This is a genomic window from Campylobacter parajejuni, from assembly GCF_046764905.1.
Classification (GTDB): domain Bacteria; phylum Campylobacterota; class Campylobacteria; order Campylobacterales; family Campylobacteraceae; genus Campylobacter_D.
In genome coordinates, this window is the sequence record NZ_JBKORB010000001.1 from 287642 (window position 1) to 339481 (window position 51840).

The following is a 51840-nucleotide window of genomic DNA, read 5'->3' on the forward strand; positions in this document are numbered from 1 at the left end:
ATTAATGCCATCTATGCCCACCACGGACACGAAGAAGCTACTAGTGTGGAAGCTGCCGCTGTGTGTGCAGCAGATACTCTTAGTGCTGCAAGACCGGGTGCTAGAAGGGAAGTTTTAGAAGCTTTCTTAAAAAGAGTAAGCGAACTTGAAGACATTGCCAAAAGCAAAGAAGGCATTAAAAACGCCTATGCCATCAATGCCGGAAGAGAAATTCGCGTCATAGCCAACGCAAAATTAATCAATGACGATGAAAGTGTGCTTTTGGCTAAAGAAATAGCGGCTGAAATTCAAGAAAAAATGCAATATCCGGGCGAAATCAAAGTCAATGTTATACGCGAGCTTAGAGCTGTGGAATACGCTAAATAAAGGGCTTTTATGCAAGATATGATTGATACTTTAATCCAATACGGCTATATAGTTTTATTTTTTTATTCTTTAGGGGGTGGAATGGTTGGAATTTTAGCCGCTGGGGTATTAAGCTCTCAAGGCAAAATGGAGCTTAGTCTTTGCATTGCCCTTGCTTTTATTGCCAATACTTTGGGTTCAACCTTGCTTTTTATACTTGGAAAATACTATAAAAAAGACCTTATGCCTTATTTTAAAAAACATCGCCGCAAACTCGCTCTTGCTATGATAAAAACCAAACAACACGGAGTTATCTTACTCATCACTCAAAAATTTATTTATGGCTTAAAAACTTTCATCCCCATAGCCGCAGGTATAGCAAAATATAATTTTATGAAATTTGCACTTATTAATACCCTAGCGAGTTTGGCTTGGGCTGTTATTTTAGGCTTTGGAGCTTATAGCTTTGGCTATATCATCGAAAAAATCTTTAATGAGCTAGGCTCCTATCCTTATGCTCCGCCTTTGTTTTTACTCGTCTTAGCACTAGGAATTTGGCTTTATTTGGCTAAATTTTCCAAAAAATAATGCCCCTATGGAATTCTTTTTATGTGGCTTTTAAGGAAGTTCGTTTTTTATTTTTATTTGCCCTTGTTATTTTTGTTTTTAATATTTTTTTAGAATATAACCGTTTTTTAACTTTCAAAGAAAATAAACATCATTTCATAGAACAAGCAAGACTCATTCACAGCTACGAAAAATACAATAAAAACAATAAAAAATACTGGGTTTTAAAAATACAAAGCAAAGATTTTTCATTCTACACCACAAGCTTTAAAGATTTAAATTTAAGCAAAAATCAATATATAAATCTTAAAATCATCACGCATAATATCAGCTTCAAAGACTATCTTAGTAAAAATTTTTACGCACCTGCTTATGATTTTAAGCCCTTAAAAGACAAGGAGCAAAATATAATTATTTCTTATTTTCTTAATCAGCACCAAAATGAAAAAATGCGTGAATTTTACGGGGCTTTATTTTTTGGCTTAAGCGTATCTTTAGAACTCAGAAAGGATGTCAATTACTATGGAATAGCCCATCTTATAGCCATTAGCGGTTATCATATAGGCTTAATCTTTAGCCTTATTTTTTTTATTCTTGCTCCCCTTTATGGTTTTTTCCAAAAAAGATATTTTCCTTATAGAAATTTGCGTTTTGATTTAAGTATTTTAATTTTCATCTTGCTTTTAGCCTATGCTTATTTAATAGGCTTTATCCCTTCTTATACTCGTTCTTTAATTATGGCTTTTTGGGTTTTTTATTTGCTTTGTAAAAATATAAAAATTATCAATTTTCTCACTCTCTTTATAAGCATTTGTCTTTGTTTGGCTCTTTATCCTAGACTTTTGTTTAGCGTAGGCTTTTTATTTTCCATTTTAGGTGTTTTTTATATTTTTTTATATCTTCATCATTTTTCAAAGCACTTTAACAATCTTACAAATATTATTTTGCTTAATATTTGGACTTTTTTTGCTATGATTTTGCCCGTGCTTTATTTTTTTCCACTTATAAGCTATCAGCAGCTGTTGGGTATTGTGCTTAGTGGAATTTTTGTCATATTTTATCCTTTGGTGCTGTTTTTACATCTTATAAATTACGGCTCTTTGCTCGATTTGCTCCTAGATACATTTTTCAAATTTAAGCTTTATGGGACAAATATAAATATTCCTTTTTGGATTTTTATAGGCTATCTTTGCCTTTCTTTAAGCTCTATACGCTTTAAAGCTCTAGCTCTTTTTTGTGTTTTTGCGAATTTTATTCCCTTCATTATGATTGTGGCTTAGAAAAAAATAAAGCTTAAGCCCAAAAAGATAAATAATCCAAGAAATATAAATCCAAATGAAGAAAAAAAGTATGGTAGAAAAAGAACCATAAACACTGGCATAGGTTTTATTATATACCACATAATATACAAATAAATTCTTGCCTATATACCAAATAGCACCCGCTCCAAAGGAAACAAGGGCTAAACTCCTAAGCGTTCCTTTATAAACAGAGCTTGAATAAGATATAAAAAACAAAGCCCAAATAATCACAAAGGGTAAAATTTCAAAAAAATTAAAAGCTATTTTATAATCATCTAAAGTTTGTTGAATAAAACCTGAAATATAAAAACTAAGCCCAAGCCCCAAAGGCACAAGAGTTAAAAGAGTCCAATAAGAACTAATGCTGTGCCAAAGCCCCTTGGGCTCATTTTTTGTGATACGATTGATTACAAAATCATAACCCGAAAAAAAGGCTAAAGAAGTAAAAGCCATAGCAATAAGTCCTACTATGCCTAAATTGACACTATTTTTTAAAAAGGTATCAATATGCGCAGCAACGACATCTTGTTGGGTGGGTATTAAAAAAGCAAAAATCACTTGCTTGGCTTTTTCATAATAAGCCTTAAAGCTAGAAATTTGCGTAAAAACAGAAAAACATACGAATAAAATGGGTATTAAAGACAATATAGTATAAAAACTCAGTGCCGCTGCGTAGTTTAAAATTTCCTTATCCCGCAAAGCCGATAAAAGAGTAAAAAATTTTCTCAATGCCTTAAAGTCCCATTTTAAAAGGATTGAGTATGTTATTGGGGTCAAATGCTTTTTTAATATTTCTCATTAAATTCATTTCAGCTTCACTAAAGGCTAAATTCATAAAAGGTGCTTTAGAAAGCCCGATTCCGTGTTCTCCGCTTAAGGTTCCGCCCAAAGCTATGGTAAGCTTAAAAATCTCCTCCACAGCCTCATAACCCTTTTTTACCTGCTCTTTGTCGTTTTTATCCACTACCATAACATTAGTATGCACATTTCCATCCCCTGTATGACCAAAACAAGGAATTTTAAATCCGTATTTTTTTGAAATTTCATCTATGCCTTCAAGCAAAGCAGGTAATTTAGAGCGTGGCACGGTAATGTCTTCATTAAGCTTTAAAGTTCCATACGAAGCTATGCTTTGAGAACAATTTCTTCTAGCAAACCAAATATCAGCAGCTTCTTGCTCGTCTTTTGCTATTTTAAATTCAAGAGCACCCGCTTCTAAAAAATAATGCTTTAAATTTTTCAAATCTTCATCCACAGCTTCTTTTACATTACCATCCACATCCGCAATCAAAATAGCACCCGCTTCTACGGGTAAGCCTTTTTGAAATTTTTGCTCCACTGCTCTAATGCTAAGATTGTCTAAAAATTCCATAGACACGGGACTTACACCGCTAGCAAGACTTTTATAAACAGCATTCATAGCACTTTTTACACTCGGAAAAATAGCAAAAGCGGTTTTTTTAAATTGTGGTAAAGGAATAAGCTTTAAAGTAAGCTCACTTAAAACCGCCAAAGAACCCTCACTAGCAATTAAAATTCCTGCTAAATTATAACCCGCTACATCTTTGATGGTGCGTTTTCCTGCGCGAATGAGTTCTCCATTAGGCAAAATAGCCCTTAAAGCCATAACATAATCCTTAGTAATACCATATTTTGCTGCTCTCATTCCCCCAGCATTTTCACTAACATTCCCCCCTAAACTTGAATACTCCATACTCGCAGGGTCAGGTGGATAAAAAAGTCCATATTGGGCTACTTCTTTTTGCAAATGTATATTAATCACACCCGGTTGCACCACAGCGACTAAATTTTCCAAATCAATTTCTAAAATTTTATTCATATGCTTTTCAAAAGCAAGCACCACTCCACCACTTACAGCCAAAGCCCCTCCCGTAAAGCCTGAACCCGCACCGCGTGGGATAACTATAATGCTATTTTCATTACAAAATTTTAAAATTTGAGCTATATCTTCTTCGTTTCTTGGAAAAAGCACACCATCTGGCAAATAATGTTTTTTTGTCGCATCATAGCTATAAGCTCTTTGATGAATAGGGTCAAAATAAGCATTTTCATCCCCTAAAAGTTTTTTAAAATATTGCTTAAATTCGTCCTTCATGAATTATTGAACCTTAGAAAGATTGATTAAAGCATCATAGTATCTATAATAATTCCCTATCTCTTGAGAATTAAAGTCAAAAAAATTACTTTTATATCCGCCTATACGAGAATAAAAAGGAACTTGAACACTGCTTGGCTTACTTATAGGCACTTCATAAAGCTTATTAAAATCTTGACAATCTATAATTTCTGCCTTCTCTTCCAAGGCTACAAGCAAAATACCCACTGCATTATCATCACAAAATTGCCTAAAATCTGAACGCTTAGGAGAAAGAGTGGCACTTCTAATGAGTTGCGCCCCAAAAATATCAATATGCGTAAAATATATTTGTGGAAATTCTCTAACAAGCTGGTTATAAGTTTGCTCATCAGGAGCAATTACCAATCCTCTATCATAAAGAAAATTTAAAACGACCTCATCGCCTACCCTAGGTAAAACATTTGGCAAAGGCAAGGCATCTTGCTTAAGGGCTGAAAAAACACTAAATTCTAGTTTTGCCAAACCCCCTTCTTTAGCTATAACACTGGCTCTAGCTATAATGCTTTGTGAATTTTCAAAACGCTGCAATACCACACCACTTGAATAAAGTTTTATATCATCACTATCTTTAATAAAGCCATAAATATCATCAACCTTTACAAGTTCGCTTTTTATAGGTTTTAAATCAAATCCAACCGCAAAGAGACCAAGGTTTAAAGCTAAAAAACACACTATAGTTTTAAACAAATTTGCTCCTTAAATAAAAATTTCTAAAATTATAATCCTTTTTTGTTAAGCAATTGTAAGAAAAATAAAGTAAAATAAAGCTTTTAATTTCAAAATTCTTTTAAAAATTAGGGTTATTTCATGAAAAAATTATTGCTTTTATTTATTTTTGTTGTCCAAAGTTTTGCGATTTCAAGCGTTGAAGAGCTAACTTGGGACAATGGAGACACTTTGCTTAAATTTTTACAAAGAAATTCCATACCTATGTCGCTTTATTACGAACTTGACAGGGAAGACCAAGAATTAGCTTCTGATATAGCCTATAAAACAAAATATCAAATTTTAAAAGATGAAAACAATCATATAGAGCAGGTTTTAATCCCTATTAGCGATGATTTGCAAATTCACATTTATAAGGATAAAGATGGACAATACACTCTTACTTTTAGCCCTGTCTCTTATCAAAAAGAAGATAGAATTTTACATCTAACCCTTAAAAGCTCTGCCTATCAAGATGTCTATGAAGAAAGCAAAAGCAGCACACTAGCAAGGGCTATGGTGCGTGCTTTTCGTGGAGGTGTAAATTTTCGTAATATTCAAAAAGGCGATGAAGTTACTTTATACTATGAACAAAAAAGGCGTATGGGAAAGCTTTGGGGGGATATTAATATCAAAATGGCAGTGGTAGAAATCAATAAAAATGCCAGAGAAGTTTTTTCTTATAATGATATATTTTATGATCGTGATGGCAAAGAACTAGAATCTTTTTTGCTTACAAAACCTGTTAATTACACTAGAATTTCTTCTTCTTTCACAACAGCAAGATATCATCCTATACTTAAAAAATACAGGGCGCATTTGGGTATTGACTACGCTGCTCCTACAGGAACGCCTGTGAAAAGTGCTGGAAAAGGAGTGATTACCTTTGTAGGCACAAAAGGCGGATATGGAAATGTCATTCAGATAAAACACGACTCAGGTTATATGACTTTATATGGTCATCTAAGCCGCTTTGCCAAGATTAAAAATGGGCAAAAAGTCAATCAAGGACAAGTGATTGCCTATGTGGGTTCAACAGGGATGAGTACGGGTCCGCATTTGCATTTTGGAGTGTATTTAAACAACAAAGCCATCAATCCAGCATCCGTTGTAAAAATCGCTAAGTCTGAACTAAGTGGAAAGGCTAAAGAGAATTTTAAAAGTATTATAACTACTTATGAACAAGTTGTTAAACAAGCCTTAGCTTCTAATCAACCCAATCCTCCAAAAGAAGAAGATTTTGAAAATTATATAGAATTTTAATTACTTAATAATGCCTTATCTTTTGCATTGATTAAAGAATTTAAAAGTCCTATAAGCTCTTCTTTTTCTTTGCTCTCAATTTCAAAAAATTCCCCATCAACAAGTTGCTTAACCAAGGCTTCATTTAACAAATCCCCATCGCCAAATTCCCTTGCTTTTTGAACGATTTTTAACACCCTTAAATCTTTTCTTTCATACATTTTAACCCTTTAAATAAATTACACTTACAAAACGCTTAAGCGTTTTATCACGGCGATAAGAAAAAAAGCTCCTATCATCAAAGCTACAAATTCCGCAATCTTTAATGTTTTTTATACCCAAATTTTGTGCTTGAAATTGGACTAAAGCCTTTAAATCAAGTTTATTATCTTGAACAAATTCTTTAAATTCTTTTTTAGCAAATTCTAAAATTTCTCCATCTATTTCATAGTTTTTAGCACAAATTCCGGGCAAAATAAAAAGATGAAATTTCATCTTGTCTAAATGCGGATTTTGCGTAGCAATTTGACTCATAGCTTCTTTTAAAATATTTTCAAAACTTCCTTTTCTACCCGAATGCAAAGCTGCTATAATTCCACTTTCGTGCCATAAAATTAAGGGCAAACAATCCGCACTTAAAACACAAAGAGCGGTGTTTTTTTCTTTGCTTACAAGTCCATCGCAGCAAAGTTCTTTTAAATTTTCATCATAAATTAAAACTTTATTAGAATGAATTTGCTCCATAAAAATACATTTTTTAAGGTCTTTAAAACCCAAATGAGAAAATAAATTTTCATCATAAATTTTAGCCCTAAAAGCACTATAATCCTTATCATAAGCACAAAAAATACCCACCCTATCATTGTCTAATACAGATAAGAAATTCTCTCTATCTCTTCCCACGATAATCCTTGTTTTTTATCCTTAACTTGTGTATAAATATAACGAGCAAGTAAATCGCTTTCTATATTGATTTTCCTGCCTATTTTATAGTCTTTAAACAAAGTTTCCCTAAAGGTAATAGGTATAATAGTAAGCCTTATGCAATCTTGCAAAACTTCATTGATAGTAAGGCTAACCCCATCTACACCTACGCTTCCTTTTGCCGCCATAAATTTCATAGCTTCCCTAGGCAAAGCTATATAAAAATCCACCCCATTTTCATCCTGCTTTAAGTCTTCAAGCGTGCCGATAAAATCAATATGCCCTTGCATAAGATGCCCATCAATTCTATCGCCATATCTTAAAGCCGGTTCTATATGAACCTTATCTTTTAAATTTTCTAAGGCTATATGAGTGCGACTTTCCCTAGAAAGCTCCACTTCAAAACCATCATCATAAAGCTTTGTAACACTAAGACAAGCCCCATTTACCGCTATACTATCACCAAGCCTAGGACGATATTTTGCTTTTAAATTTAAAATATGATTTTGATAGGATTTAACCCAAGCGATTTCTCTTATAAGCCCATTAAACATCTTTTGCCTTAAAAAATTTTATTGAGTAGTTTATTGACCGCTTTATCAACTTTATCTCCTGTATCTTTAGCACCCTTATCTCTATCACCTTTACTCGCACCGCCACCCACTATATTTTTAATAGAATTTAACACACTACCCGCATTTAAATTAACCTTAGGATTTTGCGTAGTTCCTGTGATACTTCCCTTAAAATTAGCCCTATCAAGCCTTATATCAAAAGGTAAATTTAAAGCACCGCTTTTAGAATTTAAAGCACCCGCTTGAATTAAAACATAAGAACGCTCCGCTTGCATATTAAGGTCAAGTTTGATATTTTCTTTTTGAATCAAAGCCTTAGCATTAGCAGTATGATAAACATCATTTGTAATATCTTTTAATGTTAAAATTTTTAAAGCATTGGTGATGAGATTAGCTTTTAACTTACCCTCTTTCATATCCAAATTTACCTCTCCTTCTTCGCTTAAAAGATTATAATTTGCCTTCACATCTGCCTTACCTTGATAAACATCCATAAAATCTAAACCTTGAGCCAAGCTACTTAAATCCACCCCACTTAACTCGGCAAATAAAAGATTGTCTTTAAGTGTGCTATTAAGTTTTCCTTCAAATAAATTAGGGCTATTTACAATCCCATTTAAACTCTTATCAAAGCCTATTTTTCCATTAAATTCAGCCCTACCCTTAAGCTTTCTATCTAGCAAAAAGCCTAATTTGGAAAAATCATTCACAGCCAAGATAAAATCAGAATCTAAAACCTTTTTATTAATATCAAAACTTCCTTTAAGGCTATTAAGATTTGCTAAAGAAGAATGAAGGCTAGTTTCAAACTGAGCTATATTATTTTGTAAATCAACCTTAGCATTTAAATCATAATTTGTTTTATCTGGGAATTTTTTATCCAATATTTTGCTTAAAACCGAAGCATTTAAAATACCCTTAGCCTGTAAATTTACCTTGCCATTGAGCTTATTAAAGTCCATATTATCTAAGTTAGCCTTAGCATTAATTATCCCGCTAGCATAATTTGGCATACCCACTATAACAAAAAGCTTGGATAAATCGAGCTTATCAATGTTTAATTCCAGCTTTTGACCCTTTGAAATCGCTCTAAGTGTTCCATCTGCTATTTTTGCATTAGCGTCTAAATTTTGTATTTGAGTGTCTAAGATATGGGCTTTTGCATTAAGCTCTGCCTTGCCTTGTAAATTCTGCCCAGCAATAGCACTAAATGCGGATAAATCATCGATAAAAGCGTTTAAATCTGCATTTAACTCACTATTTTTTAAATTATAAGTTCCATTCAATTTTTTGATATTAAGCAAATTTGAAGCTAAGATGGCATTATAAGAAATATTGCTGTTTTTGGCATTTGCCTTAGCATTAAGGGTGAAAATTGTATTTGGAAGCTCTATTTTAGCTATTTTTTTAAGCTCATTAGTGTTTAATTTTGCGTTATTAATCTTAGCTTCAATATCAAAATTTGAAAAATCCAAATCCGCATTAGAAAGCTTGGCATTTAAGTTGCCATTAATCAATCCTCCATATCCTGCAAGGGCTAATATTTTCTCTAAACTTGCATTATTAACATCTGCAAAAAGCTTATTATTAGCTAAGTTAGCCTTTACCTCCCCGCCAAGTCCTATGATTTGAGCATTTAAACTTGTTAAAATATTATTTACAATACTAGTTTCGCCACTTACACCCAAACTCCCATTTAATCTAGTTTTTGTAAGCTTTTCAAGCTTTGCAAGAGAAGGGATGTTTAAATTAAAATCCGTATTTAAAGCGTTTTTGGGAATATCATAAAGAGTTTTTTGAGTTTGTAAAACAAGATAGTCATTATAAATCTTACTCATAGCATAAATTTTATCATTTTTAATATTGGCTAAAATTTCCGCCTTAGGATTGGAATTCTCAGGCAAAACTAAAGAAAAATCTTTTTTTATTTGCTCATAGTTGATATAACTTGTATCAAGTTTTATGATAATATTTCCATCAGGTTTTAAATCTTGTGCTGAAATTTTACTGGCTATATCCAAAGTTCCCTTAGCCAAAGTTCCTTTTCCAAAAAGCGCTAACAAATCAGCAATTTGAATATCGTTCGCATTTAAATTTAAAGCAATAGGAGAATAATCATAAATTCTAGCATTTAAAAGCACATTCGAGCCAAATAAATAGCCCTTTCCGTCCAATGCAAAATCACTAGCTTTTCCTTGAATTTTGCCGTTAAAAACAAGGTTTTGATTTAAATTTAAACCCAAATTTTTAGCATAATTTTGGTCTAAAGCGATGGTATAATCCAAGTCAAAACCAAGCCTAAAAAGACTTAAATTTCCCTCCAGCTTCAAATCAGCCATATTTGCAAGATTTGCCTTAAGATTAAGACTTGAAAAACGCAAATTAAAATGCGTGATATTCACATCAAGCCCTGTGTTTTCTTTAAGCTTTTTTTGTGCAATATCTGCGACCATAGCATTACCAAAACTTGTAAAAAGTAAGGTATAAAGAGCAATTAAAAGCAGAGCAATAAAAGCCGTGATACCATAAAAAAACTTTTTCATTTTTTATCCTTTAGTTTATTTTATAAATAAACTTTAGTCTATTTAGCTAAAGTTTTATAAATATTTTTACTTAAAGTATTGACAAAATTCATTTTTTATAGTATGATTTCATCACTCTAAATTAAAGAGTGCTAACAAATCAATTTTTTAAGGATGGACAAAATGAATTTTCAACCTTTAGGAAAGCGTGTTTTAGTAAAACGCGTAGAAGAAACCAAAACAACAGCTTCGGGCATAATTATACCAGATAATGCTAAAGAAAAACCTTTAATGGGCGAAGTCGTAGCAGTCAGCAAAGAAGTGAGCGATATTGCTAACGGAGATAAAATCGTATTTGCTAAATACGGCGGAACGGAAATCAAACTGGACAATAGCGAGTATTTGGTTTTAAATTTAGACGATATTTTAGGAATTTTAAAATAAAAAAGGATAAAAAATGGCAAAAGAAATTATTTTTTCAGATGAAGCAAGAAATAAACTTTATGAAGGTGTTAAAAAACTTAACGATGCAGTAAAGGTTACAATGGGACCACGTGGACGCAATGTTTTAATCCAAAAAAGCTTTGGCGCTCCTTCTATCACTAAAGACGGCGTGAGTGTGGCTAAAGAAGTAGAGCTTAAAGATGGACTTGAAAATATGGGTGCTTCACTTGTAAGAGAAGTTGCAAGCAAAACAGCAGACCAAGCAGGCGATGGCACAACCACAGCGACCGTTTTGGCTCACGCTATTTTTAAAGAAGGCTTAAGAAATATCACAGCAGGAGCTAATCCTATCGAAGTGAAAAGAGGTATGGATAAGGCTTGTGAAGCGATTGTAGGGGAACTTAAAAAGCTTTCTCGCGAAGTAAAAGATAAAAAAGAAATCGCACAAGTTGCTACAATTTCAGCAAATTCCGATGAAAAAATCGGCAGTTTAATCGCTGATGCTATGGAAAAAGTGGGTAAAGATGGGGTTATCACGGTTGAAGAAGCAAAATCTATCAATGATGAATTAAGTGTAGTTGAAGGTATGCAATTTGACAGAGGTTATTTAAGCCCTTATTTCATCACCAATACAGAAAAAATGACTACCGAACTTTCAAATCCTTATATCCTGCTTTTTGATAAGAAAATTGCGAATTTAAAAGATTTATTACCTGTATTAGAACAAATTCAAAAAACAGGCAAACCACTCTTAATCATAGCTGAAGATATAGAAGGCGAAGCGCTTGCAACCTTAGTTGTAAATAAATTGCGTGGAGTGCTAAACATTTCAGCCGTTAAAGCACCGGGTTTTGGCGATAGAAGAAAGGCTATGCTTGAAGATATAGCGATTTTAACAGGGGGCGAAGTGATAGCTGAAGAGCTTGGAAGAACGCTTGAGAGTGCGACTATACAAGATTTAGGACAAGCTTCTAGTGTAATCATTGATAAAGACAACACCACCATAGTCAATGGTGCGGGCGAAAAAGCTAACATAGACGCTAGGGTAAATCAAATCAAAGCTCAAATTGCTGAAACAACTTCAGATTATGATAGAGAAAAACTTCAAGAAAGGCTAGCTAAACTCAGTGGCGGAGTGGCTCTTATCAAGGTAGGTGCAGCAACTGAAACTGAAATGAAAGAGAAAAAAGACCGCGTTGATGATGCTTTAAGTGCGACTAAGGCAGCAGTTGAAGAAGGTATAGTCATAGGTGGCGGTGCGGCTTTAATCAAAGCAAAATCAAAAATCAAACTTGATTTAAAAGGCGATGAAGCCATAGGTGCGGCGATTGTGGAAAGAGCCTTAAGAGCGCCTTTAAGACAAATCGCTGAAAATGCGGGATTTGACGCAGGAGTAGTTGTCAATGGTGTGGAGAATTCTAAGGATGAAAATATAGGCTTTGACGCAGCAAAAGGCGAGTATGTAGATATGATACAAAGTGGTATCATAGACCCTGTCAAAGTAGAAAGAATAGCCCTACTCAACGCTGTTTCAGTAGCTAGTATGCTTTTAACCACAGAAGCGACCATTAGCGAAATCAAAGAAGACAAACCTGCTATGCCTGATATGAGTGGTATGGGAGGAATGGGTGGTATGGGCGGCATGATGTAAGCCCTACTACGAATAATCAGCAAATTCCTTGCTGATTATTTCTTTTTAAACTGCCAAATTTTATAAGATACAAAAAATAAAATCAAAAAAACAAGAAAATTAAAATACGCATTAAAAATCTGCCAAGATACGATAAAAGACAATACTATAATCACGCCATAAAAATTTGCAAAGCGAGTCATTTGCCTAAAAGTCTTCGCATTTATCAAAATATACTCTAAAAATAAAAGTGAAATTAAGATACAAAGATTGCTTAAATCATTGTGTGTCAATGACATCCCCTACAAGGTGGTCTTCCTATGTATGTTTGCTCTGCAACACCTGGTGCATTAGCATACGAAATGCCATAACCCATACCAAGCCTTATTAAAGCAGCAATAGGCACAGCCCTATCTTCTTTTTGTTCTTCGGCATATTTACAAACAGCTTGCATAGCTGTATAAGACAAACATAAAGCTATAAGATAAATCAAACTTTTTTTCATGGTTCATTTTCTTTCTTTGCAAATTGTGAAATTCTACTTTATATTTAATAAATTTAATATTAATTATCAAAAATTTATTTTATTTTATGAGATTAAATATCTATAATAAAGCTTTTCTAATAAATTTGTTTTATAGAAAAATAAATTTTTATTGATAATAACTATTATAAAATGAGAAAGTGTTTATAGAGAGTTTCAAGCAAGTGGATGCAAAAATTTTATTGTCCTTTTTCAAATCTTCTTTGCACTCCAGCTTAACTCAAAAATACTCCCTTGATTTTCCACTGATTTGCAAGTGATTTTAATACCATTATCATCGCATATTTTTTTAACCAAAGAAAGACCTATGCCAAAACCTCCCCGCTCCTTGTTAAATCTAGTATAGCGTTCAAAAATATGTTTTAAATTTGAGCTAGAAATTCCACAACCCGTATCAGCAATGCTTAAAAAATTCTCTCGCAATTTTATAGCAATTTCTCCGCCTTTTTTATTATATTTGATTGCATTGCTTAAAAGATTGTCTATTAATTTAGAAATTTGATTTTTAGGTGCGAAAATATCCACCTTACACAAATCAAGCCTTAAAGCGATTTTCTTTTGCTCAAAAAAAAGCTTAAAATATTCTAATCTTTCTTCTAGCAGGCATTTTAAATCAAGCTCTTGACTTTTAGCTTCTAAGGTATTAGGAAAATTATAAAAAACAAGGTCAGAATACACTCCAGACAAGCTTTTTGCGGCAAGTTTTATCCTTATAAATTTAGCATTATTTCCCAAATTTTGCTTCTCAAGTTGCTCTATACTCATTAAAATAACACTCAATGGAGTATTTAGCTCATGCGTTGAATCTTTGATAAAGCGGTTAAGGGTAATGATTTTATCTTCTAAGGGTTTTAAGGCAATTTTTACCAAAATATAAGCGATGAAAGCCAATCCGCAAAATGCCATAATCGCAAAGCCAAAAACCTTCATCCTAATCCAAAAAAGCTCCCCGCTAAGGTCTTCGCCTTGTATTAAAATTTGCAAACCATCATTAACTCTTGCTTCTTCATTGCCACTATGTCTTAAAAAATAATAATCCGTTCTCATAGGAGCAAGAAGAAAAACCTTATCATCATAAATCCCCCTGCCCTTAAGTTCTATCTGTGCTTTTCTTGGGTCAAAATCTATATTGCTAAAAATAATCTTTTTAGCATCAAATATGGCAAATTTCAAAGAAGTGCTTTGAGCGATACTTTTGGCACTAAGCTTTATAGGAGTAAAGCGGGAATTTACAATGCTTATGACAATATTTCTATGATTTTCTCTTAAAGAAACTCCTTTTAAAATAATCAATTCTTCGTATAATTTTTGATACCATAACGCAAAAAAAATAGTCAAAAAAATACCTGTGGTTGTTAGGTAAATGAGTAAAATTTGCCTGATGACCTTTTTAGCCATAGCAATATCCCCTACCCCTTTGATTGATAATTTTTTCTTTCCCTAAAATCTTGCGTAAATTTTTCACATAAGCCCTTAAACTCAGCTCACTAGGCTCTTCATCGTAATCCCAAAGTTCTTCAAAAATTCTCTCTACGCTTAAAAAATTATTTTTATTTTTAAGCAACAAAGACAAAAGCCTAAGCTCTTTGCTTGGCAAAGCTAAAGCCTTATCATTACAATAAAGAATTTGCGAGGTAAATTCAAATCTAAATCCATCGCCTAAATCTTCAAAATCTTCATTTTTATGAGAAAAAGCCCTTTTAAGCAAAGCTTTAACACGAATAGAAAGTTCAGCAAGTTCAAAAGGTTTTTTGATATAATCATCACAACCCGCTTCAAAACCTTCTTTTAAGTCGGCTGTCGTATTTAAAGAAGTCATAAAAATCGCCGGACTTTGTTTTCCGCTTTTTCGCAATTCTTTAAGCAAAGAAAACCCATCTCCTAAAGGCACTTTCACATCCAAAATCCAAATATCAAAATGCTTTTCATAAGCCAAATTTAAAGCTTCTTGTGCGTTATCACACAAAGACACTTCATATCCTTCATCACTCAAAAATTCTTCAATAATTTCACTCAAACTCAAATCATCTTCTAAAAGTAAAATTTTAGCCGCCATATTTCACACTTTTTTTAAATTTCCAATCTCTTGCGTGTCATTGTATCGAAATTCTTGTCAAATATTTAATAAAATTTCATTTTTATTTAATTTATTTTTATCTATAATCCTTAATACAGATGAATTTTTCCTTAAGGAGTGAAAATGCTTCCAAAATGGGATAATAGCTATAGTGTGCATAATGCCAAAATCGATGAACAGCACAAAAAACTTTTTGAACTTGCTGCAAAAGTTGAAATTGTATCGGATAGGTCTGTCAGCAAAAATGAAGTAAAAGAGCTTTTGGCTGAATTTTTTAACTATATGAAAGACCATTTTAATGATGAAGAAAAATATATGCAGCTAATAGGCTATCCAAATTTTGAAGAACATCGTAAGATACACAAAGAAATTATCCAAACTATGATTAATTTAATTAAAGATATCAAATCAACCAATGACCTTAAAGAAAAGCTTTATATAGTGGCTAAAAAATGGCTTTTAGAACACATATTGTATGAAGATATGAAAGTTGAAAAATGGAGAAGCTCTTCTTTATCCACAGATGAAGGTGATGATGTTAGTTTTGAAGCAGTAGAAGATGAAGATGACGAATACCCACAATTTTATCTTTACATTTGCAATTGTCCAAATAAATTTCACGATGTTCCTTATAGCATTCATCAAAAAATAGAATTGCAAGGTCGTAAATTTACTTGCAAAACTTGCAAACAAGCTATTAAATTTCACAAAAAACATTCATAAGAAGGATGAAAAATGAAACAAAATGTAAAAACTTATTCCCTTAGAATGCCTTTAGAACTCAAAGAACGCTTAGATAATTTAAGCAAAAATCTTTCTAAACCAAAATCAGCCATAGTAAAAGAAGCAATAGAGGCTTATCTTAATGAAATCGAAGATTTTTCTTTTGCTGTCAATGCCCTAGAAGAACTCAAAGATGGGGATTATCAAAAGGCGAGTAAAAAAATAGATAAAATTGTTAAAAATCTTCAAGAAGATTCTAATAGTAGTGAATTTGGGGATTTTGATTTTGCCATTGAAGCTTTAGAAGAGCTCAAAGATGGGGATTATCAAAAGGCGAGTAAAAAAATAGATAAAATTGTTAAAAATCTCAAAAAAACAGAATAAAAAAACTTTATCACAAAATGTGATAAAGGCTCGTTTAAATTTTAATTAAAATACTTTATGAATACAAAATGGAGTTGTGGCTCCGGATGTAGGATTCGAACCTACGACCAAGCGGTTAACAGCCGCCTACTCTACCGCTGAGCTAATCCGGAATATTCAAAAACAAAATGTGATTATAGTAAAATTAAAAAACTTTGTCAAGGAATTTTTATATAAAAATACATTTTTTATAAAATCAAGCTATTCTTTAACAATAACGCTTTTTAACTTTCTAAAATAAAACAAATTTACCCCCTCTTCATACAAATAATCAAGCTTCATTCCGTGCGTTTCTAAAATAGTATTGACTATATAAAGCCCCAGTCCAAAACTTGATTTTTGCTTTGAGCCTTGAGTGAAAGCTTGAGTATAGTATTCTAAGGTATTATTTAGCTCAGGACCACGATTTTTAAAACAAATATAATCATCGCTAATATTGATTTCCACAAAACCATCTTCAGAATGCTTAATACCGTTATCTATCATATTTTTAATCGCCGTAGTAAAGAGTTTAAAATCCACATTGACAAAAAAGCTTTCTTCCATAAAAATGCGTATATTATTATCATCTCGCATTGCAATTTCTTTAGCCTCATCTAAAACATCTAAAAGATTGTATTTTTTTCTATTTATAAAGGCGGCTCCTGAAGTGATTTGCTCAATAGCAGCAAATTCATTAATAAGAATTTCAAGCCTAGTAAAAACCCCATTTAAACGCTCTTTATATTTATTATCTTCTATCATTTCTAAGGTCAAAAGACCCTTAGTGATAGGCGTTTTAAGCTCATGCATAATATTTCTTAAAAAAAATTGACGCGATTGATTGAGTTTGCGAATTTGAACGATGGCTTGATAAAAAGCTTCACTCACTTGTGAAATTTCATCCACTCCCGTGCTTACATCTTCTATATCACTTAGTTTTCCTTGTGCGAATTTATCGATTTGTTTTTTAAGTCTTTTAAGCGGTTTTAATTTTTTAAAGATATAAATATAAAGTAACACAAGTATGCAAATCATAGCCACAGCTATGGCTTTAAAAATAAAATATCTATAAGTTTGATAATCTTGGTCTTTGTATAAATAAACCTTACCATCATAAATGATATTTAAATACACCTGCCTATCATAAGAAATAATTTCAATCAAACCATTATTCACTTCAACTCTGGCTAAAACCTCACCCCTAAAAAGAACTTTACGGATTTGCTTGGGCTGTGAAATTTCGTCCATTTTATTATAATTTTTCGTTTGCTCTTCAAATTCTCTTTCGCTAATCACTCCTGCAAAATTTAAAAGTCTGGCATTGGCTATGAGAGAATATTTTGTATTTAATTCCCTTGTGTAATTTTGCTGGTCGTATTCTATAAGCCACAAAAAGCCCAATATAACACTAACTCCAGCAAAAATAAAAATAAAAGTTATAGTGTAAAAAATCGAAGATTTATTCATTGAGTGAGTTTATAGCCTATTCCACGGATAGAATGGATATATTTTGGAGTTTTAGGGTCATCGCCCATTTTTTGACGAATTCTACTGATGATAACATCTATGCTTTTATTAGAACTATCCTCGCTAATAGAAGAGCAATTATACACAAGCTCCTCACGGCTCACCACCCCGCCTTCTTTTTTAATCAAATAGCTCAAAATATCAAATTCAGCATTGGTTAAAGTAAGCTCTTGCCCTTTCATAGTAATAATGTGTTTATAAGGGTCATAAACAAGTTCTTTTACGCTTTTTGCTATGGCACTTTTTGTGTTAGAAATGCGTCTTAAATGACTTTTAATTCTAGCTTGAAGCTCCTTAGGATTATAAGGCTTAGGCAAATAATCATCCGCACCCAGCTCTAAAGCATTGACCTTATCGCTAATATCGTGTCTCGCACTTGAAATAATAATAGGCGTATCGTATTTTTTGCGAATTTCTTCACAAACCTCAAGCCCATCAAGTCCGGGCAAAGAAAGGTCTAAAATGATAAGTTGATATTCTTTTAAAGCAAGCTTAGAAAGCCCTATATAAGGCTCGTGAGCTATATCGACCTTCATATCAAATTTTTCTAAATATTCTGCTGTAATTTCGGCTAGTTCTAAATCATCTTCTATCATAAGGATATTTGTCATAGTATTCCTTTATTTTAAACTTGGTTTTAATTTTAAACTAAAATTTATAACGAAAGGCAATTTCTCCTTTCGTTATTTTTATTTAAGCACAAGCAAGCTTGCAAAACCATTTCTATATACCCAAACTTTAATAAATTCTTTTTTGTTTGCTTGCTTTAAAGCCTGTTCTAAATCTTTTAAATTTTTAACTTCATTTTGCCCAACAGCTATGATAATATCGCCTTCTTTAAAGCCTGAATTTTTTCCCTTACTTTTTTCCTTAACGCTATTGACCAAAACCCCGCTCACATCTCTTGGAATTTGCAAACGCTCCTTAAGTCTTAAATCCAAATCGCTCAAATTTAAGCCTTCAATCAAATCATTTTGTGTAGTTTTGGAATTTTCTTTTTCGCCTTTAAGCGTGAAATTTACCTGCTTATTTTCCCCATCTCTTTCATAGCTTAATGCAATTTTCTGCCCTATTTCTAAAGTTCCTATGTAGTTTTTAAGATCATTTGGACCCTTAATGATTTTATCATTTACCTTAGTTACCAAATCCCCACGCTTAAGCCCTGCTTCATCAGCACTTGAACCTTTTTGCACATCGGTAATCAAAGCTCCTTCTTGATTTTTATAAGCCTTTTTCGTATCGCCCTGTAAAGCCGCAATAGTAACGCCTAAAAATCCCCTATCAATCTTGCCTTTTTCTATAAGTTTTTTGGCTATATCCTTAACCATATTTGAAGGTATGGCAAAGCCTATGCCATTATTTCCACCTCCTCTAGAAAGAATGGCTGAGTTAATCCCTACTAAATACCCACGACTATCAACCAAAGCCCCGCCTGAATTTCCGGGATTAATAGAAGCGTCCGTTTGTATAAAATTTTCATACTGATTTAAACCTATATTGTCTTTATTTAAAGCCGAAATAATCCCACTTGTTACACTAAAACCCACACCAAAAGGATTTCCAAGAGCAAAAACCACATCGCCTTCCATTAAATCATCTGAATTTGTAAAAGTAATAGCCAAAAGATTATTAGCTTCTATTTTAATCACAGCCAAATCTGTTTTTGGGTCTTTGCCTATAAGTTTTGCTTTGTATTCTGTATCACTTCCGGGTAAATTTACCACAATAGTATCCGCATCATCGACCACATGATTATTAGTAACTATATAACCATCTTTTGAGATAATCACACCCGAACCTAAAGAACTTACCACTTCCTTATCGCTTTTTCCTTTTCTTTGCGGAAAATCAAAATCAAAAAATTGCTTAAAATAAGGGTCATTAAAAAAATCATCTAAAGCACTTGGACGATTTGCTCTTGTAATGGTTTTTGAAGTAGAAATATTCACAACAGATTTTCTCGCATCTTTGATAGAATCGTGATAAGAAAGCACCGCATTAGTCTCAGCTGGACTTAGACGAGTGCTTGTTTCATTCGCCTCGCTAAAATTTACATTTGCGGCAAATAAAGCACTTGCCAAACTTAATGATAAAAAAATTTTTTTCATTTTATTTCCTTTTTCAAAAATGATTTTGTAAAATATTTTACTAAGTTCATAGTATAAAACTCAAAATTTAAAAAATTGTAAATAAAACCTTGAGTGATAAAAATTTATAAAACTTGATTGACTTAGGCTAAAGTTTATGTTATAATCCAAACCTTTATAACAAGTAAAATTTTTTCGAAATTTTTAAAGAATACAAGTAAGGATTATAAGATGAATAGTTTATACGAAACTCTTGGAGTGAGTAAAAATGCCAGTGGCGATGAGATTAAAAAAGCGTATCGGCGTTTGGCTAGAAAATACCACCCTGACATCAACAAAGAAAAAGGTGCGGAAGAAAAATTCAAAGAAATCACCGCCGCTTATGAAATTCTAAGCGATGAAAAAAAACGCGCTCAATATGACCAATATGGCGACTCTATGTTCGGCGGACAAAGCTTTCACGATTTTTCAAGAAATGCAGGTGGGGTGGATATTAATGATATACTCAATAATTTATTTAGCGGGGGTTTTGGGGGTGGCTTTGAAAGAAACTTTAGACAGGGCGGTTCTCAAAATCGTTTTAATGGCTTTTCTTCAAGGGGTTTTTTTGAAGAAGAAGATTTAGACCTGCACTCAGAACTTAGCATACCCTTTGAAAAGGCTGTTTTAGGCGGGGAATATAGCTTTAATTTCAGAGGAGAAACTATCAAAATTAAAAAAATTCCCCACGGCATTAAAGACGGAGAAAAATTAAGAGTTCCTAACAAAGGCAAAATGAGTCATAATGGGAGGCGTGGGGACTTGATTGTCGCTGTAAAAATTGAAGAAAGTCCTATTTACACAAGAGAAGATGATGATTTGTATCAAAAGGTTGATATTTCTTTAAAAACCGCTCTTTTTGGTGGTAAAATCACCATAAATACCTTAAAAGAAGGCAAGAAAGAAGCCACTACAAGCATAGCACCCAACTCGAAAAATGGGCAAAAAATTCGTATCAAAGGTTATGGGGTGCAAAACCGCAAAAGCGGAATTTATGGGGATATGTATTTAATTTTAAATGTCATTTTGCCTAATTTAGAAAGTTTTGATGAAAAATTTATAGAACTCTTAAAAGAAAAATTACCTTAAAAAGGAGTAAAAATGGAACACCATTATGATGAACCTGTATATTTAATCAGTGTGGTCGCTAAGGTTTTAAGCATACATCCTCAAACCCTAAGGCAATACGAAAGAGAAGGTTTGATAGAGCCTAACCGCACAGATGGTAAAATCAGGCTGTATTCTCAAAGGGATATTGATAGGATTAAGCTTATATTAAGACTTACTAGGGATATGGGTATTAATTTGGCTGGAGTGGATGTGATTTTAAAACTAAAAAACCAACTCCACGAATTTGAAACTTTAATCGATGAACTGCGTTTAGAGCTTGATAAAAAAAGCAATGGTGGCAATTCAAAGGCTGTGGTTAAACACAAAAATAGCTTTGATTTGATTTTTTATGAGAAAAAATAAAAAAGAATGGATAATTTTTTAGAAATTTTTTTAATCACTGCCGCTATAGCTATTGTTTTAAATGTTATATTCAAAAAATTTGAAATTCCAACTATCATAGGATATATAGCTGCTGGAGAAATTATTTCCGAAATTTATCATTTAAGCGGCAAAGGCGAAATTATCCATATAGCTGAATTTGGAATAGTATTTTTGATGTTTACTATAGGACTTGAATTTTCTTTTAAACACCTTATGGCAATGAAACAAGAAGTTTTTTTAAATGGCTCTTTACAAATGCTTACTTGTGGCTTTGTTTTTATGCTACTTGCCATAGGAATTTTAGGACTTGGGGATAAAAGTGCCACCATAGTAGGTTTTGCATTAGCACTTTCATCAACTGCAGTAGTGCTTAAAATTTTAAATGATAATGGTGATATAAATGAACAATATGGCAGAAAAGCTCTAGGTATTTTGCTTTTTCAAGATATAGCTGTTATTCCTTTGCTTTTACTTGTAGATATCTTTTCATCTAATAATCAAAACATAGAAAAACTTCTTTTCACTACGCTTATCTCAGCACTTATTTTAATCACTTTATTATTTTTCATAGGTAAGTATTTAGTAGATAGAATTTTTAGACTTATTATCCATACTTCTTCGCAAGAAATTTTTATCAGCACTGTTTTATTTATGGTTATTGGAGCAAGTTTTTTAGCAAATTATTTTGGATTTTCTTATTCTTTAGGGGCTTTTATAGCAGGTGCTTTGATAGCAGAAACAAAATATAAACATAAAATCGAAGCGGACTTAATCCCTTTTAGAGACTTGCTTTTGGGACTTTTTTTTATCACTGTGGGTATGCAAATTCAACTTGATGTTGTAGCACAAAATTGGTTTTTAATCCTAGCCTTAACCCTTCTTGTAATGGCTTTAAAATTTGGAATCGTTTTTGGTTTTTTATTTCTTTATACCAAAAAAAGAGTGGCACTAAAAACCGCCTTTTCTATAGCACAAATAGGAGAATTTGCACTAGCAATTTTTGCACTTTTACAAGCAAAAAATATGCTAGATATTAAAACTTCTCAAATTTTAATCGTAGTATCTATTCTAACGATGATTATCACGCCTTTTATTTTAAACAACATAAGAAAAATAACCAATGTCGTAGAAGATATGACCCTTAACACTGACACCCCGCAAAATATTGACAAAAATATTAAATTAAAAGACCATCTTGTTATCTTTGGCTATGGACGCTTAGGGCAAGAAGTGGTGCAAAAAATAAAAAATACGGGTGTGCCTTATTTAGTTTTAGAAAGCGATTTAAATTTAGTAGAACTTGGAGTAAGTCGCGGAGAAAATGTTGTTTTTGCTAATGCTGCTCAAGAAGAAACCTTAAAAATCGCCAATATAGAAGAATGTGCCGTAGCCATCATCACGGTTACTAATGAAGCCAAACTTGAAATGCTTTGTCAAATTCTAGCTAATTATCCAAAGCCCATAGATACGATAATCCACGTTAGTGGGACTTTAAAAAAGTTGCTTTTTTCTAGTATAGATGAAAACATACGCATAGTCCGCTCTGAAAAAGTTATCGCAAGAAATTTAGTCCAAGAAGCCCTAGAATGCAGAATTCATAAAAATACCTAAGGAAAAATTTTGACAAAAAACGAAGAAAAAGCCTTACGCATAAAGTATCTAAGAAAGCTTGAGAAATTTTTTAGTGCGGCTAAGTCTGCACTTAAAAGAGAAGATTTTAATAAGGCTAAATTTGAAGAAAGAATGCTAAAAAATGCTAAATTTTTTGAAAAAGACCCCGCCGTAATACTTAATTCCACTTACGCAAAAAATCTTGAATTTTTTGTCAATGCCTGTCTTAATTTTTCCAAAGAAAAAAACGAACTTTTAGCTCTTGCTAACGCTTTGGATAAGCAAAAAAAACAAGGTGAAAAAAAAGAAAAACATAAAAATTACTTAAAGGATTATGAATGATAAATGTATTTTTTGATATGGATGGGACTTTAATCGATAGTGCCAATGCTATTTCTTGTGCGGTTAATGAGATAAGAGAGAATTTAAATTTGGCTCCACTTTCAAGAGAAGTGATTATGCAAACCATCAACACGCCTCATATAAACTGGGCAAAAGAACTTTATAATATAGATGATTTTCATCATTCTACCTTCAAAGAAGGCTTTGAAAAATATTTTGTAAAGCATTATGAAAAAAGCGTGATTTTATTTGAAGGCGTGAGAGAACTTTTGGATTTTTTAAAGGCAAAGCAATGCTTTTTAGCCATAGCTACAAACGCACCTCAAAGCTCTCTTACTCGCATACTAGAAAAACAAGATATTAAGAGCTATTTTGATAAAATTCTAGGTGTGCAAGTAGGCATAGAACCCAAGCCCCATCCTATGATGCTAAAGCTTTTAAAAAGCGAAGCACCCTATGAAACAAGCCTTTTTATAGGCGATAGCCAAAAGGATGAAGAAGCTGCCAAAAACGCTAATTTGCCCTATTTTCACGCTAAATGGTATGCCACCACTTCCTTAAAAGCTAATGAATTTAGCAATGCAAATGAACTTAAGGGCTTTTTAGAAAAATATTTATAAGTTTTTTAATGAACTTAAGCTAAAATGACAAATCAATTTTTAAAAGAGTAAATAATGAGTGAATTATTAATAGAAATCGGCACAGAAGAATTACCCGCTATTGCTTTATTAAAAGAGTTAGCGAACATAGAAAAAAAATGGAAAAGTATTTTAGAAGAATATCGCTTAAAAAGTGATTTTAGCTTTTATTACACTCCACGCCGTTTGGTTTTTTTCCACAAGAATTTCCCCTTAAAGCAAGAAGATAGCTTTGCTGAGTTTGTAGGAGCGCCCAAAAATGTCGCGTATAAAGACGGAATTTTAACTCCAGCAGGATTAAGTTTTTTGCAAAAAGCAGGTATTGATGAAAGCGAACTTGGTTTTAAGCAAATCAAAGGCAAAGAAGTTTTATACCATCAAAAAGCCATTAAAGGTTTGCGAAGCCAAGAGCTTTTGGGTGAAATGATAAAGAAAGTTCTAAAAAATCTTAGTTTTGGCAAAAGTATGCGTTGGGGGGCGAATTCTTTCGAATTTATCCGTGCTATCCGCTCTTTAACTTGTATTTTAAATAATGATTTAATCGCTTTTGAAGCTTATGGAGTTAAAAGTGCTAAAAAAACCTTCGTGCATAGAAGCGTGAGCTATGATTTAAAGGATTTTAATAATGCACAAGAATATTTTGAACTCTTGGAGAAAAATTACATCATTTTAGACCCACTCAAAAGAAAAGAAAAAATTCTCAAACAATTTAAAGAACTAGAAAAACAAAACAATATACAAATTACAGAAGATGAAGAGCTTTTAGCCGAAGTAGTTGCCATCACAGAATATCCTAATGCACTTTTAGGGAGTTTTGAAGAAGAATTTTTAGAACTTCCTAGCGAGGTAATTATCACTTCTATGAGAGAAAATCAACGCTATTTTGCCGTTTTTAATAACAAAGCTTTAAGCAATCATTTTATCTTAGTAAGCAATGCAGTATGCAAAGACTACTCAAAAATCATACACGGAAATGAAAGGGTTTTACGAGCAAGATTAAGCGATGCTATGTTTTTTTATCAAAATGATTTACAAAGTGGCTTAAAGCCTGAAAAACTTGCCAAAATGACCTATATGGAAGGCTTAGGCACAATGCAAGATAAAAGCTTAAGAGAACTTAAAATCGCAGAGTTTTTATGTGAGCTTTTTGAAAATAAGGATATAAAAAATATTTCTAAAGCCACTCAATTTGCTAAGGCGGACTTAGGGACGCAAATGGTTTATGAATTTACGAATTTACAAGGCATTATGGGGAGCTATTACGCTCAAAAAATGGGCTTTGAACCTGAAATTTGTTTAGCCATAAAAGAACAATACCTACCCAACGCAGAACAAGCCCCACTTCCAAGCACAGAATTTTCAAGCATAGTAGCCCTTGCGAACAAGCTTGACACTCTTATGGGGCTTTTTAGCATAGGAAAAATTCCAAGCGGGACAAAAGACCCTTACGCCCTAAGACGCTCTGCAAATGGAATCATAAAAATCATTTTAAATTTAAACAAAAAATGCGATATTAAAGCCTTGCTAGAAAAACTTTCAAGCCTTTATAAAAGCTTTGATATACAAGCTTTGAAAGATTTTATTTTTGAAAGATTATACACCCTTTATGAGGTAAATGCCTCTTTTATCAAAGCGGTTTTAAGCTCCAAAAACACAGACCTTATTCACATCAATCAAAGCGTCAATGCCCTTATAAAACTTAGCAAAAAAGATAATTTTAGTGAAAATTTTGCCACCTTTAAAAGACTGGCTAATATCGCTAACAAAACAACTCACAAGGTCGATGAAGCACTTTTTACTCAAGAAGAAGAAAGCAAACTTTACAAAGCTTTTAAGGAAAAAATCAAAACCCCTTGCTTAGAAGAAAAGCTTGAAAATCTTTTCGCACTCAAGCCCTTTATTGATGAATTTTTTGATAAGGTGATGATAAATGCCGATGATGAAAAACTTAAAAACAACCGTCAGGCTCTAGTTTATGAAATTTACGCAGAGTTTTTAAAGATTGCTGATATTAAAGAGTTGAGCCTATGAAAGCTTTTTGGCTTTTTTTAAGCCTTACTCTTGGGCTTTTTGGCACTCAAAATTTAGAACTTGTCAAAGGTCAAGCCTTATTTTTAGAGCTAGATAAGAAAGATTTTCTAGCCTTAAAAAATAAGGATAAAAACATCCCTACTTTTACCCACCCTAAAAACAAAGAAAAAATTATAGCCATCTTTTCTTTGCCCTATAAAAATCCCCCGCAAAATACCAAACTTAGCCTATTTTACAAAGATAAAAAAGAAGAAATTTTTATAAAAACTTTAGAGGGTAATTATAAAAGTGAAAAATTAAATGTTGAAAACAAAAAAATTTTTCCACCCAAAGCAGTGCAAGAACGCATTGCTAAAGAATTAAAAGAAGCCAATGAGCTTTATAGTTCTTACACTCCGCAAGCTTTATTTAAGGGTGCTTTCAATGTGCCTTTAAATTCTTTTATCACAAGTGATTTTGGTAAGGCAAGAACTTTTAATGAAAAAGTAGCGAGTTATCATAGCGGAACAGACTTTAGAGCAGCTAGTGGAACACCCATTAAAGCCGCAAATTCAGGCATAGTGAAAATCGCAAAAAATCGCTATTTTGCAGGAAATTCAGTGATAATCGACCACGGCTTTGGCATTTACTCGCAGTATTATCATCTTTCAAAAATTGATGTCAAAGTAGGACAAAGGGTTCAAAAGGGTCAAATTCTAGGACTTAGCGGAGCCACAGGCAGAGTAAGCGGACCGCATTTGCATTTTGGAATTTTTGCGGGTGGCAAGCAAATTGACCCCTTAGACTTTATCACTAAATTTAACGCCCTTTTTCAATGAAATTTAGCGAATTTTCTCATTCTTGGTTGGTTGAAAATTACTATAAAAACGCTGTAAATATAGGTAAGAGTGGGGATTTTTTCACTGCTGTGAGTGTGGGAAATCTTTTTGGAACGCTTTTGGCAAAACATTTTTTAACCCTAATCGATGAAAAAATCCTATCCCTACCCGTGCAAATTGTAGAAATAGGAGCTAATGAAGGCTACTTAAGCCGTGATTTTTTATCTGCCTTGCTTGATTTTAGACCTGAAATTTTTTCTTCTCTTTCTTTTTTTATCATAGAACCACACGAGAAATTAAGAGCCTTGCAAAAAAAGAACTTAGAAGGAGTGGAATTTAGCCACAAAACTAGCTTAAAAGAATGCCATTTTAAAAACGCCTTTTTCTTCTGCAATGAGCTTTTTGATAGCTTTGCTTGTGAGCTGATTGATGGGGATAAAATGGCTTTTGTTGAGAATTTTAAAATGTTTTTTAAGCCCATAGATAAAAAGCTTTTTGAAGAATGTAATCGCTTAGGGCTTACAAAAGGAGAATATTCTCCCCAGCTTAAACTTTTTTTTAATGAGCTTAATCTTGCTTGTGAAAAATTTGTCTTTGCGGCTTTTGATTATGGGCTTTTAAACCCACAACAATTTAGCCTAAGAATTTATAAAAAACACGAAGTTTTTAGCCCCTTTGAAGTGTCTTTGAAGGATTTTTTTGGCAAGAGTGATTTGACTTATAATGTAAATTTTACCCATATTAAACAGCTTATAAAGGAGCTTGATTTTAAACTTTTAGCCTTTGAAAAACAAAGCAAGGCTTTGATTGATTTTGGTTTTGAAAAATTATTAGAATACACAAAAAACAAGAATTTAAAAAGCTATGAGAATTTCCTTAGGCAAAGTAAAATTTTGTTTTTTAATTTCGATGAAAAATTCCACTTTTTTGAATTTCAAAAGGGCTAAAAGCTTATATTTTTAGCACTTGCCAAACAAAGCCCTTCTCTTAAACCTTCATCCATCACCAAAAGTCTCTGTTTGTCAAACAAAGCATAAAAAAGCAAACAACCTGCACTTAAATAATTCTTTCGCATTTTACCCACTTCTTTTATGGCTTTACTCTCATTCATATAAAAAAGCTTCATAGCATAATGTAAAAAATCCCTAGAACAAAGCCTTTTACCATTGACCTTAGCTGCCTCGTATTTTTCATAGCTTAAATTTTGCTTTAAAGCACTAAGAGTTGTAGGAACCCCTGAGTTTAAAACCACTATCTTAACCCCCAAACGCTTGAGTTCTTTTTTTATATTCTCTACCTCATCAAAGGCTTTAAAAGCTAAATTTTTTAAGCAAGGATTTGTGATTAAAAAATGAATTTTAAGTTTTTTGTCCTTGATTTTTGCGATAAATTGAGGATATTTTTTTAAAATTTTCTTATAAGAGCTAGGATTTTTGGAAGGATAACGCTCATTTTTTTCATAAAAACTAATGATGCCAAAATCAAAACTTTTAAAACTTTTCCCAAAAGAAAGCTCACAAGAAGCCCCACCCAAATCACAATACGCAAACTCTCCCCAAATTTTCAGCCTTTTTAAGCCCATTTGCATACCCAAAACACTAAGCCTTGCCTCACTCTTAGCACTTATAAGCTCGATTTTAATCCCAAATTCTTTTTTTAACTCAGCAAAAATCGCATTTGTATTGCTAGCCTTTCTAAAAGCCGCTGTGGCTACGGCTCTTGCTTTGCTTAAATCTTGCTCCCTAGCCAAAACACCAAAAGCTTCTTTTAATCTTCGTATGGCTCCTTTAGAAATATCCCCGCTGTGATTTAGCCCCCTTGCCGCACCAATGATAAATTCATATTCTTTTAATTTATTCAACTTCTCATCCATTTGCACCGCTCTTAAAGTATTTGAGCCCAAATCAATTCCTAACATCGTTTTCCTTATGTGTTTTGTAGTATAATAGCGAAAAAATTCTAAAGGAAAAATATGCTTTTAGGTGTAAATATAGACCACATCGCAATCTTAAGACAAGCAAGGAAGGTCAATGACCCTGAGCTTTTAGAAGCTGCTTTTATAGCAGCCCAATTTGGCGACCAAATCACCCTACACATACGAGAGGACCGCCGCCACGCTCAAGATTTTGATTTAGAAAACATACTACGCTTTTGCAAAAGTCCTGTTAATCTAGAATGCGCTTGCAATGAAGAAATTTTAAATTTAGCCTTAAGACTAAAACCCCACCGCGTTAGCTTAGTGCCTGAAAAAAGAGAAGAACTTACCACAGAAGGGGGGCTTAATCTTAATCACGCCGCACTTAAACCAAGTATAGAAAGGCTTCAAAATGCCAATATCGAAGTTTCGCTTTTTATAAATCCCAGCTTAGAAGACATAGAAAAAGCTCACGAATTAAAAGCCGATTTTATAGAGCTTCACACAGGAGTTTATGCCAATTTACACAACGCTCTTTTTAGCAATATCTCTCATACTGCCTTTGCATTAAAAGAATTTAATTTAAGCAAAAAAGAGCTTGAAGAAAAATTAGCCGAAGAACTAGCTAGGCTTGAATTTTGTGCTAAAAAAGGAGTGAATTTAGGACTAAAAGTCGCCGCAGGACACGGGCTAAATTACAAAAATGTAAAACAAATTGTAAAAATCCAAGAAATTTGTGAATTAAACATAGGACAAAGCATAGTAGCAAGAGCTATTTTTGTAGGACTTAGCAAGGCTATCTTAGAGATGAAAGAGCTGCTTAAAAGATGAAAAAACTAGCTATTAGCATAGGCGATATTAACGGCATAGGGCTTGAGCTTTTGGTGCGTTCCCATAAAGAGCTTTGTAAGAGCTGTGAGCCTTATTATTTTTTACACGAAAATTTACTCCATCAGGGCTTAAGGCTTTTGAATTTAGAGCTTGAAAATGCGAATTTAGTTTTTTTTAAACGCTCTTTAAACTACGCTTTTAAAGAAATCCGCCCCAAAGTCTTTGAATTTAACGCCCCCCTATCCTTTGAAGTGGAAAATGATTTTGACATCAAAGCAGGAAAAATAGACGCTAAAAGCGGTCTTTATGCTTTTTTAAGCTTTGAAGCGGCAACGCATTTTGTAGCAACTTGTCACGCAAACGCTCTTATTACCCTACCCATACACAAAAAAGCTTGGCAGCTTGGTGGAGTAGCTTTTAAGGGACATACGCATTTTTTGGGGCATTTTTTCAAAAAAGAAGCCATTATGATGCTAGGTTGTAAAGAGCTTTTTGTGGGACTTTTTACCGAGCATATTCCTTTAAATAGCGTTTCAAAACGCATTGAATTTAAAGCTTTGAGTCGTTTTTTGATTCATTTTCACTTGCAAAGTGGCTTTAAAAAAATAGGACTTTTAGGCTTTAATCCTCACGCTTCAGATTATGGAGTTATAGGGGGCAAGGAAGAAAAAATTATGCAAAAAGCTCTTGATTTTGCTAATGCCTTTTTAGCCTTTCTTCGCTCTAAAAAAAGCGTGCAAAATGCCTTTTTAACTGAGCTTAAACTCCCTTTTAAAAGCCTTTTAGAAAGAGCTTTAAAGGATGAAAAAATCGCCCAAGCCTTGCTTTTAGCCTTTAAGGCAGATAAACCCTATTTGAGTGAAATTTTAATCGCCGATACCGCCTTTACCAAGACTTCTTTAAAAAATTGCAAACGGCTTGTAGCGATGTATCACGACCTAGCCCTAGCACCGCTTAAGGCTTTGTATTTTGAAAAGAGCATTAATGTAAGCTTAAATTTACCCATCATTCGCACCAGTGTAGATCACGGCACAGCCTTTGACAAGGCTTATAAAAATGCTAAAATCAGCACGAAAAGCTATTTAGAAGCCGTGCGTTTTGCCCTAAAAATGACAAATCCCCCCCCCCTAGCCCACTCCACAAAATTTAAATTCAATCAAACTTAAAAATATTTAAAAAGGATAAAAATGGAAAATTACAAAAAAGCGGTTTTTGCTTTGGCTCTTAGTGCCTTTGCCTTAGGTGTTACGGAATTTGTGATGGCAGGAGTTTTAGTCGATGTGCAAAATTATTTTGGTGTGAGTGCGAAGAGTGCGGGTTATCTCACTACACTTTATGCCATTGGCGTTGTCATAGGCGCACCCCTTGCTACCATACCCCTTAGCCATTTTTACCGCCACACCCAGCTTTTAATCAATTTAGGCGTTTTTGCCTTAGCGAATTTACTCATCTTTTTTAGCGATAATTTCGCCCTAACAGCCCTAGCGCGTTTTATCGCAGGTATGGGACACGGGGTGTTTTTTGTCATCTCAACTTTGGCTATAAATATCATAGTGCCTAGCCATAAACGCTCCTATGCTCTAGCCATACTCTTTACAGGGCTTACTGTGGCACTAGTTACAGGCGTTCCGCTTGGTAGCTTTATAGGGCATTATTTTGGCTTTAAATTTATATTTTTGCTGATTTTTTTCATCGCTCTAGCTGCATTTTTAGGAATTTTTTATATGATGCCAAGAACTATGAATCCTAGTCCTACTAGCCTAAAAAGCCTTATACCTGCCTTTTCTCATCCTAATCTGCTTAAAACTTACATTATCACCATTTGCTCTTGTGGGGCGATGTTTGCACTTTATACTTATGTCCAAGAACTGCTTGTTAATGTGAGTGGTTTTAGGGTGCAAGATAGTGCTGCTATCTTGCTTTTATATGGAATTTGTGCGATTTTTGGAAATTTATGGGGCGGAAAAATGGTCGAAAAATTCGGTGCTATAATGTCTTTAAGGGTGATTTTAAGTGCTGAAATTCTTAGCTTTTTGTGCGTTTTTATCACTATGAATTCAAAAGTTTTAATAGTCATTAACCTAGCCTTTGTGGGATTTTTTGGTTTTTCGGCTATTTCAGCACTTAAAATTCTAAGCCTTGCTAAGGCTAAAAGACACAGCTTTAGCTTCATCGATAGCACTATAAGCGTCAATGAAGCCGCCTTTAATGTAGGCATAGCCTTAGCTAGTTTTTTTGGCGGGTTGGTTTTGAGCTCTTTTGGAGTGGAATTTAATGCTATTTTTGCGGCTTTGTTTTTAAGTCCTGCTTTGATTTTAACCCTACTTTTTGCAAAAGATAAGATAAATTATCAAAAATTGAATCGAAAAAAGGCAAAAACCTAAAAAATGGAATAGAAATTGCTTATTTTAAATCAAATCAAACAAAGGAGAAAAAATGCTAGTTGAACAAACTCAAAAAACATCAAACCCAGTCTTTAGCACCAAGCTTAAAGAAAAAAACACTTCAGCGGACGAATTTCAAGCAGCCTTAAACGAAGTGAAAAACAAAGAAGAAAAAATAAGTCAGGATAATTTTAGCAATGAAGATTTAAATCTTAGTGCTGTTAGGGAAGACTTTAGAACTTATGCTTGGCAAAAAATGAGAGAAGATACATACAAAAAAAACGAAGAGACCTTGCTTAACAAGCTTTTTGCTACAATTGATGCGGGAAATGGGGTAAAAGGACAATAATGATTTTTATCGATGCTTGCTTTAAAAAACCCACACCCTATACTCCTATTTGGATGATGCGTCAAGCAGGAAGGTATTTGAGCGAATATATGGAAGTAAGAAAACAAGCGGGGGATTTTCTCTCTTTATGCAAAGACTACAAAAAGGCTTCGCAAGTTTCTTTACAGCCTGTTGATATTTTAGATGTTGATGCGGCAATTATTTTTTCAGATATTTTAGTTGTTCCGCTTGAAATGGGTATGAATTTGCGTTTTGAAAAAGGAGAAGGACCTGTTTTTGATAATCCTATTACAAGCTTAGAAGACTTAGAAAAACTTGATGATTACAGAGCTTATAAAAAATTATCTTATGTCTATGATGCCCTAAAGCTTACTAGGGAAAAATTATCTCAAAATAAAGCTTTAATAGGCTTTTGCGGAAGTCCTTGGACCATAGCTACTTATATGATAGAAGGAAGTGGCAGCAAAAATTACGCAAAATGCAAAAAAATGCTTTATCAAAATCCAGAACTTTTACACAAAATTCTAAACAAACTTACCGGGGTTTTAAAGCTTTATTTAGAAGAGCAAATCAAAGCGGGTGCTAATGCTGTGCAAATTTTTGATAGTTGGGCAAGTGCTTTAGAATATGATAAATTCTTTGAATTTTCTTTTAATTATATGCTAGAAATCTCTAATTTTATTAAGGATAAATACCCTAATATACCCGTGATTTTATTTCCTAAAGGCATTAGTGCTTATTTGGATAAAATAGGTGGAAATTTTGATGTTTTTGGGGTAGATTGGAGCACTCCACTTGAGTTAGCACGCGATAAATTAGCCCATAAATACACCCTTCAAGGCAATATGGAGCCTTGCAGACTTTATAATAAAAACGCCATTAAAGAAGCTGTGGAAAAAATCTTAAAAATTATGCAAGATAAAGCCCATATTTTCAACCTAGGACACGGAATTTTGCCCGATATTCCTGTTGAAAATGCAAAATATTTTATCAAGCTTGTAAAAGAAAGCTCAGCTAGATGAAAATTCTCTTTGGACCTGTAAGCTCAAGACGCTTTGGAAGGTCTTTAGGCATAGATTTAAGTCCTAGCAAAAAACAATGCAATTTTGATTGTGTTTATTGTGAGCTTGAAGCTAAAAAAACTCAAGAAAAACAAGATGAAGTCATTGGTGTTGAGCAAATTTTAAGCGAAGTAGAAGCGGTGCTTAAAAAAAATATAGCCTTTGACTTTCTTACACTTACAGCCAATGGAGAACCTAGCCTTTATCCTTATTTAGATGAATTAATAACCTCCTTACGCAAGCTAGCTAAGGGTAAAAAATTACTCATTCTAAGCAACGGCACAGCGGTGTTAAATCAAGATAAATTTAAGGCTTTGCTTAATTTAGATGTTGTTAAATTCAGTCTAGATAGTGCCATAGCCAAAACTTTTTACCGCATTGATAGGGCTTTAAAGAGCATAGATTTGGAAAAAATGATAGAAAAAATGGCAGAATTTAGAGTGCAGTTTAAGGGAGCTTTGATTATGGAAATCCTTGTTGTTAAGGACCTTAACGATAATGAAGCTGAATTTAAAGCACTGAATAAGGCTCTAAAAAAAATAAAGCCTCTAAGAGTGGATTTAAGCACCCTAGACCGCCCCCCAGCCTATGCGGTTAAAAAGGTAAGCGAAGAAAAACTTTTAGAACTTTCCAAACTCATAACTTGCACTCCCGTGCTTTTGGCTAAAAGGCATTATGAAGGCGAAAAATTAAGCCTTGATGAAGAAGAATTATTAAAAATGCTTCATTTACGCTCTCAAAGCGAATTAGACATCGAAGCAAAATGGGACGAGAAATCTAAAATTCTTCTAAATGAGTTGATTAAAGAAAAAAAGGTTAGAATTCTTAATTTAGCTGGGGTTAAATTTTACAAAGCTTAAGCTTTTGGCAAATATTTTCTAAGCAAGGCTATGAGTTCATTTTTACTCACATCGCCTAAAACTTCACTCACACAATCAAAATCCCTAAGCTTTTCCTTAGAAAAAAAGATAATATGACTTTGGGGGTGTTGTTTTTTATAAGCACTGAGTAAATTTCTCATTTGTTCAAGGTCAAATTTAATGAGTTCATAATCAAGCAAAATCAAACGGTAAGTTTGCTTGGCTAATTCTTGTTTTAACTGGGTAAAAGAATTGATACATATATTTTTATCGCATTGCTTTTCTATGATATTAAAAAATAAGTTCGCATCAAAATCATTTTGCTTAAACAGCAATACATTATTTTGATAAGGGGTTTTAAATTTCAAAGCACAAAGCTTATCAAGCTTAGTTCTTAAAATATTTTCAAGCTCTTTTTTCTCAAAAGGCAGGGTTAAAAAATACTCATAATGTGTATTTTTATGACGAGTAATAACTATAAAATCATAATTTTTCTTCATATTTTCTAAGATTTTATCCTTGACAAAAACCAAATGAAAATCATTCACATCAAAACTTAAATTCTTAAAACAAGTGCTTTCTACTCCAAAATAAGAAAGTAAATTCGCAAGTAAAAAACTCTCAAGCTCATCGTTACTCACTATCGCTACACTCGCTTCAAACCTTAAAACCTTGCCCTTAGATGTCCCTATAATGCTTTTATGATGCTCTAAAGCCTGATTTAACTCCAGTCTAATCTGCTCTTTTTGGGAATTTAAAGCGTTTAAAATCAAAGTATTTATTTCTTTATCATAAGTCTCATTTAAGCAACGCATCGCATCGGCTATATTTCCTAATTGGTATAAATTTTCTTCCAGCAAATGCAGATATTTATCTTTTTCGTGGGAAATTTTAGTCCAATTTTGCCCCATATTTTCCAATTTTTCTTTCAACAAATCAAGCACATCATTAAGCTCACTCTTTTTCTCAAAATTCAAAAAATCATTTTGCATAGAAAAAATTTTTTGATGAATTTTTCTTGTGTTTTTATTTCGTTTAAAAGAGCTAATCAAAAGCGTTAAAGATAAAATAAAAATACTAGCAAATAAAACTAGCTTTAATTGCTCAAGCCTCTCATCAAGCTTTGAAATATCAATGCTTAAATAAGCCAAAATGACATTAAAAACAAAAATTATCCCCGCTAATAACAATCAATTTTCCTTTATTTTTTGCGTTATTTTCTTACCCACAAGCATTACAAGCTCTTCAAAATCGGCTTTGTGTATATTTTCAAAACTTCCATAATACGCCAAAAGCTTTTGCACGGCTCCTGCACTAAGCCCTAAATTCATTAGCTTAGAACTTGTTAAATCTTGTTTTTTCTTGGTATTTTGATGAAAGCTGATGGCAAAACGGTGCGCTTCATCTCTTAATTTTTGTAAGAATTGTAATTTCTTATCGTTAATACTTAGAGCAAATTCTCCTTTTATGGAGTGAATTTTGTCTTTAGCTCCCCCTTTAGCCCTATGTGCTTTTGCATCGATTTTTTCTTTTGAAATAGCCAAAACATCGACATTAGCCCCGCTACTTAAAATAATTTCTCTTGCCAAATCAAGCAAAGCCTTTCCCCCATCTATAAGCCATAAATCAGGGGGCTGGGTTTTATCAAATTTCAAAGCCCTACGCGTTAAAACTTCACGCATTTGCTCATAGTCATTTTTATATTTTAAATGAAATTTACGGTAAGCCGACTTATCCCAAGCATTGATTTTATAAACAACCATAGCTCCGACCTTTGCCACACCTTGTAAATGAGAATTGTCAAAAATTTCTATATAATTTGGCAAATTTTCAAGCTCAAAATAAGCTTTCAATTCTTCTTGTATATTAGAAGTTTTTTGCTCTTTTTTGATATTTAAAAGTGCATTGTGAAAAGCCAAATCGCAAATTCTTCTTTTTTCTCCTATTTTTGGCGTTTTAATGCGGATTTTCTTTTTAAATCTTTGGCTTAAAATTTCTTCCAAAAGCCCCCTATCTTCAAATTCCTCATACACATAAATCGAGTTTGCAAGCAAGGGAATATCTATGCTAAAATTTTCCAAAATAAGCTGTTTGTAAATCTCATTTTTATCCCATCCCGCATCGTTTTTGATAGGAGTGATTTTGGAATTGACACTGATGATTTTTCCATTTTGCACCACAAAACGCAAAGTTGAAAGCATAGAATTTTCAAAAGCCAAAGCAAAAACTTCAAAATCCTCTAATCTTGCAATATCTATCTCAATTTTAACCTCCAAATCCCTAATCGTTGCGATTTTATCCCTTAACTTTGCTGCTTCTTCGTAATTTTCATTTTGTGCCAAAGCAAGCATTTGTTTTTCTAAATTTTTAATCAAAATGCTAGGATTTAAAAGTGCGTGGGTAGCCTTAGTTAAAATTTCACTATATTTTTCCTTGCTAAGGCTCTTATTACAAGGTGCAAGACAACGAGAAATTTGATGAAAAATACAAGGACTCTTGCAGTTTGCTTTTTGCTTTAAGGGATAATGCAAATAAAGTGCGTCTAAAAGTTCTCTTGCACCCTTAAAAAAGGGTCCAAAATATTTAATTTTGTTTTTTTTCACTAATTTTCTAGTGATTTCAAAACGCGGAAAATCTTCTTCAAAATCCACATAAATATAAGGATAAGTCTTATCATCTCTTAATAAAATATTGTATTTTGGATTAAGCTGCTTGATAAAAGAATTTTCCAAAATCAAAGCATCAGCTTCTGAATTTGTAGTGATAAATTCCAAATGGGTCGTTTCTTCAATCATTTTTTGAATTCTTAAAGATGTCCTTGGATTAGCGTGCAAATAAGGAGTGAAAGCAAAATAAGATTTAACGCGATTTTTAAGGTTTTTAGCCTTGCCTACATACAAAAGCTTTCCTTCTTGGTTAAAATACTGATACACCCCAGCACTATTAGGAAGGCTTTTTAGCTCATTTTCTAAGATATTTTTAGGCAAGACTTGAGCCTTTTTTGATAAGCTCTCTTAACTTTTCAAATTTTTCAAACAAAATTTCATCTTCAAAGCAATTTTTAAATTCCCCCTTAGAAAGCTCTATATAGGGCTTTTTAGGGGGCTTTTCCTCATTTTTATTTGCTTTAAGGCTGTATCTTTGAGAAAAAATTCTAAGCTCTTTTATGGAAACAAATTCACTTAAAGGATATTTTTGTCCATACGCTTTTATGAGAACTTTAATATAAGTTTTGCTATCATCATGGTTTAGTTCTTGATAAGCTGCTGGATGTAAGGTTATGATGTTTAAAATATGATTTTTTACATAAATTTTAGCAATCAAGCGTTGTTTAGCAGGGGGGAAAGAATTTAAAAAATCTTTACAAAAAAATAAGCTTTTTAAAGGTTTATAATGGGGTTTATCCATCAATTCATTAATAACAGCACTAGCGTTTTTAATCGTCTTTTTTCTCATAAGGTGATTTTAGCATTTCTTTTCTTAATTTTCTTGTGGGGTTGCGGTTATAAAGGCAATCCTCAATACACAAGCTACGAACAAAACGGCTCGGTAAAAGCCATTAAAAAATACGAACAATTATACAGGTGGTAAAAATGAAAAAAGATTATATTTTGGTTTTAGACTTTGGTTCTCAATACACACAACTCATCGCAAGACGCCTAAGAGAACAAGGCGTTTATGCTGAAATTTTACCTTTTAATGTGAGCTTGACTGATATTAAGGCTAAAGAGCCTAAGGGGATTATTTTAAGCGGGGGACCTGCTAGTGTATATTCAAGCGATGCTTATTTTTGCGATAAGGGCGTGTTTGATTTAGGCTTGCCTATACTTGGAATTTGCTATGGTATGCAGCTTATGGCACATCATTATAAAGCAAGCGTGGCTCCTGCAGGTCATAAAGAATACGGCAAAGCTAGCATAGAAATTAAAAAAGATAGTGCTTTATTTAAAAATCTTCCCAAAAAACAAATCGTTTGGATGAGTCATTCGGATAAGGTAGAGAATTTGCCTGAAGGTTTTGAAGTTTTAGCCACAAGTGAAAATAGCCCTTTTTGTGTTTTTAGCAACGAAGAAAAACAATTTTTCGCCTTACAATTTCATCCTGAAGTGCAGCACAGCGAATTTGGTAAAAATATCTTAAAAAATTTTGCCAAATACGCTTGTAATTGCGAAAGTGTTTGGAATATGGGTTCTTTTGCAAAAACTCAAGTAGAAAAAATTCGCAAAGAAGTGGGTCAGGACAAAGTGCTTTGTGCGGTAAGTGGTGGGGTTGATAGTAGCGTGGTTGCCGCACTTTTGGCTAACGCTATAAAAGAGCAAGTTGTAGTGGTTTTTGTAGATAATGGACTTTTAAGAAGTGGCGAAAAAGAACAAGTTGAATTTATGTTTAAAAATACTTTGGGTATCAATCTTATCAGCATTGACGCAAGTGAAATTTTCTTAAGCCGCTTAAAAGGCATTAGCGACCCTGAACAAAAAAGAAAAATTATAGGAAATACCTTCATAGAAGTTTTTGAAGAAGAAGCTAAAAAACACAAAAATTTAAAATATTTAGCCCAAGGCACACTTTACACAGACATCATAGAAAGCTCGGTTGGGGGTGCGGGTAAAACCATTAAAAGCCATCATAATGTGGGGGGATTGCCTAAGAAGATGAATTTAAAACTCATCGAGCCTTTAAAAGAAATTTTTAAAGATGAAGTGCGTGCCTTAGGACTTGAACTTGGACTTAGCAAAGAACTAATCTATCGCCATCCTTTTCCGGGTCCGGGTCTTTCTATACGCATTATGGGCGAAGTAAATCATCTTAGCTTAGAATTGCTACGCAAAGCCGATGTTATTTTGCTTGAAGAGCTAAAAAGCACGGGCTGGTATGATAAAACTTGGCAAGCATTTTGTGTGCTTTTGAATGTCAAAAGCGTAGGCGTTATGGGAGATAACCGCACCTATGATAATGCCATTTGCTTAAGGGTGGTCAATGCAAGCGATGGAATGACAGCTACTTTTTCACATCTTCCTTATGAAGTTTTAGAAAATATTTCCCGCCGTATTATCAATGAAGTAGAAGGGATAAACCGCGTTGTTTATGATATTTCAAGCAAACCGCCTGCAACAATAGAATGGGAGTGATTTACGTCCTAGCCTTATTTTCATTATAGAAATTTTATAAAAATAAGGCTAGAATTTACTCAAGAAATTTCAAGGAAGAAATATGCACGGAAAAATAGCAATTTATATGGATTCTACTGGACGCGGGACCGTTACAAACTCAGCTAATACTTTTTTTGATTTTAACCGCCAAATTTGGAATGATAAAAAAAGTATGCCTAGTGTGGGTATGCTTGTGGAATTTCGCACCCTTTCTAGTGAAAAAAAAGCAGAAGATGGCAAGAATGCCCCTATAAGCAAAACCATAACAGGCATAAGACCTTCTAAATTTCAAGAATTTAAAGAAGGAGATTTCATCACAGAACACGATTTTTGGAAAACCAATAGCGATGATGACCTAGAAGACTTACAAAATTCAAGAAGGAGTGCCTATATCACAGAGCTTTACAGAAGCATAGACTTTGATACCATAGAAAAAATTCCCCTTTCTTTTACCATACCTCAAGCTATTCAAAAATATTTCGCCCACGAAATTTTATCCGTAGAAACCCTACAAGCCAATCTCCAAGATGAAAAAGAAATTCCTTGCATACTGGATTATCTCATACTCAAAAGATTTTTATTTAAAACTTATGATACCTTAATTTTTATGGATAATAGCATAGACCAAACCCAATTTAGCGCCCTAAAAAGCATTATGATGCACCTAGAAAATTCCTACAAACAAATGATAATGGATAAAAAACCCAATATTACCAAAATTTTTAATGAAACTTTTTTATCTTTGCAGTGTCATTACCAAGCCCTAGCAGCTACCATAGATACGCGAAAAAACCGCCTAGCTTCTTTAGAAGCCCAAATGAAAACTTTACAATCTGAAATCAATCTTAAAAGCAACGCTGCCAACGGGGACCCTGAAAAACTTAAAGCTCGTCAAGATAGATTAGCCAAACTCCAAAAAGAAGCCGAATACTACAGAACAACGCTTAAAAGACTCGATGCTATCAGGGAAGATTTTTACAAGAAAAATTATAATATTTTTGAAAATGCCTTTAAACTTTCACGCGAAAAACTCTTTAAAAAAATCGTTACAGGCTTAAACTTATGTGCAACAATAATGGATGTCAAAATTTGGCATCTATCCTTGAAATCCTCAGGGGTCAAAAACTCTTATTTTACTATGAGCAATATAGAAAATTCCTTCTGCTCCCTTTCTTTTGCTGAGCATTATCTTAGCCGTTTAAACAAATCCGCTCTCAATCCTTTTGACCAAAAACTTTTAGTCTATATCCAAAAAATCACAAAAGAACAAAGGAAAAAATTTTTAGTCGTAACCTCGGATTTAGATTTATTATGCAAATTAAAAATAGAAAACTTTGCCAAAAATCCCTATTATCTAGTCAAATACGCACCTAAAAAAGTAAATTACCAGTCCTTAATGCGTGATAATACCTTTGACATAGTTTATATCGATGAAAAACACGTTTGGGAAAATGTAGCCGATATTATTTTACAAGGAAAGCATTTTGATAAATCAGGAAAAACCAAATTTAAACTGATTTAAGATATGAAAATTTAAGCTAAATTAAGCTATAATCGCCCAGCCTAAGCAGTTTGCGATATTTAAAGTGATCCAACACATTTTTACTGACTGCGACCGTGTGATTTACCGTGTTCTGTGGCGTCGTTTGAGCTTTGAAAAAAGCGAGAAGTTGCAGCCTTTAAAAATCACCTAGCGGTTTTCTTTGACTTTTTGGGGTCAATCTTTGTTAAGCGGCTGTTTGGGTTTAAAAGGAGATACAAATGAAAATAATGATTTTGGGTAGCGGTGCAAGAGAATATTCCATTGCCTTAGCCTTAAAAAGAGTAGATAAAGATATAGAGTTTTACTTCGCTCCGGGAAATGGCGCTACCCAAAGTCTTGGAACCAATTTAAATTTAAAAGACCCCGTAGTTTTAGCAACTTATGCAAAAGAAAAAGGCTTTGACCTTTGTATAGTCGGAAGTGAAAGCTTTTTAGCCCAAGGTGTTGTAGATGTTTTTAAGCAGCATTCCCTTGCTATTTTTGGTCCCACAAAAGCCGCAGCTATGCTTGAAACTTCAAAATCTTTTATGAAAAGCTTTCTTAAAAAATACCGCATCAAAACAGCCAAATTTTTAAACACAAATGACCTTGAAAAAGCAAAAGCCTTCATACACAGCCTAACCCCGCCCATAGTCATTAAAGCCGATGGACTTTGTGCGGGAAAAGGCGTTATCATAACCAAAACTCACGAAGAAGCTATAAAAGAAAGTGCTAAAATGCTAAGTGGAGAAAGTTTTGGCGATGCAGGAAAACTCATCGTGATTGAAGAATTTTTAGAAGGCTATGAATTAAGTATTTTCGCCGTATGCGATGGCAATGATTTTATCTTGCTTCCTGTGGCACAAGACCATAAAAAACTACTTGATAATGATGAAGGACCCAATACCGGCGGAATGGGTGCTTATGCGCCTAGCTCTTTAGCCAATGAAAGTTTGCTAAGAAAGGTTCAAAAAGACATCATTTTACCTACCTTAGCCGGTATGAAAAAAGAAGGTGCGGAGTTTTGCGGTGTTTTATTTATAGGTGCTATGGTAGTAGGCAATAAGCCCTATGTTTTAGAATTTAATGTCCGCTTTGGAGACCCAGAATGTGAAGTTTTAATGCCTTTAATCGAAGACCCTTTAGAGCTTATTTTAGCCACGACTCAAAAACGCCTAAGACACGCAAAAATCAAAATCAAAAAAGAATTCGCAGTGGGCGTTGTGTGTGCGAGCGAAAACTATCCTTACAAAAGTTCGCCAAAAAGCGAAATCTTTGTCGATGAAATCCCTGAAAATTCTCATATTTCTTATGCTGGAGTAAGCTTAGAAGAAGGTAAATTGATAGCCGATGGTGGTAGGGTTTTAGTTTGCGTTGGCACAGGAAAAAGCATTGAAGAAGCACAAATGAATGCCTATAAACTTTGTGATAAGGTGCATTTTAAAGGCAAACAATACAGAAAAGACATCGCTCATCAGGTTCTTAAATGAAAGAAAATTTACAAAACCGCTTAGAACGCGAAAACCTAAAAATAGCAAGCTTTACCAAAAGAGTTCTAGCATTTTTGATTGATGATATGGTCATTTCTTTGATTGTATTTATCATTTTTTATGATAGTTTTATGGTGGCTAAAGATGTGTTTGAAACCACACAAATTATTGGCAATTTTTATCTTGGTCTCATCTTGCTTCATTTTAGCTATCAGAGTATTTTTACTTATCTTTACGGGGCAAGTTTAGGTAAAATCTTATGCAAAATCATCATTTTAGACGAAAAGCTTTTAGATAAACCTAACTTACTTCAAAGCTGCACGCGTTCAGCCATGAGACAAGTGAGTGCTATGGCTTTTATGCTAGGCTTTGCTTGGGCTTTAAGCAATGATTTACGCAAGACTTGGGAAGATTATTTAGCAAGGACTATCGTAGTTGATGTGGCGTAAATTTTGTTTATTGCTAGTTCCTAGCATAGCCTTAAATGCAGCACAAGTTGATATTTACGCACTTGATGCAAAAAAAGAAGGCGACATACTCACTGCAAATAACGATGTCATTATTTTTTCGGATTTTTATTTCATAACCGCAAATAAAGCCATTTACAATGAAAAAACGCTCGATTTAGAGCTTTTTGGCGATGTGAATATACTAAGAGGGCAAGACGAAAGGTCTCATTCTGATTATGCTAAGATTAATCTCAATTCCAATCAAGCTGATTTTAGTAATTTTTTCTTCTCTAATAACAATCTTGAAGTATGGTTTCAAAGCAAACAAAGCCACCTAGACGATAAGGTTTTTGAAAGTAAAATTTCAGCCGTTTCAAGTTGTAATGTTGAAGACCCTGATTGGGAAATTCGCTTTTCAAAAGGTTGGCTTAATCGCCAAACAAATTTCGTTCATTTATACAATGCAAAATTATATGTCAAAAATACCCCCATTTTTTACACGCCCTATTTTGGTTTTAGCACGGATACGCAGAGAAAAAGCGGACTTTTAATCCCAAAACTTGTTTTAAAAAGCGAAGAAGGTCTATACTACGAACAACCTATTTACATAGCCACTAGAGAAAATTGGGATTTAGAGCTTAATCCTCAAATCCGCACAAATCGCGGCTTTGGGCTTTATTCGACCTTAAGATTTCTTGACTCACCCTATTCAACAGGAGAGCTAAATTTTGGTGCTTTTAGGGAAAACAGCTCCTATTTTCACGATGAAAATTTAAAAAATCAAACCCACTACGGAATAGAGCTAAAATACTCAAGAGCTGCTTTGATTAAATCTTTACTCAGTGATAATTTCCAAGAAGGTCTATGGATAGATGCTACTTATCTTAACGATGTGGATTATTTAAATTTAGGAAGTAGAGATTATCGCGACCTTAACTCGCTTGTAACTTCAAAAATCAATTATTTTCTAGCCGATGAAAATAATTTTTATGGAGCTTACGCAAAATACTATATCGACACAGCCCAGCTTAGCAACAGCACCACCTTGCAAGAATATCCAAGTTTTCAATATCATAGATTTCTCAATGAGCTTTTTGATGAACGCTTGCGTTATTCATTTGATGCGTCTTTTCAAAATTTTTATAGACCCAAAGGCTCTTACGCCAATGAGCTAAATTTAAACCTGCCTATTTCCTATCACAATGCCTTTTTTGGGGATTTTCTCCATTTTACTCTTACAGAGAGCTTTTATGCTTCTTTTGTAAATTATAGCCAAGACCCCGAGAAAGACCACGAGCATTATTTTAGAAACACGCACGATTTTAATCTCTACACCGACCTTTCCAAGGCTTATGAAAATTTCTTTCATACTCTAAATTTAGGGGTAAATTATGTCTTACCGGGGGCAAAATCAGGCAAAATCACACAAGATTATCTTGAAAAATATGACAAGGAAAATGAACATACAAGTCTTTATGCTGTGCAGTATTTTTATAACAACGAAGGACAAAAAAAAATCAAACACAGAATTTCACTTGATTATCTTAACAAACAAAACGAATTCTATGAGTTTGAAAACCGCTTAACTTACTATCTCAATGAAAATATCAATCTTAATAACGAAGTGCTTTATTCCTACGAGCAAAATCGCTTTACTAATGTAATTAGCCAAGTAGAAATTAATGCAAACCCTAAATTTAGCTCAAGCTTCTCTCACGCTTATCAAAACGATGAGTATGGAAAATATAGCTTTATTGGCACAAGAGCAAATTATATTGCTACGCCTAATTACAATTTATTTGGTGGAATTTGGCTTGATACCCAAAGAGCGCACGCAAATATGTGGGAGCTTGGCTATACCTACCAAAGAAAATGCTGGAATTATTCTTTAATGTATAGAGAAAGAATAGACCCTCAACTTACAAGCGGGGGTATCACAGCCAAAAATCAAAGTGGAGTTTATTTTATTTTCAACTTCTATCCTTTAGGGGGAGTAAAATACGATTTCTCCTTAGCAGAAAGTGAAAATAAAATTTAAAAAGGATGAAATTTGCTAAACATTTTTAAAAATTTTACAAATTTATTAACAGGTAAAAAAGGAAAAATAATGCAATATAGCATAGAAATTAATGGAAATTTAGAAATATTTGACATAGACAAAGTTGCAAAACAAGCCTCAGGTGCTGTTTTAATGAGACAGGGCAAAAGCGTTGTTTTAGCTGCAGTTGCAAGGGAAGAAAAACAAGTCCTAGAAGACTTTTTGCCCTTGACCGTTCAATACATAGAAAAAGCCTATGCCGCAGGAAAAATTCCGGGCGGCTATGTCAAAAGAGAAACCAAGCCCAGCGATACAGAAACCTTAAACGCACGCATTATCGATAGAAGTTTGCGTCCTCTTTTTCCAAAAGGCTATGCTTATCCCACTCAAATCGTTGTAATGGTTCTCTCAGCTGAGCCTAAAGTGGATTTGCAGGTGATGAGTTTAAATGCTGCAAGTGTGGCACTATATCTTAGCGACATCGCTATAAAAGCTCCGGTTTGTGGCGTTCGCATAGGAAAGATAGATGGAAATTTCATACTCAATCCAAACAACGAAGAGCTTAAAAACAGCACCCTAGACCTTTATGTAGCCGGGGTAAAAGATGAGCTTTTAATGATAGAAATGAGAGCCTTGCCCACTCAAGTAGAAGACAATCTCTTTATCGAAGCTCCTTATGCTGATGTTTTAACCCAAACTACTTCACAAAATATGAACGAACTTAGCGAAGATGAAATTTTAGAAGCACTGACCTTAGCTCAAAAAGCTATACTAAATGGTTCAAATGCCTATGAAGAAGCCTTTAGCAAACACAGAAAAACTTCTCAAATCGAACTCAAAAACGAAAACGAATATCCTGAAATTTTAGCCTTTGTAGAAAATAATTTCCAAAAACAAATCAAAGAAGCCATCAACCAAATGGCAAAAAGCGAAAGAGCTGGCGAGCTTAATAAAATCGCTAAAGAAATTTTAAATCTTCAAAGCTCTAAAGATTGGAGTGAAGAAAGTGTTTTAAGCACCTTAGCCAAAATCAAACGCAAACTTATTCGTGAGCAAATTTTAAACGAAGGCAAAAGAGCCGATGGAAGAGCCTTAAATGAAGTGCGTCCTATCAGCATAGAAACCAACATCTTGCCAAACGCTCATGGCTCTTGTCTTTTCACTCGCGGACAAACCCAAGCCTTAGTAGTTGCAACCTTAGGCACGGATAATGACGCTCAAATGATAGACTTGCTTACAGAAAAAAATCCTTTAAACGAACGCTTTATGGTAAATTACAATTTTCCGGGCTTCTCAGTGGGCGAAGCAAGTCCTATCAAAGCACCCGGAAGAAGAGAGCTAGGACACGGAAATTTAGCCAAAAGAGCCCTTTATCCAAGCGTTGATGAAAATTATCCTTATGTAATCCGCTTAGTCAGTGAAATTTTAGAAAGCAATGGCTCAAGCTCTATGGCAACGGTTTGCGGCGGTTCTTTAGCCTTAAAAGCCGCTGGTATTCCTAGCTTAAAACTTGTCGCAGGTGTGGCTATGGGACTTATCTTTGAAGAGAACAAAAACGCTATTTTAACCGATATTATGGGACTTGAAGACCACGATGGCGATATGGATTTTAAAGTAGCAGGAAGCAAAGATGGCATTACCGCCTTACAAATGGATATAAAACTAGGCGGAATTTCAAGACAAACGCTTAAACAAGCCCTATATCAAGCCAAAGAAGGAAGAATGCATATCCTAAATATTATGGAAGAAGCCGCCAAAGAAATCGTAGTGAATGAAGAAGTTTTACCCAAACTTGAGCTTTTTAGCGTTGAACCTTCAAAAATCGTTGATATTATAGGTCAAGCTGGAAAAACCATCAAAGAAATCATAGAAAAATTTGGCGTTTCCATAGACCTAGACCGCGAAAAGGGCGAAGTAAAAATAGCAGGCAATGAAAATGAGCAAATCAAAGCGGCAAAAGACTACATCATCAACATCACAAGCTCTCAAAAAGGAGCTAAAAAAGGCTCTAAAGATATATCAGGCTTTGAACTAGGACAAGAATTTCAAGGCATAGTTAAAAAAATCGCCCCATTTGGAGCCTTTATAGAACTTAAAAATGGCGTTGATGGTTTATTGCATAGTTCAAAAATCAAAAAGCTCAACCTAAGCGAAAACCAAAGCTTAAAAGTCAAAATCAGCGAAATCAAAAATGGCAAAATTTCTGTTAATTTGTGTGAGTGAATTTCTAACTCACCCTTTTAAGCCTTTTTTGGCACTAGAATTTGAAAAGATACATTTTCTTTCAAGCATCAAAAAAACCAAAGCATTAAGGATAAAAACCAAACACACAAAAGCAAAAACAACCTCCACACTAAAATGCGAAGCCATAAGCCCACCACCAAAAGCACCGCAAAAATTTCCCAAAAATTGACAAGTTTGATTAAAACCAAAAATCACGCTTAAATTTCTAGCACTCACGCTTTTTTTAAGCAAGGCATTCACGCAAGGCAAAAGCCCACCAAGCCCCACACCTATAAGCAAACGCACAAATATAAGCGTATAAACATCACTTGCCATAGCTTGTAAATAAAAGCAAATTCCACAAAACACCAAAGCCCCAAAGATAACCTTACTCGCTCCTATCTTATCGGCTATTTTTCCAAGCTTTGGTGCGAAAAAAAGATTGCTAATCCCACTTGCAGCCACCACTATACCCGCCCAAAGAGCCAAATTCCCACCCTGATGAATTTGCTCGACATAAATGCTTAAAATCGGCATTAGCCCAAAAGTTCCACATTGTATTATAAAAGTTGTGATAAAAAGAAGAGCGATGAGAGTTTTATTTTCTTCAATTTTTTGGGGACTTTTTTTCGCTTCTTTTTGAATTTTTCTTTCGTGAATGAAAAAATAAATCGTTACAAAAGAACAAGCAATCAAAAAAGCCACCCCATCAAAAACCGCACTAATGCTAAAAAATTCAGCCACAAAGCCACCAAACAAAGGTCCTAGCAAACTCCCGCTTATAGAAGCCGTAGAAAGAGTGCCTAAAGCATAAGCCACTTTTTCCTTAGGGGCTATCACAGCGATAAACACCACAGCAGCCGAAGTAAAACCTGAAATTATCCCCGTTAAACCCCGCACAAAAACCACTTCCAAAGCACTCCCAGCAAAACTAAGCCACAGGGTTAAAACCGACATTCCAAAACTAGCACGCAAAAGCATACTTTTATAGCCATATCTTGCACCCAAAAAAGCCCACAAAGGAGAAAAAACAGCCATAAACAAAGGAGTGATACCAAAAGCAAGTCCAGAATAAAAAGCGATTTCACTCTCATTTATATGCCCTAGCTCCTTGATATAAAAAGGCAAAATCGGAGCGATTTGACTAAGTCCCATACTCGTAGTAAAAACGCCAAACCAACATACAAGCAAAGTTCTATTGAAATTTTCCATAAATTTATTGTATGATATTTTTTATAATTTTTAATTAAATTTCCCAAAGGATAAAAAGTGAAAAAAATCATCTTTGTATGTCTAGGAAACATATGTCGCTCCCCTATGGCAGAATTTATTATGAAAGATTTAGTCAAAAAAGCCAATTTAGAAAAAGAATTTTTTATAAGTAGTGCTGGAACCTCAGGCGAACACGATGGAGAAGATATGCACAAAGGAACCAAGAACAAACTCGCAAATTTCGGCATAGAACACAAAAATTTCACAAGCAAAAAACTCACTCAAAAGCTTTGCGATGAAAGCGATTTTTTAATCACTATGGATAAGGCTAACTTCAAAAATGTTCTAAAAAATTTCCACAACACTCAAAATAAACTTATAAAAATCACTGATTTTAGCCCCACTCTAAACTATGATGAAGTGCCTGACCCTTGGTATAGTGGAAATTTCGATGAAACCTATGAAATTTTAGCTCTAGCTTGTAAAAACCTACTAGCCTTTCTCATCGAAAAGAAGGACTTTGTATAAATTTACCCGACAACTCGTCATTGCGAGAAGGTTTTACCTTCGAAGCAACCCCCCCCCCCTTTTTTTTTTTCATCGAAAATAATTTATAGAAAAAACTATTTAAAATAGAATTTTGATATTATATCAAATAAAAATTTATTTTTATTCTAAAATAAGGAGTTTGTATGACCTTAGTGATTGAAAATGTAAGCAAAGATTTTTTACCAGCGTTTATAGATTTAGCCCATACTGCAAAGGCTAAAGTCAAAACCAAAAAAAATAAAGATGAATTAGTCGCCAAATGGGACAAAGAAGCAAAAGAAGCGATAAAAGCACATAAAAATGGAATGTTAAAATCTTTCAAAAACGCAAAAGAAATGCACGAAAGCATTTTAAATGATTAAATATGAAATCATTTACACCAAAACTTACAAAAAGGCTATTAAGAAAATCAACAAAAAAGACTTATCTTTAATTGAAAATATTTTAGATAAGCTAAGCAACAATGAACCTTTAGAGAGAAAATATAAAGACCATCAACTAAAGGTAAATTTAAAAACTATAGAGAATGCCACATAAAACCTGATTTACTTCTAATCTATCAGAAAGAAAATAATCTTTTGATATTAACTTGCATTAGTGTAGGTTCTCATAGTGAAATATTTTAAAAACTAAATTTAGATTTGCTCTCACTTATCCTTCTCTTCCGTCATTGCGAAGCTCTTTAGAGCTGAAGCAATCCCCTTAAACCCAAGAGCAGATTGCCACGAAGCTTACAGCTTCTCGCAATGACACCCCCACACACAACCCGTCATTGCGAAGGAGCGTAGCGACTGCGGCAATCCCCCCCCCCCATCGAAAATAAATTTTCAAGCAATTAAACCCAAATTACTTCTCATTTACTTTTTAGGATTAAACTTTCAAACGAACCAAAAAACATTCATAAGAAAAACTCCTTAAAATTACACGCCTAGCTTAAATCCCTTTAGCTAGGCTTTTATTTACTCCCTTTATATCTTTCAAAATTTAAAATTTTTACCATTTTAAGGGCTTCTTAAGAAAAAACTTCAAATTTATATGCTACAATTGCGATGTTTTATTAATTTTTAACAAGGAGAATTCTCATGAAACTAGTTAAACTTAGTTTAGTTGCAGCTCTTGCTGCGGGTGCTTTTTCAGTGGCTAACGCTACTCCACTTGAAGAAGCGATTAAAGATATTGATGTATCTGGAGTATTAAGATATAGATATGACACGACCAACGAATGGAGCGGGAGTGATTACGGCACTGGTATGAGTGGAAAGCAAGCTCACAGATATAGAGCACAACTTAATTTCAGTGGTGCTATATCGGATAACTTCAAAGCTTTTGTTCAATTCGATTATAATTCTAACGATGGTGGTTATGGTATAATAAATCCATCTAGACCTGTTGGTCCTAATAATCTCGGAAATAATGTCGATACAAGCACTTCGCTTGCTGTTCGTCAGTTATACCTAACTTATACAAATGAAGATGTAGCTACAAGCATTATCGCAGGTAGACAGCAACTCAATACCATCTGGACTGACAATGGTATCGATGGTTTTGTAGGCACAGGTGTTAAAGTAGTCAATAACAGCATCGATGGCTTAACCCTAGCTACTTTCCTAGTAGATAGCTATAATGATGATAGTGATAGATCTGGGGCTTTAAATCCTTGGGATGAAAATCTTTATGGTGCTGCTGCAGTAGGTTCTTATGAATTTGCTGGGGGACAATTCAACCCACAATTATGGTTAGCCTATATGACAAATAACGCTTTCTTGTATGCTTTAGACCTTGCTTATAGCACAACAATCTTTGATGGAATCAACTGGACTATCGAAGGTGCTTATCTAGGAAACTCTGTTGATGACAGACTTGAAAATAGAAGTGCTGCTAACGGTAATTTCTTTGCTTTAAGAGGCTCTATCGAAGTAAATGGCTGGGATGCTAGTCTAGGTGGTTTATACTATGGTGATAAAGACAATATTACCGTAACTACAATTGAAGACCAAGGAAATATCGGTTCTTTACTTGCAGGTCAAGAAATTTTCTATACTAATGGTTCTAATTTAAATGGTGATTTGGGTAAAAATATCTTCGGTTATGCAACACTAGGCTATACTTTCAACGAAACAGTGCGTGTAGGTGGTGATTTGGTTTATGGTGGAACAGAAACATTTACTAAAACTGGTGGTGAAAAACTTGAAGCCGTTGCAAGAGTGGATTACAAATACTCTCCAAAACTTAGCTTCTCAACATTCTATTCTTATATGAATGTAGATACAGGCAGTGAAGATACTCATCACGATGCTGTGAGACTTCAAGCTCTTTACAAATTCTAAGAATTTCATTTCTTAAGATTTGAAACTTGATTTAAGGCGGGATAAACCCCGCCTTTTTTTATGCTCCATTTTTAAAACTTAAATTTACATTAACAATCACAATTTTCAGGAATTTAAACTGAACCCATCGCAAGTCTTAACCAAGTCTTAGCATTAACCGAAAGCCACGCCCCTTTCGGTTAAGATTTGAATTTATGATTGCATTAAGCTTAAGCTAAGCGTGGTTTTTCTATAATTTTTTAGGTTTTAGTTATGAGATAATCAATGAGCTTGATTATCTCGTTTATTAATTCTAAGATAAGAATTAAAAGCTTAATTATCTTACTCATTAACAACTCCTTCCCTACAACCGAAAGAGTAGCCATACTTAATGCGATGTTTATTTTATCAAATTTTTTCTTAAAACTCTTAATTTTTGTTGTTAAATGCTTTTAAAGCCAAGAGCCTTGCTCTCTTGGCGTGAGTATTGTTTAAGTATAGGTTAAGCAAGGCTATTCTATAATTTTTTGGTGTTAAATTTTAGAGTTGTTTAACTAGCTTAAGCAACTCGTTTGCTATTTCTAACAATATCAAAATTATGTTTAAAATCTTTTCTATCATTAGTAGCACCTTTCCCACCAAGAGAAATTAACCACTTAAACACTGCAATTATACAAATTTTTTCTTAAAACTCTTAATTTTTTATTTTTAAAGTTTTTTAAGCTGAGCCAATCCGCAAGTCTCAGCGTTGT

49 protein-coding genes, 1 tRNA gene and 2 pseudogenes (1 of these 52 running past the window's edge) are annotated in these 51840 nt (G+C 33.7%); 32 read left to right on the forward strand and 20 right to left on the reverse strand.

Annotated features, from left to right (window positions below):
- The 3 genes in view from rny to ACLL8X_RS01440 are tightly spaced (at most 9 nt apart) and all read left to right on the forward strand, a layout consistent with a single transcriptional unit that may run on beyond the window.
- Positions 1-366: the final stretch of a ribonuclease Y gene (gene rny, locus ACLL8X_RS01430; protein WP_411989168.1), read on the forward strand. It extends 1188 nt beyond the left edge of the window; 366 of the gene's 1554 nt are visible here — the last part of the coding sequence; the start codon falls outside the window, past its left edge; the stop codon is at positions 364-366.
- 9 nt (positions 367-375) lie between these two features.
- Positions 376-933, forward strand: a complete 558-nt coding sequence (locus ACLL8X_RS01435) for a DedA family protein (RefSeq protein WP_411989169.1) — start codon at positions 376-378, stop codon at positions 931-933.
- A complete protein-coding gene (locus ACLL8X_RS01440; protein WP_411989170.1) occupies positions 933-2192 on the forward strand; it encodes a ComEC/Rec2 family competence protein in 1260 nt (419 codons plus the stop codon). Before ACLL8X_RS01435 ends, ACLL8X_RS01440 begins: the two co-directional genes overlap by 1 nt.
- Here ACLL8X_RS01440 and ACLL8X_RS01445 read toward each other — a convergent pair.
- Genes ACLL8X_RS01445 through ACLL8X_RS01455 form a run of 3 tightly spaced genes read right to left on the reverse strand, consistent with a single transcriptional unit; the run spans position 2136 to position 5058 of the window.
- Entirely contained in the window at positions 2136-2942 is an 807-nt protein-coding gene (locus ACLL8X_RS01445; protein WP_411989171.1) for a YihY/virulence factor BrkB family protein, read from the reverse strand. The genes ACLL8X_RS01440 and ACLL8X_RS01445 overlap by 57 nt on opposite strands.
- 4 nt (positions 2943-2946) lie before the next feature.
- Entirely contained in the window at positions 2947-4329 is a 1383-nt protein-coding gene (locus ACLL8X_RS01450) for an FAD-linked oxidase C-terminal domain-containing protein (protein WP_411989172.1), read from the reverse strand.
- Between the two features lie 3 nt (positions 4330-4332).
- On the reverse strand, positions 4333-5058 hold the full coding sequence (locus tag ACLL8X_RS01455) for a plasminogen-binding N-terminal domain-containing protein (protein ID WP_411989173.1): 726 nt from the start codon (positions 5056-5058) through the stop codon (positions 4333-4335).
- A gap of 120 nt (positions 5059-5178) precedes the next feature.
- Here ACLL8X_RS01455 and pgp5 point away from each other — a divergent pair, with 120 nt between their 5' ends.
- Positions 5179-6339 (forward strand): peptidoglycan metallopeptidase Pgp5, encoded by a 1161-nt coding sequence (pgp5, locus tag ACLL8X_RS01460; RefSeq protein WP_411989174.1) that lies wholly within the window; start codon positions 5179-5181, stop codon positions 6337-6339.
- On the opposite strand, the gene ACLL8X_RS01465 is transcribed toward pgp5, so the two are convergent.
- Genes ACLL8X_RS01465 through ACLL8X_RS01480 form a run of 4 tightly spaced genes read right to left on the reverse strand, consistent with a single transcriptional unit; the run spans position 6336 to position 10360 of the window.
- Positions 6336-6539: a hypothetical protein gene (locus ACLL8X_RS01465; protein ID WP_411989175.1), complete on the reverse strand. Its 204-nt coding sequence runs from the start codon at positions 6537-6539 to the stop codon at positions 6336-6338. The two genes, pgp5 and ACLL8X_RS01465, sit on opposite strands and share 4 nt — an antisense overlap.
- 1 nt (position 6540) lies before the next feature.
- Positions 6541-7221 (reverse strand): purine nucleoside phosphorylase YfiH/LACC1 family protein, encoded by a 681-nt coding sequence (locus ACLL8X_RS01470; protein ID WP_411989176.1) that lies wholly within the window; start codon positions 7219-7221, stop codon positions 6541-6543.
- Positions 7185-7796, reverse strand: coding sequence for a riboflavin synthase (ribE, locus tag ACLL8X_RS01475; RefSeq protein WP_411989177.1), 612 nt, complete (start codon positions 7794-7796; stop codon positions 7185-7187). The genes ACLL8X_RS01470 and ribE overlap by 37 nt, the downstream gene beginning before the upstream one ends.
- Before the next feature lie 8 nt (positions 7797-7804).
- A complete protein-coding gene (locus tag ACLL8X_RS01480; protein WP_411989178.1) occupies positions 7805-10360 on the reverse strand; it encodes a translocation/assembly module TamB domain-containing protein in 2556 nt (851 codons plus the stop codon).
- Positions 10361-10522: 162 nt separating this feature from the next.
- On the opposite strand from ACLL8X_RS01480, the gene groES reads away from it, so the two are divergent.
- Together groES and groL are read left to right on the forward strand one after the other, a co-directional pair.
- Positions 10523-10783, forward strand: coding sequence for a co-chaperone GroES (gene groES, locus ACLL8X_RS01485; protein WP_411989179.1), 261 nt, complete (start codon positions 10523-10525; stop codon positions 10781-10783).
- 13 nt (positions 10784-10796) lie between these two features.
- Complete coding sequence (gene groL / locus ACLL8X_RS01490; RefSeq protein ID WP_411989180.1) at positions 10797-12434, forward strand: chaperonin GroEL; 1638 nt, start codon at positions 10797-10799, stop codon at positions 12432-12434.
- Positions 12435-12469: 35 nt separating this feature from the next.
- Here groL and ACLL8X_RS01495 read toward each other — a convergent pair whose 3' ends face one another.
- From ACLL8X_RS01495 to dccR, 4 genes are all read right to left on the reverse strand, one after another.
- Positions 12470-12712 (reverse strand): sodium:pantothenate symporter, encoded by a 243-nt coding sequence (locus tag ACLL8X_RS01495; protein ID WP_411989181.1) that lies wholly within the window; start codon positions 12710-12712, stop codon positions 12470-12472.
- A complete protein-coding gene (locus tag ACLL8X_RS01500) occupies positions 12703-12918 on the reverse strand; it encodes a hypothetical protein (protein WP_411989182.1) in 216 nt (71 codons plus the stop codon). The genes ACLL8X_RS01495 and ACLL8X_RS01500 overlap by 10 nt, the downstream gene beginning before the upstream one ends.
- Before the next feature lie 231 nt (positions 12919-13149).
- A complete protein-coding gene (dccS, locus tag ACLL8X_RS01505) occupies positions 13150-14355 on the reverse strand; it encodes a two-component system sensor histidine kinase DccS (RefSeq protein WP_411989183.1) in 1206 nt (401 codons plus the stop codon).
- Positions 14348-15013, reverse strand: a complete 666-nt coding sequence (dccR, locus tag ACLL8X_RS01510; RefSeq protein ID WP_411989184.1) for a two-component system response regulator DccR — start codon at positions 15011-15013, stop codon at positions 14348-14350. Before dccR ends, dccS begins: the two co-directional genes overlap by 8 nt.
- A 144-nt stretch (positions 15014-15157) precedes the next feature.
- Here dccR and ACLL8X_RS01515 point away from each other — a divergent pair, with 144 nt between their 5' ends.
- Together ACLL8X_RS01515 and ACLL8X_RS01520 are read left to right on the forward strand one after the other, a co-directional pair.
- Positions 15158-15757, forward strand: coding sequence for a bacteriohemerythrin (locus ACLL8X_RS01515; RefSeq protein ID WP_411989185.1), 600 nt, complete (start codon positions 15158-15160; stop codon positions 15755-15757).
- A gap of 12 nt (positions 15758-15769) precedes the next feature.
- Positions 15770-16009, forward strand: a pseudogene (locus ACLL8X_RS01520) (ribbon-helix-helix protein, CopG family); the annotation flags it as partial.
- A gap of 209 nt (positions 16010-16218) precedes the next feature.
- Here the strand turns inward: ACLL8X_RS01520 and ACLL8X_RS01525 are convergent.
- The 4 genes from ACLL8X_RS01525 to htrA form a co-directional block, all read right to left on the reverse strand.
- Positions 16219-16293, reverse strand: a tRNA-Asn gene (locus tag ACLL8X_RS01525).
- A gap of 88 nt (positions 16294-16381) precedes the next feature.
- Positions 16382-17629: an ArsS family sensor histidine kinase gene (locus ACLL8X_RS01530; protein ID WP_411989186.1), complete on the reverse strand. Its 1248-nt coding sequence runs from the start codon at positions 17627-17629 to the stop codon at positions 16382-16384.
- A complete protein-coding gene (locus ACLL8X_RS01535; RefSeq protein ID WP_411989187.1) occupies positions 17626-18300 on the reverse strand; it encodes a response regulator transcription factor in 675 nt (224 codons plus the stop codon). Before ACLL8X_RS01535 ends, ACLL8X_RS01530 begins: the two co-directional genes overlap by 4 nt.
- A gap of 78 nt (positions 18301-18378) precedes the next feature.
- On the reverse strand, positions 18379-19797 hold the full coding sequence (htrA, locus tag ACLL8X_RS01540; RefSeq protein ID WP_411989188.1) for a serine protease HtrA: 1419 nt from the start codon (positions 19795-19797) through the stop codon (positions 18379-18381).
- A gap of 210 nt (positions 19798-20007) precedes the next feature.
- Between htrA and ACLL8X_RS01545 the strand changes: the two genes are divergently transcribed.
- From ACLL8X_RS01545 to ACLL8X_RS01580, 8 genes are read left to right on the forward strand one after another with little or no spacing between them, the layout of a single operon-like run.
- The gene (locus ACLL8X_RS01545; RefSeq protein WP_411989189.1) at positions 20008-20904 is read left to right on the forward strand and encodes a DnaJ C-terminal domain-containing protein; all 897 of its coding nucleotides are present in this window, start codon (positions 20008-20010) and stop codon (positions 20902-20904) included.
- 12 nt (positions 20905-20916) lie between these two features.
- Positions 20917-21288: a heat shock protein transcriptional repressor HspR gene (locus ACLL8X_RS01550; RefSeq protein ID WP_411989190.1), complete on the forward strand. Its 372-nt coding sequence runs from the start codon at positions 20917-20919 to the stop codon at positions 21286-21288.
- 6 nt (positions 21289-21294) lie between these two features.
- Positions 21295-22920, forward strand: coding sequence for a cation:proton antiporter (locus ACLL8X_RS01555; RefSeq protein WP_411989191.1), 1626 nt, complete (start codon positions 21295-21297; stop codon positions 22918-22920).
- A 9-nt stretch (positions 22921-22929) separates the two neighbouring features.
- Positions 22930-23262 carry a hypothetical protein gene (locus ACLL8X_RS01560; protein ID WP_411989192.1) on the forward strand — a complete coding sequence of 111 codons (333 nt, stop codon included), beginning with the start codon at positions 22930-22932 and terminating at the stop codon, positions 23260-23262.
- Positions 23259-23882 carry an HAD family hydrolase gene (locus tag ACLL8X_RS01565; RefSeq protein ID WP_411989193.1) on the forward strand — a complete coding sequence of 208 codons (624 nt, stop codon included), beginning with the start codon at positions 23259-23261 and terminating at the stop codon, positions 23880-23882. The genes ACLL8X_RS01560 and ACLL8X_RS01565 overlap by 4 nt, the downstream gene beginning before the upstream one ends.
- A 54-nt stretch (positions 23883-23936) precedes the next feature.
- Positions 23937-25931 carry a glycine--tRNA ligase subunit beta gene (gene glyS, locus ACLL8X_RS01570; RefSeq protein ID WP_411989194.1) on the forward strand — a complete coding sequence of 665 codons (1995 nt, stop codon included), beginning with the start codon at positions 23937-23939 and terminating at the stop codon, positions 25929-25931.
- On the forward strand, positions 25928-26749 hold the full coding sequence (gene pgp3 / locus ACLL8X_RS01575; RefSeq protein ID WP_411989195.1) for a peptidoglycan metallopeptidase Pgp3: 822 nt from the start codon (positions 25928-25930) through the stop codon (positions 26747-26749). Before glyS ends, pgp3 begins: the two co-directional genes overlap by 4 nt.
- On the forward strand, positions 26746-27696 hold the full coding sequence (locus ACLL8X_RS01580) for an SAM-dependent methyltransferase (RefSeq protein ID WP_411989196.1): 951 nt from the start codon (positions 26746-26748) through the stop codon (positions 27694-27696). Before pgp3 ends, ACLL8X_RS01580 begins: the two co-directional genes overlap by 4 nt.
- Here ACLL8X_RS01580 and ACLL8X_RS01585 read toward each other — a convergent pair.
- Positions 27693-28667, reverse strand: coding sequence for a Ppx/GppA phosphatase family protein (locus ACLL8X_RS01585; protein ID WP_411989197.1), 975 nt, complete (start codon positions 28665-28667; stop codon positions 27693-27695). The two genes, ACLL8X_RS01580 and ACLL8X_RS01585, sit on opposite strands and share 4 nt — an antisense overlap.
- A 54-nt stretch (positions 28668-28721) precedes the next feature.
- Between ACLL8X_RS01585 and ACLL8X_RS01590 the strand changes: the two genes are divergently transcribed.
- Genes ACLL8X_RS01590 through ACLL8X_RS01615 form a run of 6 tightly spaced genes read left to right on the forward strand, consistent with a single transcriptional unit; the run spans position 28722 to position 34149 of the window.
- The gene (locus ACLL8X_RS01590) at positions 28722-29495 is read left to right on the forward strand and encodes a pyridoxine 5'-phosphate synthase (protein ID WP_411989198.1); all 774 of its coding nucleotides are present in this window, start codon (positions 28722-28724) and stop codon (positions 29493-29495) included.
- Positions 29492-30661 (forward strand): 4-hydroxythreonine-4-phosphate dehydrogenase, encoded by a 1170-nt coding sequence (gene pdxA, locus ACLL8X_RS01595; protein ID WP_411989199.1) that lies wholly within the window; start codon positions 29492-29494, stop codon positions 30659-30661. Before ACLL8X_RS01590 ends, pdxA begins: the two co-directional genes overlap by 4 nt.
- Positions 30662-30682: 21 nt before the next feature.
- Positions 30683-31879: an MFS transporter gene (locus ACLL8X_RS01600; RefSeq protein WP_411989200.1), complete on the forward strand. Its 1197-nt coding sequence runs from the start codon at positions 30683-30685 to the stop codon at positions 31877-31879.
- Between the two features lie 52 nt (positions 31880-31931).
- Positions 31932-32228 (forward strand): invasion antigen CiaC, encoded by a 297-nt coding sequence (locus ACLL8X_RS01605; RefSeq protein WP_411989201.1) that lies wholly within the window; start codon positions 31932-31934, stop codon positions 32226-32228.
- Positions 32228-33250 (forward strand): uroporphyrinogen decarboxylase, encoded by a 1023-nt coding sequence (gene hemE, locus ACLL8X_RS01610; protein WP_411989202.1) that lies wholly within the window; start codon positions 32228-32230, stop codon positions 33248-33250. The genes ACLL8X_RS01605 and hemE overlap by 1 nt, the downstream gene beginning before the upstream one ends.
- Complete coding sequence (locus tag ACLL8X_RS01615) at positions 33247-34149, forward strand: radical SAM protein (protein ID WP_411989203.1); 903 nt, start codon at positions 33247-33249, stop codon at positions 34147-34149. The genes hemE and ACLL8X_RS01615 overlap by 4 nt, the downstream gene beginning before the upstream one ends.
- Here the strand turns inward: ACLL8X_RS01615 and ACLL8X_RS01620 are convergent.
- From ACLL8X_RS01620 to ACLL8X_RS01630, 3 genes are read right to left on the reverse strand one after another with little or no spacing between them, the layout of a single operon-like run.
- Positions 34146-35339: a hypothetical protein gene (locus tag ACLL8X_RS01620; protein ID WP_411989204.1), complete on the reverse strand. Its 1194-nt coding sequence runs from the start codon at positions 35337-35339 to the stop codon at positions 34146-34148. The genes ACLL8X_RS01615 and ACLL8X_RS01620 overlap by 4 nt on opposite strands.
- Positions 35340-37136, reverse strand: a complete 1797-nt coding sequence (gene uvrC, locus ACLL8X_RS01625; protein WP_411989205.1) for an excinuclease ABC subunit UvrC — start codon at positions 37134-37136, stop codon at positions 35340-35342. It lies immediately after the preceding gene.
- Entirely contained in the window at positions 37129-37605 is a 477-nt protein-coding gene (locus tag ACLL8X_RS01630) for a hypothetical protein (RefSeq protein WP_411989206.1), read from the reverse strand. Before ACLL8X_RS01630 ends, uvrC begins: the two co-directional genes overlap by 8 nt.
- Before the next feature lie 137 nt (positions 37606-37742).
- Between ACLL8X_RS01630 and guaA the strand changes: the two genes are divergently transcribed.
- From guaA to ACLL8X_RS01660, 6 genes are all read left to right on the forward strand, one after another.
- Positions 37743-39278 carry a glutamine-hydrolyzing GMP synthase gene (gene guaA / locus ACLL8X_RS01635; protein ID WP_411989207.1) on the forward strand — a complete coding sequence of 512 codons (1536 nt, stop codon included), beginning with the start codon at positions 37743-37745 and terminating at the stop codon, positions 39276-39278.
- Positions 39279-39360: 82 nt separating this feature from the next.
- Positions 39361-40821 (forward strand): hypothetical protein, encoded by a 1461-nt coding sequence (locus ACLL8X_RS01640; RefSeq protein WP_411989208.1) that lies wholly within the window; start codon positions 39361-39363, stop codon positions 40819-40821.
- Positions 40822-41060: 239 nt separating this feature from the next.
- Positions 41061-42311 carry a phosphoribosylamine--glycine ligase gene (gene purD / locus ACLL8X_RS01645; protein ID WP_411989209.1) on the forward strand — a complete coding sequence of 417 codons (1251 nt, stop codon included), beginning with the start codon at positions 41061-41063 and terminating at the stop codon, positions 42309-42311.
- A complete protein-coding gene (locus ACLL8X_RS01650; protein ID WP_411989210.1) occupies positions 42308-42760 on the forward strand; it encodes an RDD family protein in 453 nt (150 codons plus the stop codon). Before purD ends, ACLL8X_RS01650 begins: the two co-directional genes overlap by 4 nt.
- A complete protein-coding gene (locus ACLL8X_RS01655; protein ID WP_411989229.1) occupies positions 42750-44798 on the forward strand; it encodes an LPS-assembly protein LptD in 2049 nt (682 codons plus the stop codon). The genes ACLL8X_RS01650 and ACLL8X_RS01655 overlap by 11 nt, the downstream gene beginning before the upstream one ends.
- A 69-nt stretch (positions 44799-44867) precedes the next feature.
- A complete protein-coding gene (locus ACLL8X_RS01660) occupies positions 44868-47021 on the forward strand; it encodes a polyribonucleotide nucleotidyltransferase (RefSeq protein WP_411989211.1) in 2154 nt (717 codons plus the stop codon).
- A gap of 9 nt (positions 47022-47030) precedes the next feature.
- On the opposite strand, the gene ACLL8X_RS01665 is transcribed toward ACLL8X_RS01660, so the two are convergent.
- The gene (locus ACLL8X_RS01665) at positions 47031-48233 is read right to left on the reverse strand and encodes an MFS transporter (protein WP_411989212.1); all 1203 of its coding nucleotides are present in this window, start codon (positions 48231-48233) and stop codon (positions 47031-47033) included.
- A 57-nt stretch (positions 48234-48290) separates the two neighbouring features.
- On the opposite strand from ACLL8X_RS01665, the gene ACLL8X_RS01670 reads away from it, so the two are divergent.
- The 4 genes and pseudogenes from ACLL8X_RS01670 to ACLL8X_RS01685 all read left to right on the forward strand — a co-directional run bounded on the left by ACLL8X_RS01670 (position 48291) and on the right by ACLL8X_RS01685 (position 51109).
- Positions 48291-48761: a low molecular weight protein-tyrosine-phosphatase gene (locus tag ACLL8X_RS01670; RefSeq protein ID WP_411989213.1), complete on the forward strand. Its 471-nt coding sequence runs from the start codon at positions 48291-48293 to the stop codon at positions 48759-48761.
- A gap of 164 nt (positions 48762-48925) precedes the next feature.
- Positions 48926-49144, forward strand: a complete 219-nt coding sequence (locus tag ACLL8X_RS01675; protein ID WP_411989214.1) for a hypothetical protein — start codon at positions 48926-48928, stop codon at positions 49142-49144.
- Positions 49137-49408, forward strand: a pseudogene (locus ACLL8X_RS01680) (type II toxin-antitoxin system YafQ family toxin). Before ACLL8X_RS01675 ends, ACLL8X_RS01680 begins: the two are co-directional and overlap by 8 nt.
- Positions 49409-49864: 456 nt before the next feature.
- A complete protein-coding gene (locus ACLL8X_RS01685) occupies positions 49865-51109 on the forward strand; it encodes a major outer membrane protein (RefSeq protein WP_411989215.1) in 1245 nt (414 codons plus the stop codon).
- Positions 51110-51840: the final 731 nt, after the last annotated feature.

What these genes read in the sequence shown, in the direction of transcription:
- ACLL8X_RS01435 (WP_411989169.1), top strand. Translation starts at nt 376, where the DNA reads ATGCAAGATATGATTGATACTTTAATCCAATACGGCTATATAGTTTTA.
- ACLL8X_RS01440 (WP_411989170.1), top strand. Translation starts at nt 933, where the DNA reads ATGCCCCTATGGAATTCTTTTTATGTGGCTTTTAAGGAAGTTCGTTTT.
- ACLL8X_RS01450 (WP_411989172.1), bottom strand. Translation starts at nt 4,329, where the DNA reads ATGAAGGACGAATTTAAGCAATATTTTAAAAAACTTTTAGGGGATGAA.
- pgp5 (WP_411989174.1), top strand. Translation starts at nt 5,179, where the DNA reads ATGAAAAAATTATTGCTTTTATTTATTTTTGTTGTCCAAAGTTTTGCG.
- ACLL8X_RS01465 (WP_411989175.1), bottom strand. Translation starts at nt 6,539, where the DNA reads ATGTATGAAAGAAAAGATTTAAGGGTGTTAAAAATCGTTCAAAAAGCA.
- ribE (WP_411989177.1), bottom strand. Translation starts at nt 7,796, where the DNA reads ATGTTTAATGGGCTTATAAGAGAAATCGCTTGGGTTAAATCCTATCAA.
- ACLL8X_RS01480 (WP_411989178.1), bottom strand. Translation starts at nt 10,360, where the DNA reads ATGAAAAAGTTTTTTTATGGTATCACGGCTTTTATTGCTCTGCTTTTA.
- groES (WP_411989179.1), top strand. Translation starts at nt 10,523, where the DNA reads ATGAATTTTCAACCTTTAGGAAAGCGTGTTTTAGTAAAACGCGTAGAA.
- groL (WP_411989180.1), top strand. Translation starts at nt 10,797, where the DNA reads ATGGCAAAAGAAATTATTTTTTCAGATGAAGCAAGAAATAAACTTTAT.
- ACLL8X_RS01495 (WP_411989181.1), bottom strand. Translation starts at nt 12,712, where the DNA reads ATGTCATTGACACACAATGATTTAAGCAATCTTTGTATCTTAATTTCA.
- ACLL8X_RS01500 (WP_411989182.1), bottom strand. Translation starts at nt 12,918, where the DNA reads ATGAAAAAAAGTTTGATTTATCTTATAGCTTTATGTTTGTCTTATACA.
- dccS (WP_411989183.1), bottom strand. Translation starts at nt 14,355, where the DNA reads ATGGCTAAAAAGGTCATCAGGCAAATTTTACTCATTTACCTAACAACC.
- dccR (WP_411989184.1), bottom strand. Translation starts at nt 15,013, where the DNA reads ATGGCGGCTAAAATTTTACTTTTAGAAGATGATTTGAGTTTGAGTGAA.
- ACLL8X_RS01515 (WP_411989185.1), top strand. Translation starts at nt 15,158, where the DNA reads ATGCTTCCAAAATGGGATAATAGCTATAGTGTGCATAATGCCAAAATC.
- ACLL8X_RS01530 (WP_411989186.1), bottom strand. Translation starts at nt 17,629, where the DNA reads ATGAATAAATCTTCGATTTTTTACACTATAACTTTTATTTTTATTTTT.
- ACLL8X_RS01535 (WP_411989187.1), bottom strand. Translation starts at nt 18,300, where the DNA reads ATGACAAATATCCTTATGATAGAAGATGATTTAGAACTAGCCGAAATT.
- htrA (WP_411989188.1), bottom strand. Translation starts at nt 19,797, where the DNA reads ATGAAAAAAATTTTTTTATCATTAAGTTTGGCAAGTGCTTTATTTGCC.
- ACLL8X_RS01545 (WP_411989189.1), top strand. Translation starts at nt 20,008, where the DNA reads ATGAATAGTTTATACGAAACTCTTGGAGTGAGTAAAAATGCCAGTGGC.
- ACLL8X_RS01550 (WP_411989190.1), top strand. Translation starts at nt 20,917, where the DNA reads ATGGAACACCATTATGATGAACCTGTATATTTAATCAGTGTGGTCGCT.
- ACLL8X_RS01555 (WP_411989191.1), top strand. Translation starts at nt 21,295, where the DNA reads ATGGATAATTTTTTAGAAATTTTTTTAATCACTGCCGCTATAGCTATT.
- ACLL8X_RS01565 (WP_411989193.1), top strand. Translation starts at nt 23,259, where the DNA reads ATGATAAATGTATTTTTTGATATGGATGGGACTTTAATCGATAGTGCC.
- glyS (WP_411989194.1), top strand. Translation starts at nt 23,937, where the DNA reads ATGAGTGAATTATTAATAGAAATCGGCACAGAAGAATTACCCGCTATT.
- pgp3 (WP_411989195.1), top strand. Translation starts at nt 25,928, where the DNA reads ATGAAAGCTTTTTGGCTTTTTTTAAGCCTTACTCTTGGGCTTTTTGGC.
- ACLL8X_RS01580 (WP_411989196.1), top strand. Translation starts at nt 26,746, where the DNA reads ATGAAATTTAGCGAATTTTCTCATTCTTGGTTGGTTGAAAATTACTAT.
- ACLL8X_RS01585 (WP_411989197.1), bottom strand. Translation starts at nt 28,667, where the DNA reads ATGTTAGGAATTGATTTGGGCTCAAATACTTTAAGAGCGGTGCAAATG.
- ACLL8X_RS01590 (WP_411989198.1), top strand. Translation starts at nt 28,722, where the DNA reads ATGCTTTTAGGTGTAAATATAGACCACATCGCAATCTTAAGACAAGCA.
- pdxA (WP_411989199.1), top strand. Translation starts at nt 29,492, where the DNA reads ATGAAAAAACTAGCTATTAGCATAGGCGATATTAACGGCATAGGGCTT.
- ACLL8X_RS01600 (WP_411989200.1), top strand. Translation starts at nt 30,683, where the DNA reads ATGGAAAATTACAAAAAAGCGGTTTTTGCTTTGGCTCTTAGTGCCTTT.
- ACLL8X_RS01605 (WP_411989201.1), top strand. Translation starts at nt 31,932, where the DNA reads ATGCTAGTTGAACAAACTCAAAAAACATCAAACCCAGTCTTTAGCACC.
- hemE (WP_411989202.1), top strand. Translation starts at nt 32,228, where the DNA reads ATGATTTTTATCGATGCTTGCTTTAAAAAACCCACACCCTATACTCCT.
- ACLL8X_RS01615 (WP_411989203.1), top strand. Translation starts at nt 33,247, where the DNA reads ATGAAAATTCTCTTTGGACCTGTAAGCTCAAGACGCTTTGGAAGGTCT.
- ACLL8X_RS01630 (WP_411989206.1), bottom strand. Translation starts at nt 37,605, where the DNA reads ATGAGAAAAAAGACGATTAAAAACGCTAGTGCTGTTATTAATGAATTG.
- guaA (WP_411989207.1), top strand. Translation starts at nt 37,743, where the DNA reads ATGAAAAAAGATTATATTTTGGTTTTAGACTTTGGTTCTCAATACACA.
- ACLL8X_RS01640 (WP_411989208.1), top strand. Translation starts at nt 39,361, where the DNA reads ATGCACGGAAAAATAGCAATTTATATGGATTCTACTGGACGCGGGACC.
- purD (WP_411989209.1), top strand. Translation starts at nt 41,061, where the DNA reads ATGAAAATAATGATTTTGGGTAGCGGTGCAAGAGAATATTCCATTGCC.
- ACLL8X_RS01650 (WP_411989210.1), top strand. Translation starts at nt 42,308, where the DNA reads ATGAAAGAAAATTTACAAAACCGCTTAGAACGCGAAAACCTAAAAATA.
- ACLL8X_RS01655 (WP_411989229.1), top strand. Translation starts at nt 42,750, where the DNA reads ATGTGGCGTAAATTTTGTTTATTGCTAGTTCCTAGCATAGCCTTAAAT.
- ACLL8X_RS01660 (WP_411989211.1), top strand. Translation starts at nt 44,868, where the DNA reads ATGCAATATAGCATAGAAATTAATGGAAATTTAGAAATATTTGACATA.
- ACLL8X_RS01665 (WP_411989212.1), bottom strand. Translation starts at nt 48,233, where the DNA reads ATGGAAAATTTCAATAGAACTTTGCTTGTATGTTGGTTTGGCGTTTTT.
- ACLL8X_RS01675 (WP_411989214.1), top strand. Translation starts at nt 48,926, where the DNA reads ATGACCTTAGTGATTGAAAATGTAAGCAAAGATTTTTTACCAGCGTTT.
- ACLL8X_RS01685 (WP_411989215.1), top strand. Translation starts at nt 49,865, where the DNA reads ATGAAACTAGTTAAACTTAGTTTAGTTGCAGCTCTTGCTGCGGGTGCT.